This window comes from Microbacterium sp. Cr-K20 (assembly GCF_000708325.1).
GTDB lineage: Bacteria > Actinomycetota > Actinomycetes > Actinomycetales > Microbacteriaceae > Microbacterium.
This window is the reverse complement of sequence record NZ_JARE01000060.1, coordinates 1-54,800: the sequence shown is the minus strand read 5'-3', so window position 1 is coordinate 54,800 and position 54,800 is coordinate 1. Positions and strand designations below refer to the sequence as shown.

Below are 54,800 nucleotides of genomic sequence, written 5' to 3'. Positions count from 1 at the left end.
GGATTGGTGCTCGGGACCCGGTTCCCCTCGTTCCAGCAGCAGATCGACTCGCGGGGCGTCTTCCTGGCTCGAGTCCGAGCCGCCCTCCGGGACGTGACGGAGGATGTGGGGGCGACCGCGTACCTCTCCCGGTTCGCTGATGGAGAGATGCACCTGGTCGACATCGTCGACGCGGTGCGCAACCCGAGGGTGGAGCTGTGGGTCGGACTGCAGTCGAGCGCGCACGCGACGGCTTTGGGGAAGCAGATCCTGGCGGACCTGCCCGATGATGAGCGACTGGACTACCTCTCCCGACATCGCCTGGAGGAGCTCACGCCGCGCACGATCAGCGATCGCACGACACTGCTGACCCAGCTGGAGCACTCGCCCGGGTGGGCGGTGGATCATGAGGAGTATGTGATCGGCGCGACCTGTGTGGCGGTGCCGGTCATCGCCCCCGGCGTCACCGCGTCGCTCGCGATCTCGTTGCCGGCCGACCGCGCAGTGGTGGACAGCGAGCTGGTGGCGACGCTGCAGCGAACGGCCAGACGGCTCTCGCTGCAACTCGGCGCCGACAACCTCGACGCGGGTTCCGACGGCGCGGAGTTCACTATCTGAAGTCTGACCCCTGGCGCTCGGGCACACGTTTTCCTATGATCAGGTGAGTAGCGGCATGCATCAGCGCTACTGATCACCACAGGCGTCCCCAGCGCCGGTGATCAAATTGGATGAGAAGCGTCCCCAGCGCTTCACGTCCGCGGCCCCGCGAAGTCCCCACTTCTCCGGGGCCGCTATCGTTTTCACGCGCCCTCGCTGTGAATCGCCCAGGGTCGGGACGGTTAGCATGGCGGGATGACCGATCAGCGCCCGCAGTACGGCGAACTCGCCACGCCCGAGGAGCAGCGGCGAGCCGCCGGCTTGCCGCCCCTCGACGAGGTCGTCGTCGCCCCGCCGGCACCGCCGGCCGCAGGCCCGACGGTGCCCGATCCGAGCGCGAGCGCCCCGGCGGCACGTCCGCACCCGGTCGACCGCTTCGTGACCATCGCGCTGCTTGCCTACGGCCTGGTGAACATCATCATCACCGGGTTGTCGTATCTCGATCTGCCCACCGTGATGAACGAGACGATGAAGATCCTCGGCATCGAGGGGGAGTTCACGAACTTCGCCCAGGGGCGGATCTGGGGGACGATCGCGGCCATCGTGCTCGCCGTCGGATGGTCGATCACGGCGGCGCTGTCGATCCGACGTCTGCGGCGTCGACGGATCAGCTGGTGGGTGCCGATCGCGGGTGCGCTGGCGACGATGATCGTCGTGACGATCTGCATCTCGGTGCCGATGATGAACGACCCGGCGTTCGTGGCCTACCTCGCGACCGTCGGGCAGTAGCCGCGGGAGCACGTACTGTCGAAGGATGCTTCAGAACAGCTTCGGCATCCAGCTCTCCTACGCCTCCGTGGATCGTGGCGACGGCTCCGACCCTCGGCCATCGGCCCGAGACATCCTCTCCCTGTTGCGTGTTCCCGCCGGTATGCGCGATGCGACAGCCGCGTGGGATGACCGGGAGGAGGCCGTGCTCGCGATCCCGGTGACGGACGACGGCCACGTCCTGACGCTCAGCGAGGAGGACACGGTCGAGTCGACCCTGTCGACGAGCGAGCTGAAGTCAGCCTTCGAGGCGGAGGGCCTGACGCTCTGGCTGGACGTGGACGCGGACGTGGATGAGGACGAGGCGTACGGCTTCGATCCGGTGGAGGAACTGGTCGACGAGCTCATCGACGATTCGGCCGAGGTGGGCGCCGACGAGTCGGAGGATGCCTCGATCGATTCCGCACTGTTCGCGGCTTCGGCGGTGAGGGTCTCCGCGTTCTCGCACCGCGGCCCCGGCATCGCGAGGATCCTGGCGACGGCGCGCAGAATGCCCGTCGATCACCGGGAGTCCGGCGACTGGTCGCTTCAGCAGTTCGAGACCGCGGAGCCGACCGGTGATTGGTCGACCTCCAGGGCGGAGGTGCCCGTGATCGAGCTGAATCGCGCGGACGCCGACGTGTGGTTCGAGGTGACCGCGGGCAACGGCGGTCCGGTGCCGTTCTGGACGGATGCGGAACGCGACACCCTGCCCGTGCTCGACATCGACGCCATCCGTGTTCCCGAGACTGCGGAGATCTACCGTCGACTGCTCACCGAGGGTGACGGGAGCCGCGATGAGCTCCTGGAGCTGGCCGCCGCCGTCAGGCTCGATGTGGATGCCGCCCACCGCGCACTGATTCCCGAGGCATTGGGTGGTGTGATCGGTGCCGAGTCCCGCGAGCGAGCCTTCCTGGCCGCCTTCGGCGTCGCGCCGGACTTGATCGACGCCGCGTTCGGCGGGGCGACCGCACGGCCGCAACGGCGGTTCCTGCCGGTGGGGTGGTGGACCGCGGTGCGGGAGACGGCGATCGCCGGGGTCGGGGAATTCACGCCTCTCACCCGTCGGGAACGCCCGCTCGCGCGGCTCGGCGAGGCTCTCCGCCGCCGTCCCGTGGTCGGCCTCGCCCTGTCGTTCGGGGAGTTCGCCGCGGGAGCGTGGGTCACGTCTCGCGTGCGGGGAGCGGGCAGGACCCTCGGGTTGCTGCTCGTGATCGACGCGTTGATCGATGCAGCGATCTCGATCGTCCGGATCCGCCGCGGCCGAGGCTGACGGCTGTCCGGCTGGCCGACCGCGCCACGCTGCGAGAAGAGAGATGCCCCAGCCGACCGGCTGGGGCATCTCTCATCGAAGTCAGGACGGATCAGCTCTTCGACTGGCCGTACGAGCCGAGCTGACGGGTCGACTCGACCACGCGGGCGGCCATCGCCGACTCGGCGATCTTGCCCCAGGCGCGGGGGTCGTACTGCTTCTTGTTGCCGACCTCGCCGTCGACCTTCAGCACGCCGTCGTAGTTCTTGAACATGTAGTCGGCGATCGCGCGCGTGTAGGCGTACTGCGTGTCGGTGTCGATGTTCATCTTGATGACGCCGTTCGCGACCGCGAGGGCGATCTCCTCGTCGGTCGAGCCGGAGCCACCGTGGAAGACGAGATCGAGCGGCTTGGCGCCCGTGTTGTACTTCGCTGCGACCTCGGCCTGGATCTCGCCGAGGAGTTCCGGGCGCAGCTTGACGCCTCCCGGCTTGTACACGCCGTGCACGTTGCCGAACGTGAGGGCGGCGATGTAGCGGCCCTGCTCGCCGAGACCGAGGGCCTGCACGGCCTGGTCGACGTCCGCGAACGTCGTGTAGAGGGCGTCGTTCGAGCCCTCGTGCTGCACGCCGTCCTCTTCGCCGCCGACGACGCCGATCTCGACCTCGAGGATGGCGTTGATGTTCTTCATGCGGGGGAGAAGGTCCTTCGCGATCTCGATGTTCTCCGCGAGGGGAACCGCCGAGCCGTCCCACATGTGGGACTGGAAGATCGGGTTGCGGCCGGCCTTGACCTCGTCCTCGGAGGCTGCGATCAGCGGCTCGACGAAGCCGGCGAGGGCGTCCTTCGGGCAGTGGTCGGTGTGCAGCGCGACGGTGATCGGGTAGTTCTTGGCGACCTCGGTGGCGAAGCGGGCGAAGGCCAGAGCGCCGGTGGCGCGTGCCTTGACGGTGTGGCCGGCGAAGTAGTCGGCTCCGCCCGTGGTGACCTGGATGATGCCGTCGGAGCCGGCCTCGGTCAGCCCCTGGAGGACGGAGTTGATCGTCTGCGAGCTCGAGACGTTGAATGCGGGATACGCGAAGCCGCCGGCCTTCGCGCGGTCGAGCATTTCGGCGTACTGATCCGGGGTGGCGACGGGCATGAGAACTCCTGCGATAAGGGAAGCCGGGACAGGTGCCACTCTATCGGGGCCACCGGAGTCGTATCGAAGGTCGGCCGCACCGCCCGCACGGTCGCTCGTGCCCAGGCGTTAAGAATCGCGATTCCTTCGCGGGATAGAGGCGGAAAACCGGGCTGTTCGCTCGCTTCGATAGCTAGGCTGACCGCATGGTGAGTCTGACTGCGGATCTGAGCCCTCTTCGTCCCGACCGTAACCTCGCGATGGAGTTGGTGCGAGCGACGGAGGCTGCGGCCATCCGCGCGGTCCCTTTCATCGGTCGAGGCGCGAAGGAGGCCGCCGACGGGGCGGCCGTCGACGCGATGCGCGCGTTCCTGGGCACCGTCGACTTCCAAGGCCGCGTCGTGATCGGCGAGGGCGAGAAGGACAACGCACCCATGCTGTTCAACGGCGAGGTCGTCGGCACCGGGCGCGGACCGCTGTGCGACATCGCAGTCGATCCCATCGACGGAACCTCCCTCACCGCAGCGGGTCGGCAGAACGCGCTGTCCGTGATCGCGGTGTCCGACCGGGGCACGATGCTGGATGCCTCCACCGTCTTCTACATGGACAAGCTCGTCACGGGACCCGCAGGCGTCGGTGTCGTCGACATCCGGCTCCCCATCGGCGAGAACATCCGCAAGCTCGCCGGTGCGCTCGACAAGCCCGTCGACGAGATCGTCGTGTCGGTACTGAACCGTCCGCGTCATGAGCAACTCATCCAGGAGATCCGCGATGCGGGCGCCGGCACCCGACTGATGAGCGACGGTGACGTCGCGGGTGGGATCAACGCCGCCCGGCATGATGCGCGCACCGACATGTGCGTCGGCGTCGGAGGCAGCCCCGAGGGCATCGTCACGGCATGCGCCATCAAGGCGCTCGGCGGACACATCCAGGGGCGCCTGTGGCCGCGTGACGACGACGAGCGTCAGCGCGGGATCGACGCCGGGCTCGACATGGACAGGGTCTACGAGGCCGACGACCTGGTGCAGGGCAACAACACGATCTTCGTCGCGACGGGCGTGACCGACGGCCAGCTCGTTGCCGGCGTCCGCCGCGAGCGGGGCTATGTGTACACGGAGAGCGTCGTGCTCCGCGGTGCTTCCGGGACCCTCCGGCGCATCGCCTCGGAGCACCTCGTCTCGAAGTGGCTCTGATTCCCCATTCCCCGGCCCTGCTGAGGGCGTGTTCTCCCGGCGGCGACGACGGCATCGTTATCGAGCCGGTATGGGCTCGGGGCGGGGTGAGCCACGCTTTCCGGAGCGCCGTGTCACAATTGTCACTGGGTTTGTCGCCGTGGACGGAGCCGTCAGGCACCGCAGGCACAGGAGGGCGAACGGATGACAACGCAGCACACGAGTGGCTCGAAGGCCGCCGCGACGAAGATCATCACGACGAACACCGGACGGATTCTCCGAGTGAGCGCCGACGCCGAGCAGGGCGTCGCAGCCACCCCGTCCGTCACCACCCCACCGGCGGCGGTCGCCGATCCGGCTCGCCGCGCTGACGTGCTGTTCCGCGTCCGCCGCGACGAGGGCCATGAGATCAGCGCCTGGTGGATGATCGGAGCTTTCCTCGCCACCAGTGGCCTTGTGATCCTGCTGCTCAGCGGCGTACCCGGTATCGCCTGAGGCGCTGCTCGACAGTTCGTCCGCGCGCTACGCCGTAGGCCGCAGTGCAGGCGTGACGGCGGTGCACAGCGTCGGTGGGCCCTAGATCTCGTCGAGGCGAATCCGTACCTCGCCCACGTCCGCACGCACTGATGCCGCTCCGATGTGATCCGTGGCTTCTGGCATTCCGGCGACGGGTTCGTCCCCGTGCTCGTCTGCGGCGATCAGCTCGGGAGCGGTGAACCGTCGTCCCGTGCCCTCCGTCACCGCCGGAACGGATGCGAGAGCCGCGGCGTCGACGCCGGGGAACTGCCGCGCCGTCACGAGCACGCGCGTCTCGAGCGAGCCGGCGAAGCGGTTGTAGCTGTCGACCGTGCGCTCCAGGGCGCGGCGCAGATCGTCGGCATGCCCGGCGAGAGTGCCCAACCGGTCGTAGAGCTGCGTGCCGAGAGTGAGCAGCGTACGTGCCTCGGTCGACACCTCCTGCTGCGTCCATGTGAATGCCACGGTCTTCAGGACGGCCCAGAGGTTCACGGGAGACGCGAGCGCCACTCGTCGGCTGAACGCATAGTCGAGCAGTGTCGGGTCTTCGTCGATGGCCGCGGCGAGCAGCGACTCGCTCGGCAGGAAGCAGATCACGAACTCAGGACTCGCGTCGAGTCCTGCCCAGTACTCCTTCTTGGCCAGGGCATCGATGTGCGCGCGGACAGCTTTCACGTGCTTCTGCATGAGGGCGCGCCGCTGCGGCTCCTGGGCGTCACCCGCCGACAGCGCCGAAGCCTCGAGGTACGCGTCGAGCGGCACCTTGGCGTCGACCGCGATGGAGCTGCCGCCGGCGAGACGGATGACCATGTCGGGCCGACCCTGGCCCCGGTCGGAGGAGATCGTCGCCTGCAGATCGAAGTCGATGTGGCGTGTGAGGCCTGCCGCTTCCACCACGCGGCGTAGCTGCGTCTCGCCCCACACTCCGCGAGTGGCTGTCGAGCGCAGCGCTCCGGCGAGGGACTCCGTCGTCGCCCGCAGCGCCTCGTCGGACTCCTGCGCGCGTCTCAGCTGCTCCTCCAGCGTGCCGAACTGGGCGTGACGCTCGCGCTCGATCGCGGTCACTTTCGTCTGCATCTGCTGCAGGCTCTCTCGCACCGGAGCCAGCGCCGTCAGCACCGCGTTCTGCTGCTGCACGCGCTGCGCCTCGGCTCGCTGCTCGTTCCGTGAGTGCTCGACGGCATCGCGGTAGAGGTCGTACTGGCGGTCGCGGTCGTCGCGCGCGGCGGCCAGCTCGGCCTGAGCGCGCGCAAGATCAGCGGCCCCACGTCCTGCGTGCAGGAACCAGCCCACAGCGACACCCGCCGCGAGGGCGACGAGGAGGAGAACCACAGCCAGAGCATCCATGTGTTCATGATGCGGCCGGCATCGGACATTACGAGGTCGCCGCGCACGGGAGCGGGGTGTCGGCTCAGGCGACGGCGCGCTCCAGAGCAGGCGCGACGGGTGCGGTGACGCGCAGGCTCAGCGCGTCGGCGAGCGCGAACACATCGGCGGCACCCGCCCTGGCGGCCGCATCGATCACGATCTGCGCGCAGGCACGTGCATCGGCGAGAGCATCGTGGTGCGCGAACTCCTCGAATCCGGCGGCGGCTGCGGCGACGGGCAGGCGGTAGGAGTCGAGAACATACGTCTTCCGCGCGACCTGCAGGCTGCAGAGCGAGCGGTACGGCGGGCAGAGCTGCCCCGTCGCCTCCGAGGCGCGGCGCAGCACGTTGAGGTCGAAGCCGGCGTTGTGGGCGACGAGAACGTCGGCTCCCGCGAAGGCGCAGAGTCGATCGAACTGGTCGACCCACGTGGCAGCCGACAGCACATCCTCCGGTTGGATGCCATGGATCCGGACGTTCCACTCCTGGAACTCGTCGTGACCGGGCGGCGGCTGGATCAACCATCCGGTGGTGGCGACGACCTCGCCGCCGCGCACACGGACCAGTCCGACGGAACAGGCGGAGGCGGGGCTGGAGTTCGCGGTCTCGAAGTCGATCGCAGTGAAGTCCAGTGGCACGTCTCCACTCTCACCCCGACGTCGGCGACCACGCGGGAGACTCGCCGTAGGCTGGCCGCATGGCTGAGGACATGGCGACGTCGTTCGGAGCACAGGCCGCGGACTACGAGGTCGGCAGACCCGAGTATCCCTTCGAGGCTGTGGCGTGGATGCTCGAGCGGATGCCGCACGGAACCCGCCGCATCGCCGATGTCGGCGCGGGGACGGGCAAGCTCACGCGGGTCCTCGCCCAGGCTCCTGATGCCGAGGTCGTCGCGATCGATCCGGATTCCGAGATGCTCGCGACGCTGCGCGGTGCCGTGCCGGGCGTACCGACCTTCGTGGGGTCGGCAGAGCGGCTGCCCCTTCCCGATGCCAGCGTCGACGCGGTCGTCCTGGGGCAGGCCTGGCACTGGGTCGATCCCGTCGCCGGATCCGCCGAGATCGGTCGGGTCGTACGCAGCGGGGGAGTGCTCGGTCTCATCTGGAACATCCGCGACGATCGGGTCGACTGGGTGCGCCGGTTGACCGAGATCATGCACGGCAGCCACGCCGAGAACATGCTCGCCGAGGGAGATCCTGTCGTCGCTGCACCGTTCAGCTCGCTCGAACAGGAGCGCTGGGAGTGGGTCCGCCCCATCACGCGCGACCTGCTGCACCGCATGGCGGAGTCGCGCAGCTACATCATCACCGCGTCCGACGACGAGAGGGCCCGGATCCGGCGCGACCTCGACGCGCTGTTCGACGAGCTCGATCTGCACGGCGAGACCGCCATCGACCTTCCGTACGTGACACGGGCCTACCGCGCCATCCGCGACTGAGGAGCGGCCTTCCGCAGGGTGGCGGGGGTGGGGCCAGGTAGACTCGTGCCCCGTGGCTCTCACTATCGGCATCGTCGGCCTGCCCAACGTCGGCAAGTCCACCCTCTTCAACGCACTCACCAAGAACGACGTGCTCGCGGCGAACTATCCGTTCGCGACGATCGAGCCCAACGTCGGCGTGGTGAACCTGCCCGACCCGCGCCTCGACAAGCTCGCGGAGATCTTCGGCAGCGAGCGGATCCTCCCCGCAGCGGTGTCCTTCGTCGACATCGCCGGCATCGTGCGCGGTGCGAGTGAGGGTGAGGGGCTCGGCAACAAGTTCCTCGCGAACATCCGTGAGGCCGACGCCATCGCTCAGGTCGTGCGCGGCTTCTCGGACGACGACGTCGTGCACGTCGACGGCACGGTGAACCCCGCCTCCGACATGGAGACGATCAACGCCGAGCTCATGCTCGCCGACCTCGAGACCGTCGACAAGGCGATCACCCGGTACGAGAAGGAAGTCCGCGGCAAGAAGATCGAGCCCGTCGTTCTCGAGACCGCGAACGCGGCGAAGGATGCCCTGGAGCGTGGCGTGCTGCTGTCGGTCGCGGGCATCGACCTGACACCGATCCGCGAGTTGGGCCTCCTGACCGCGAAGCCTGTCATCTTCGTCTTCAACGTCGATGAGGCCGTGCTGACGAACGACGCCCGCAAGGCGGAGCTCGCCGCCCTCGTTGCGCCCGCCAAGGCCATCTTCCTCGACGCGAAGATCGAGTCCGAACTCATCGACCTCGACCCGGAGGACGCCGCCGAGCTGCTCGCGTCGACCGGCCAGGACGAGTCGGGGCTCGACCAGCTCGCCCGCATCGGCTTCGACACCCTCGGGCTGCAGACCTACCTCACGGCTGGTCCGAAGGAAGCTCGCGCGTGGACGATCCCCAAGGGGTCGAAGGCCCCGCAGGCGGCCGGTGTGATTCACACCGACTTCGAGAAGGGCTTCATCAAGGCCGAGATCGTGTCGTTCGAGGACCTGGTCGAGACGGGCTCCGTCGTCGAGGCTCGCGCCAAGGGCAAGGCTCGCCTCGAGGGCAAGGACTACGTCATGCAGGACGGCGACGTGGTGGAGTTCCGCTTTGCGCTTTAACGTCTGACTCCCCTCGGATGCGTGGCTTCCATCAGGCAGTCACGTAGGCTGATCGGTGGTGCGTGAGGGTGTTGTCCACCCATAGATCGAGTGCAACGCCCGCATAGCGGTGATCCTCTTCGGATCGGAGCGAAACCCAGAGCTGACTCAAATGCTCAAGAGGATGTCCTCAGAGGGGAGGAGCCGCGGATGGAGCGCATGTACGAGGAGCATCATCCCGACTCGTCCGTACTGGAGTGCGTGTGGCAAGCGCGGGCGACGAAGGACGAGCGCTACCTCGTCCCGGCGGTGGAGTACTGGGATTTGTGGTTCGCCCGCGGCCCGGGGGGAGAGTTGCTCGCTGGACTGTCGGGTCCGACTCTGGGTCACCGCTGGATCCGTTCGACGATCGGGGAGCACAGCTGGGGTGTTCAGCTGAAGGCTCATGTCGTCCTGCCTGGAGTGAGCAAGCACCTCCTGCTCGGCGGGGAGCAGCAGCTCGTTGTCGAAGCCGGGCACGTAACACTTGCGCAGCATGCTGTGCCGTTCCCGGAGTTCGCGGAGATCGAGGCCTTCACCGATCGTCTTCTGGAGCTCGACGTGTTGCGCTGCGACGACGATGTCCGGCGCATGCTGTCCGGCGATGACGCGGGTTACTCGGAGCGGCACCGGCAGCGCCGGGTTCGCGCCGCGACTGGGCTTACGCGCAAGCAGATCGAGCAACTGTCTCGGGCGCGTGAAGCGTTTGCTCTGCTGATGCAGGGCGTGCCGCCGATCGAGTGCGCTGCACGCTGCGGTTTCGCGGACCAGGCTCACCTGAGTCGTTCGCTGAGGGCCTTCCACGGCCAAACGCCGGCCCAGGTGCTGTCCGGCCGATGATGGCGGAAATGTTCAATACCGTGACCTTCACTCAGTGATGGACTGTGGACATCGCATCCACCACCAGTACAGGAGCAAAAGATGTCAGCACCCGCCACACCCGAGGGCTATGCCACGGTCAACCCCTTCATTATCACGAGCGACGCCGATCAGCTCGCACAATTTGTCGTCGAAGTCTTTGATGGCGAGGAACGCGCGGAGGCGCGCACCGTCGATGACGACGGCCTGCTGCTGCAGGCCGAGGTGCGCGTCGGCACGACGACCATCATGTTCGCCGAGCGCAAGCCGGACTGGCCTTTCACCCCGAGCCTTCTCCAGGTCTACGTCGATGACCTCGATGCGGTGCTCGAGCGTGCCCTCGCCCGCGACGCACGGCTCATCACGAAGCCGACTGACTTCTTCGGGACCAGCTTCGCTCGGGTCCAGGATTCGAGCGCGAACATCTGGTGGATCTGGCAGCACGGCGAGATGGTCTGGGAAGAATCGTCGGGCGAGAAGGACTGGACAGTCGAGGAGCAAGGCGGCGAATGGGGAGAGGTCTCGCCCGAGCTCGCCTACATCCACGACACGCTGCTAGAAGCAATGACCGCCTTGCGCGACCCGAAGGCCTGAGAAGCGCAACCTCGTCATCGGAGGGATCGGCCACGTTTGGGCCCTCCAAAAGTTTCCCGCGCTCGGCCGTGCTTTGCTGGTCGCGGCGGCGGATGATTGCGATGGCCGAACAGGCTGAAGGTGTGGTGGCCGGCCCGACTTGAGGCCCGCATCGGTCAAGGGTGGCCGCGTAATCCAGAGGTTGGTATCTGCGGCGACGTGGTGGAGTTCCGCTTCAACAACTGAGCGGGGATCGCAGGTCCGGGGGATCGTCTCGGACCTCGTCTATTCCGCAGAGTCGGCACCAGGCTGTCGGGCCTCGGCGTCTGTCAGACCCTTCCGATACTTCGTGGCCGCACGCCGGATCGAGGCCACCTTCGGGTTATCCGCCCGCGATGCGGGAAGACGGTCGATGATCGTCACGTCGGCTCGGGCGGCGAGCGTCAGAAGTCCCCAGATGCCGATCGAGTCGAGCTCGAAGTCGGCTTCCTCCGGGGTCGCTGCCGCGAACGCCGCATGCGCGGCAGCTTCGATCTCGGGGGCGCTCGGCCTCTTCGCCGCACCTCGCACCGCGTTCGGCTGGTTCGAGTAGTCGTCGAGCTTCGTCAGCAGTCGCTCCGCGCGCTCTGCGCCGAGTGTCGATGCGAGCTCGGCTTGGATCGGGTACGTCTCCGTCACGCTCGTCTCCAGAGTTCTGATCAAGGCAGCTGCCGTCGGAGCCGAGGAAGGGCCCCGCACGGGCAGAATACCCAGTCCGAAACACTCCGCGTGCGGCCGGGAGCTCGTCAGAACATCCCGGGAATCTGCTGGAGCAGCCAGGAGAAGCCGATCATGACCACGGTCGCGAGCGGGAGGACGAAGACGGTCACCAGGCCTGCGCTGGCGCTCTCCGGCTGCTCGCCCGGCCCGACGATGGGATCGTCCTGCACCCGACCGCCGAGGTAGGCGCGCATCTACAGGAGGAAACCGGCGGCGAGGAGGACCACGCCGATGGCCGAGGCGATCCAGACGCTCACCTCTCCGATCTGCTGAGGCAGCAGGAGAAGTGCGCCGACCATCACGATGAGCAGCGCCATCCAGCCGATCCAGCTCCGTACCGGATGCTGGGCGATCATCCGCAGAGGCGCGTGCGACGCGAAGAGGAGCAGCGCGAGCGCCCCCGAGGCGATCGCGAGCAGGACGAGGTGCCCGACGGTCACGGCAAGAGCGGATTCGCCCGCGAATGCCGCCTGCGCGCTGAAGGTGGTGAGCAGCATGCCGAAGAGGCCCAGAACGAGAGCGATGCCCCATTCGCGATCGATTCGTTGAGGTGACTGCTGAGGCTGCTCCGGGGCGTCCTCGGCGGCGTACGCACGGGGTTCGCCGAATGCGGCAAGGGCGCTCTCGCCCGACTCGGACACATGACTCTCCACGACCACGAGGGAATCCCCGATCCGCGATCCCGGAACGCCGAGGAGACGCTGCTCGAGCACGAACTGCTCGATCCAGTCCCTCTCGACACTCGGCGCCAGTCGCGTGTAGGTGTCGACGGAGCCGAAGCCCGTCCTGTCGCTCAGATTCATCGGTGCTGCCTTTCGGTTCCCGGTGGTCATGTCAGTTCTCGGCGCTTCTCGAGCGCTCCGTCGGTGAGCTCGCGGGTGGTCTTCGTGAAGTCGGCCCAGAGCTCGGCCATCAACCGGGCATGTGCGCGGCCCTGATCTGTCAGCGAGAAGTACTTCCGGCCGGGGCCGCCCTCACCCGGACGCCACTCGACCTCGACGAACCCGGACTCCTCCAGACGGCCGAGGAGGGGGTAGAGAGTGCCGCCCTTGACGGTGCCCAGTCCGGCTGCGGTCAGGTTCTGGGTGATCGCGTACCCGTAGTTCGGGCCATCGAGGAGGGTCCGCAGCACGCACACGCCCAGCACGCTTCTCATCCACTCGCTCGGCCACTCTTCCGGACTCATGACTAGAGCGTACGTCGGACTAGTCAAATCTGCAACTAGTGCCGCTTCTGATCTCACCCGCGCGGAGGAGGGCACTGATACCTCCGAGCGATGGTCGACTCATGCGGGACGCGCCAGCCTGGGGGCATGCTCTCATCGACAAGCACAAGCACAAGCACAAGCACAAGCACAAGCACAAGCAGCACCGCCGAGACCCGGGCAGTCGGGTTCCTCCGTTCCCGCCGCATATCGGGCGGTATCGGCGCTCTCGCCTTGGCCGGCCTGGGCGTGGCGCATACGGCGACCAACGCCGTCGGCTTCGCAGGGGAAACGGACGCCTCCTGGCCGATGTTCCTGATCTTCGGCGTCGGAGTCAGCCTCGTGCTGTGGGCGGTCGCGGTCATCGCCTGGCTCTTCTCGCGGCGCGGAGGCGGGCGCGTCGGGCGAGTGATCATCGCCGTGGTGGGTGCTCTCTGCTGTCTGATGGCGTTCAACGTGCTGCGCGTGCACCCCGAGATCGTCCTCTCGCCCGCCGGCCCAGGGCCGTGGACGCTCGTCGGAGGTCCGGCGCTGCTGCTCGCAGCGCTCCTGCCGTGGCGGAAGAAGGAGGCAACGGACGCAGGCTGCTTCTCCTCGACCCGGTCCGCGCACCACCCCCGCGGGTGACAGGATTGACGGATGACCGCAACACTCGTGGCCCAAGGGCTGGCCGGCGGGTACGGCCACCGCACCCTGTTCGACTCGCTCGACCTGACCGTCACGGCCGGCGACGTCGTCGGCCTCGTCGGAGCCAACGGGGCAGGAAAGTCGACCCTCCTGAAGCTGCTCGCCGGCGTCGATCAGCCGCAGGCGGGCACGATCAGGCTCGCCCCGGCGGATGCGTTCGTCGGCTGGCTTCCGCAGGAGCACGAGCGCGTCGTCGGAGAGAGCGTCGTCGATTACATCGCCCGCCGTACCGGGTGTGCTGCCGCGACCAGGGACATGGACGCCGCAGCCGCAGCCCTGGGAGACCCCTCGCTCGCGGCTCCGGGCACGGACCCCGCCGACACCTACTCCACGGCATTGGATCGGTGGCTGGCCAGCGGCGCCGCCGACCTCGACGAACGCCTCCCCGCCGTGCTCGCCGACCTCGGACTCGACCTGGGTGATGAGCCCGCCGACACCATGATGACCTCGCTGTCGGGTGGGCAGGCCGCCCGTGTCGGCCTCGCCGCGTTGCTGCTCTCTCGCTTCGACATCGCGCTGCTGGACGAGCCGACCAATGACCTCGACCTCGACGGCATCGAGCGCCTTGAGGCCTTCGTTCGCGGTCTCCGCGGCGGTGTCGTGGTGGTCAGCCACGACCGCGAGTTCCTCGCCCGCTGCGTGACCAGGGTCCTGGAGCTCGACCTCGCCCAGGGGAGCAACAGAGTGTTCGGCGGTGGCTACGACTCGTACCTCGAGGAGCGGGCCACCGTGCGTCGACACCAGCGCGAGAAGTACGACGAGTTCGCCGATAAGAAGGCCGACCTCGTGTCCCGCGCCCGCACACAGCGCGAGTGGTCGAGCCAGGGTGTGCGCAACGCGATGAAGAAAGCACCGGACAACGACAAGATCAAACGTAAGGCGTCAGCCGAGTCCAGCGAGAAGCAGGCGCAGAAGGTGCGTCAGATGGAGAGCAGGATCGCCCGGCTCGAAGAGGTCGAAGAGCCGCGCAAGGAGTGGCAGCTGGAGTTCACGATCGGCTCGGCCCCGCGTTCCAGCTCCGTCGTGTCGACCCTGAGCTCGGCGGTGTTCCGGCAGGGATCCTTCCAACTCGGACCGGTGTCGCTGCAAGTGAACGCGGGGGAGCGCATCGGCATCACCGGTCCCAACGGTGCCGGAAAGTCGACGCTGCTCCGCGGGCTGCTGGGGCGGCAGCTTCCCGATGAGGGAACGGCGAGCCTCGGCGCGAGCGTGCAGATCGGCGAGATCGACCAGGCCCGCGCGCAGCTCGTCGGAACGCAACCGCTCGCGGCCGCGTTCGAAGAGCTCGTCCCGGAGATGGCATCGGGCGAGGTGCGCACGCTCCTGGCGAAGTTCGGGCTCAAGGCCGATCACGTGACGCGCGCGGTCGATGAACTGTCGCCGGGGGAGCGCACGCGGGCAGGGCTCGCCCTGCTGCAGGCCCGCGGCATCAACCTGCTCGTGCTCGACGAGCCGACCAACCACCTCGACCTGCCCGCGATCGAGCAGCTCGAACAGGCGCTCGAGTCGTACGAGGGAACCCTGCTGCTCGTCACACACGACCGGCGGATGCTCGCCACGGTGCACACCGACCGGCACTGGCGGGTGGAGGCCGGGCAGGTCGCCGAAGCATGACGGCCCTCGTCATCGACAGCGTCCCGCACGGCCGCCTGACCGCGAATGACGTGGCGCGACTGCGAGAGTTGTTCGACGCCGAGTACTCCGCAGAGTTCGGGGCCTGGGATCCGGATCAGCCCTACGGCTACGCGCCCCATGACCATCACCTGATCGCGCGCGCTGGCGATGAGATCGTGGGTCACGTCGGTTGGGCGCGACGGACGATCGGCGTCGGCGCGGCGGAGGTCATGGTCGCGGGAGTCGGTGGGGTGCTGATCTCCCCACGCGCACGTGGGCAGCGCGTCGGTGCTCGGCTCCTGACACACGCGGCCGCGTCGATGACGGATGCCGGCGGGATCGAGTTCGGCTATCTCGGGTGCCGCGAAGAGGTCGTCTCCTTCTACGAATCGTGTGGATGGCGCCGCATCTCGGCGGTCGAGCGATCGACCGACCGCACCGGTCATCCCGCCGTACAGCCTCCGGGGCCGCCGATCCTGACCCTCGCGCTCGGCCCGAATCCGCGCACGTGGCCCGCAGGCTCGATAGCTCTTCGCGGGCGAGCATGGTAGTCGTCGGGCGAAGATGCTCCGGCAGTCCTCGTCTCGGTGGCCGCCGGGTCGGGATACGCTGGTGGACGGCGGCTCCGGTCGCGGTCCGGTCGCAGGCGTCCGCCGTGGAGGTTTCGTCTGAGTTCCTGACACCGACGGCACGAGGAGATTCACGCCGATGACCGACACCCAGATCTTCGAGCCCGACGGCCGCGCGATCCCCTTCGTCGATGAGGGCGACGGACCCGTCAAGCTCGTCCTGATCCAGGAGCGCGACCTCCCGGCCGACATCCTCGGTGTCGTCGCGCACTACCTCGCCGAAGAGGCGGGCTTCCACGTGCTGCGGATCGGTCACCGTGCCGAGGCCAAGGGCGAAGAGGTGTCGCTGGACGAGCGCGTCGAGGATGCGCTCGCCGTGATCGACCACGTCGGCCTCGGCGACACCTGGATCGGCGGACACGGATTCGGCGGCACCGTCGCACGTGCTTTCGCCGTCGCGCACGCGGACAGTGTCAACGGACTGGCGCTGCTCGGCGTCGAAGAGCTCGACATCCCCCTCGCGCCGGTGATGCCCGTTCTGATCATTCAGGGGACGAAAGACAACGTCACGCCGTTCGCCAACGGTGAGCAGCTGCAGTCGACGGCACCCGAGCGTGCGAGCGTGAAGAGCATCGACGGGGGAGACCATCACTTCCCGATGACGCACCCGATCGAGACCGCGGTCGTGATCGAGGAGTACCTCGACTGGGACTGAGCCCCTAGCGGCCCTGCCGCTTCTTGTAAGGCTTCGGCTGACCCTTCACTGCGGGCGTTCGGCCCTTGCCCTTCGAGGCCTTCGCCTTGCCGCCGGCGGGTGCGGGGGCGTTCTTCACCGGCGCGGGCGCCGCGGCGACCTCCGCTTTCGCCTCGACCAGCAGGAGCTCGCCGACGTGCGTCAATCGAGTCTGCCCCTCGCGGTGGACGATCGGATGGCCGACCTCGGCCTCGAGCTTGTCGATCGACGTGTACAGCGAGGCCAACGGGATGCCGAGCTTCTCGGCCGCCCGCGGAAAGTGGAGTTCCTCCGCGAGGACGACGAAACGGCGGAGCAGAGAGATCTTCACGGGGGCCCTTCGACTGTTCGCACGGGATTGCGAGCCACTCCAGGTTACGCGGTGGAGGCTGCCGGTCAGATGTCGCTGAAGTCGTTCGCGGGAGATTGGATCTGTGTGACCGTGTCCGTCTCCAACAGGAAGAGCACGTAGAGGATCCCGACGGATCCGGGGTGCGTCAGCGATTGCGTGTCCGGCACCTCCTGTCGGCCCAGGCCCAGTTCGGTGGCGGTCGCTGTGTCTTCTTCATCGACCAGTGCCCAGGCGCCTGCGTCGAGGAGGTCTGCTCTGCTCGACCCCACCTGGAGCCCTTCCTCCGTCATCACGGGGATCCCGTCGACCTCGGCCGCGGTGACCGCGATCGATGCAGGGCTTGCGCCGGAGGTGTCGGTGAGCACCCGCAGGCCGTCCCAGACATAGGCCTGCATCTCGACGTCGTAGCCCTCCATCCCCTCGACCGCCTCGGGCTCCGGCAGTTCACCTGTCGCATCCTCGAGCAGCGTGAGAAGCGCGTCCGGATCCGCGAATTCCGCCGTCGCGGTGCCACCCTCGTCCGTGAAGGAGACACCGTCGAGCGTGACGACGAGCTGCGGATCGACCTCGGGCTCCGCAGACGCTGATGTGGACGGCGTGGCTGCGGGTGAAGCGGACGGGGCCGCCGTCGGGGAGCTGCATCCGAGAAGCAGCAGCGCAGAGGCGGTGAGGACCAGAGCAGGCGCGAGAAGGCGTGGCATGGTTCGGAGCGTAGCGTCCAGTTGCGAACCTTTCGTGCAAGGGCGTGTCGTCGAGATGGAATCGTGAGGACGGACGGTGCCGTGACACGACGGATGCCGCGACCGAATCGGCCGCGGCATCCGGAATCCTTCGGTCAGGCGACCTGAGGGAGCACGGCGAACGACACGGAGCCCTCGTCGTCCACGCCCGCATCGAGGATCTTGTCGTCGAGCGCGGCGACGGCGGACTCATCGAGGAAGAGTCGGGTGCCGGAGACTTCGACGACCTGGTCCTGGGGCTCCGGATCTGCGGCGACGAGCACCGCGAGACGCGCGCCGCCCTCCGCGTTCTGAGGTTCGGACGAGTGGATGCGCAGTCCGGCATCCGGGGCGTCGGTCTGGCGACTGACGAGCGTCGTCACGATGGCGGAGGCGTTGTCGGTGAGGGTGAGCACGAGACTCTCCTTCCGTTCGGGGCATGTCACGGTCGCAACATGTCCGGGCTACGATGCCGAACTCGGACGATCACCTCAACCCCCTTGTGCCGATTCGGAGGAGGCTCTTATCCTCCTCGCAGGTTCTTCCGCAGGAACACCTGCTCCGTGCCGTCGCCGTCCGGCACGCGCTCGTGCTCGACGTAGCCGCACCTCTCATAGAGGCGGATGTTCGCCTCGCTCAGGCTGCCGGTGAAGAGCTCGGCGACCTGTGCGTTGGATGCGCGCTCCGCGTGATCGAGCAGCGTCCGCCCGACGCCCTCGCCCTGCATGTCGGGGGCGATCGCGATCCTCCCGATGAGGAGCATCCCGTCCTTCTCCACGAAGCGGATCGCGCCCACGAGGCGCCCGTCGATGCGGGCCGTCAAGCCGGACTCCGCGCGCAGCTCCGCCTCGAGCTCGGTGAGGGTCTGCGTCAGGGGAGGCATGTCCACGCTCCCGTAGATCGCGGCTTCCGAGACGAACGCCGCGCGCTGCACGGTGAGCACTTCACCGGCATCCGCTTCGCTGATGTGCGAGATGACGATGTTCCGGTCCTTCTCGTCGTTCTGTTCTGTCACGATGCGGGGCTTCTCCTTGTGTCTCACGTTCGGGTCTGGTCGCCACACTCGGGCTCCGGACTTCCGGTGTCAACCCCCTCGGGGCGACGTACCCGTCCCGGCTATCCTCACCGGCAGGAGGTCACAGACATGGCTGAAACGAAGACGAAGAAGAGCGGCAGCTCGACGAAGGGTGCCGTGAAGACCACGCGCCAGCAGAATGCGGAGAAGGGCTTCACTGCCTCTCCCGCGCTCGCGAGCAACCTGCAACTGGTGCTCGTGGACCTGCTCGAACTGGCGATCCAGGGCAAGCAGGCGCACTGGAACGTCGTGGGCCGCAACTTCCGAGACACCCACCGCCAGCTCGACGAGATCATCGACGATGCGCGCGCGTTCAGCGACACGATCGCCGAGCGGATGCGCGCCCTGCACGCCGTTCCCGACGGGCGCAGCGCGACCATCGCCAAGACCACGACTCTGCCCGCGTTCCCCGCGGGGGAGGTCTCGACCACCGAGACCATCGACTTGGTGACCGAGCGCCTGGAAGCGGCGGTCGGGACGATGCGCGACGTGCACGACGCCGTCGACGAGGAAGACCCGACGTCGGCGGATCTCCTGCACGCGGTCATCGAACGACTCGAGCAGTTCGCCTGGATGGTCAGCGCCGAGAACCGCAGCCCCGCCGGTCGCTGAGACCGCCCCTGCCCCTCGGATCGGGATCAGTTCGTCTCGGCTCCGGGGGCGCGGGGTCGGCCGCGCATGATTCGCGGCAACGCTGCCCACAGTGCGACGACCAGCACGAGCGCCGAGATCAACGCCACGAGCCCGGCCGTGCGGTTGACCGTGAAGTCGACGATCAGCATCGTGACCCCGATCGTCAGCGCTCCGATCACGATCAGATCGATCCTGACGATCCGGGCGGCGATCCGCACGAGCTCGGGTTTGCGGCGGTGTCCGAACAGAGCGCGGTGCATTCCCACGGGAGCCAGCGCCAGGATGGTCGCGATCGCGGCCAGGGCGACGAGGACGACGTAGAGGTCACGCTGGAATTCGTCCATCTCGGTGAACCTCGGCTGGAATGCCACGGCGAGGAGGAACCCGGTGAGGATCTGGGTCCCCGTCTGCATGACGCGGAGCTCCTGCAGGAGCTCTTCCCAGTTGCGGTCCGCGCGTTCGTTCGCAGTCTCGTCACGTCCGTCCCTGCGGTCATCGAGTTCGTGGTCGCTGCGCGGAGGATCCGATGTCATGATCACAGTGTCGTGCCGCCGCTCGCACGATGTCCAGGCTCTTGCACCGACGGATCGAAAGAAGGCATCATGACGCTCCCGCCCATCAGCGATTGGTGGTCCGAACTCTCGGAGGACGCACGCCGCTCTGTTCTCGACGGCGACTCTCCACACCTCGACGAAGACGTCCGCGAGGAGATCCGCGTCATCACCGGAGCGGTCGTGGGAATGGTGGAGGGTTTGACCGAGGAAGACCTCGACTACGCCCGCGCGCACGCCGAGGAGGAGGCGGGCTGATCCACGCGGCAGCCGCGGAGATTCACTCGCGGGCGTCGGCTCCCGGGGCGGGCTGCTCCTCGCGAAGCCGCGGCTCGGTGCGACGCTCGGGTCGGGCCCCGGCCTTGTCGGCGTAGAACGCTCGGATCCGGTCCATGTCCGCGGCGACGTCTCCGGTGAGGTCGATCGTGGGACCGAGGCCCGTGGTCATCGTCGTGCGATCGACGAAGCCGAGTGTGACCGGCATCCCCGTCTCGCGTGCGATGCGGTAGAAGCCCGACTTCCAGTACTCGTTGCCGCCACGGGTCCCGTCCGGGGTGACCACGAGCCCGAAGACCGTTCCGGCGTGCACCTGCCCGACGACATCGTTCACCACACGCGCCGGGTCCGCGCGATCCACGGGGATGCCGCCGAGACCACGCATGAGCGGACCTCGCCAGCCGCGGAAGAGGCTCTTCTTCCCGAGCCAGTGCACGTCGATGCCGAGTCGCCAGGCGATCGCGAGCATGAGGACGAAGTCCCAGTTGCTGGTATGCGGGGCGCCGACGAGCACCGTCGGGCGTGTGGGGGCTGCCTCGCTCGTGAGCGTCCATCTGCTGAACGCCCAGAACATGCGGGCGAGGAGTCGTTTGAGCATGGATCAACCGTAGGGGAGAACGGCTGTCGAGCCGCTGTCCGCACCCGGCGTGCGGCTTCGGCGCCACCGCCTCGGAGCAGGCGTACGATCGAGGGATGAAGAAGACGCCGGAGGACACCGTGCAGCAGGAAGCGCCCATCGGGCTGCAGCCGCTCCCGGGAGCCCTGGACCTGCTCGAGGGCGATGCCGCCGGCTATTGCAGCAACGGCGTCTGCCACTTCCCCGCCCCGAAGGCCGAGTAGTCGGCAGACGCCGTCGCGTGCGAGCGCTCGGGGGTCAGTGGCCGCCGTGGAAGCCCTCGCCGGCGTCGTCGGCGGGCTTGCGGACGAACGGGCTGAGCGCCACCGCGGCGAGCGAGATGATCGCGGCGATGAGGAACGCCATGCGCGCGCCCGGTGCTCCGGCCGCTGCTCGCGACAGGCCTTCGCCCTCGCCGGCGTGCAGGATCGCCGAGTAGGTGACCGTCAGCAGAGCGACACCGGCCGCGCCGCCGACCTGCTGGAGCGTGTTCAGCACAGCGGAACCGTGTGAGTACAACGACCGCTGCAGCGAACCGAGCGAGGCCGAGAACAGGGGCGTGAACGACATCGCCAGTCCGACGGACATGGCCGCCTGCACGATGATGAGCACCCACCACACGGTGTGCTCGCCGACCGTGGAGTAGAAGAACAGCGCCGCCGACACGAGGATCGTGCCCGGGATCAGCAGCGGCCGCGTGCCGCGCGCGTCGTACACGCGACCCATGACCGGACCCAGCAGACCCATCAGCACCGAGCCGGGGAGCAGGATCAGGCCGGACTCGAGGGCGTTCAGCCCCGCGACGTTCTGCAGGTACTGCGGCAGCAGGGTCAGCGTTCCGAACATCGACAGCGCCAGGATCGTCATGATGATCACCGAGAACGTGAAGTTGCTCGAGCGGAAGACGCGCAGGTCGAGCAGTGCGTCGTCGACACGCTGCAGGATGAGCTGACGCCACACGAACAGCGCCAGCGACACCGCGCCGACGACCAGAGCGATGATGCCCGTGGTCTCGCCGGATCCGCCTTCGCCGCCGAACTGGCTGAGGCCGAACACGATGCCGCCGAAGCCGAGCGCCGCGAGAGGGATCGAGAGGACGTCGAGCGGGACGACGCGGGTCTCGCCGAGGTTCGTCATCCACTTCACGCCCATGAAGAGCGCGATGAGCGCGATCGGGAGGATGATCGCGAAGAGCGCGCGCCAGTTCAGTGTCTCGAGCACGGCACCGGCGATGGTGGGTCCGATCGCCGGGGCGAGCGAGATGACCAGGCCGACGCGGCCCATCATCCGACCTCGGGACTGCGGCGGAACGACGTTCATGATCGTCGTCATCAGCAGCGGCATCATGATGCCGGTACCGGCGGCCTGGATGACGCGCCCCACGAGCAGGATCGAGAAACCGGGAGCGACCAGCGCGACGAGCGTGCCGAGCGAGAACGCGATCATCGCGGCGATGAAGACCTGCCGCGTGGTGAAGCGCTGCAGGATGAAACCGGTGGTCGGGATCACGACGGCCATCGTCAGCATGAAGGCACTGGTGAGCCACTGGCCGAGCTCGGGCGGGATGCCGAGATCGGCGTTCAGATGCGGGATCGCGATCCCCATCGTGGTCTCGTTGAGGATGGCGACGAACGCAGCGACGAGCAGCAGCCAGATCACGCGCATGTCCTTGCGCGAGATCTCACCCGCTGCCGGTGCGGGGGTCGTCGAGATGGAGCCGGTATCGACGGCAGACATGGGCGGCCTCCTGGGCGAAGAAGAAATGGAGATATCGCGAGAGTTCGCAAGAGTCCTTCAGCGTAACGGCGGGTGCGGACATTTCATTCCGAACTCACAGAAATCCGCTGTCGGCAGATCCGGGCGGCCTCGATGTCGCGGGGGCTGAGTACGCTGGCGCCATGAGCATGGGCGGTGGACGAGGTGGAGGAGCGAGCTTCCGCGGGGTCGATGAGGATACGCAGCGGAAGCTGAATGCCGAGGCGCCGCGGATCAGCGGCCTCGGTTCACGGGTCGTCTCCCTGTTCCGTGCCTACCGCGCGCGCATCTTCCTCACGGGAGTGCTCGTGGTCGTCGGCGCGGCGATCGCCGTCATCCCGCCTCTGATCGTGCAGCGCATCTTCGATGACGCGCTGTTCCCGGTCGCCGGCGGCGGGCCGCATCTCGAGCTGCTGGCCTGGCTCGTCGCCGCGATGGTCGGGCTCTTCCTGCTCTCCGCCGTCCTCGGTGTGGCGCAGACCTGGCTCACCTCCACCGTCGGCAACAGCGTCACCGGCGACCTGCGGGTGAAGCTCTTCGAGCACCTCCAGGCCATGGAGCTCGGATTCTTCACGCGGACGAAGACAGGAGTGATCCAGTCCCGGCTGCAGAACGACGTGGGCGGCGTCTCCGGCGTGCTGACCAACACCGTCACCAGCATCCTGGGCAACGTCGTGACCGTCATCGCCTCGCTCGTCGCGATGATCCTGATCGACTGGCGCCTCACCCTCATCGCCGTGATCATGATGCCGTTCCTCATCTTCGTCCAGCGCAAGGTGGGCCAGGTGCGGGCGCGGATCGCGGGAGAGACGCAGGAATCCCTGTCGGAGTTGACCTCGATCACGCAGGAGACGCTGAGCGTCTCGGGCATGCTGCTCTCGAAGTCGTTCAACCGTCAGCGCACGGAGTCGGAGCGCTATCAGGCCGAGAACCGCAACCAGGTCGTTCTTCAGGTGCGCAGGGCCATGAGTGGTCAGGGCTTCTTCGCGGTCGTGCAGGTGCTCATGGCCAGCGTGCCGGCGGTCATCTACCTCGTCTCGGGCTATCTCATCGCCGGGGGCACCGGGGCGATCACGGCGGGAACCGTCGTCGCATTCACCACGGTGCAGGCGCGGCTCCTCATGCCGCTGATGGGCCTGATGCGGGTCTCGCTCGATCTGCAGACATCTTCGGCGCTGTTCGCCCGCATCTTCGAGTACCTCGACCTGGTGCCCGAGATCCAGGACGCTCCGGATGCGATCACCGTCGACGAGGCACCGGGCCCCAAGGGGCGGCTCGAGTTCGCCGATGTGCTCTTCCGCTACCCGGACGCCTCGGCCGATGCCCGACCGACGCTGGACGGCGTCTCGTTCGTCGCCGAACCCGGGCAGCACGTGGCGTTCGTCGGCCCCTCGGGTGCGGGCAAGACGACGATCCTGTACCTCGCGCCGCGGCTGTACGAAGCCAAGGGCGGCTCGGTGCTCTTCGCGGGCGCCGATGTGCGCACGCTCACGCAGGAGTCGATCATCGACCACGTGGGCATCGTGTCGCAGGAGACCTACCTGTTCCACGCGACGATCCGCGAGAACCTCCGCTATGCCAAGCCGGATGCGACAGAGCAGGAGCTGATCGCCGCGTGCACCGCGGCCAACATCCACCACATCATCGCCGGGTTCGAACAGGGATACGACACCGTGGTCGGTGAGCGCGGGTACCGGCTCTCGGGCGGGGAGAAGCAGCGCATCGCGATCGCGCGCGTGCTGCTGAAGGATCCGCCGGTACTTCTCCTGGATGAGGCGACGTCGGCCCTCGACACCGTGTCGGAGCGCGTGGTGCAGGAGGCGCTCGACGAGGCGGCGAAGGGGCGCACGACGCTGTCCATCGCGCACCGCCTGTCCACCGTGATGGGTGCCGATGTGATCCACGTGCTCGAGGCAGGGCGCATCGTCGAGTCGGGAACCCACTCCGAGTTGCTCGCGCGGGGTGGGTTGTATGCGGAGCTCGCCGCGCAGCAGGTCGCCGCATCGCGCGTGCTCGACACCGAGGCCGCGGTCGAAGCGGCCGTCACCGGGGGAGTCGGGGCCGCGCTCACCGACCGCCGTGCAGATCGAGCACCCGCGGACTCCGCCGGTGCCGATGCCGTCGCGGCCATCACCGCGGCGGTGCCGCTGCTCGCCGAGCCCCGCCCCGACGAACGGGTTTACCCGCCCGAACCCTGAACCGCTCCGGGTGTCAGTGCACCGACAGTCCACCGTCGACGAACAGGGAGTGGCCGGTGACATAGCCCGAACCGGCTCCAGCGAGGAAGACGGCCGCGCCGGCGAAGTCACTCGGGAGCCCGTTGCGGCCGATCATCGTGCGGGCGGCCAGCTCGGCGATCTTCGCCGGGTCCTGCTGCAGACGGGCGTTCAGCGGCGTCAGGACGAACCCCGGCACCAGCGTGTTGCTGGTCACGCCGGTCCCTCCCCACGCTTCTGCCTCGGAGCGCATCAGCGACTCCACCGCACCCTTCGAGGCGCCGTAGACGCCACTGCCGACGAAGGCGCGATGGGCCTGCTGGGAGCTGATGTGGATGAGTCTGCCGTAGCCGCGCTCCGCCATGCCCTGCGCATAGCGCTGACCGAGCAGGAAGGGCGCGAGCGCGTTGACGGTCATCGTCGCGTCCCAGTCGTCTTCGGTGATCTCCACGAACGGCGGGCGGATGTTGATGCCCGCGGAGTTGACCAGGATGTCGGGCTCCCCGAACGGCTGGGCAGCGGCCTCCGCGACGGCATGGATGCCCGACCGCGTGCTGAGGTCGCCGACGACTCCGGCCGCGCGGCAGCCGTGCGCGCGGAGTCCCTCGACGGTCTCCTCGATGCGGGCCTCGCCGCGCGCGACCACGACCGTCGCGGCACCGGACCGGGCGAGTGCCGTGGCGATGCCGCGGCCGATTCCGGAGCTGCCGCCGGTGACGACCGCAGTGCGGCCCTCGAGCGAGAAGAGGGAGGCGAGGTAATCGTTCATGCGGTCATCCGTGTCGTTCGTTCAGCGGTGCGGCGTCACCACGCGAGTGCGGCGGTGATGGTGGGATCGGGGGAGGCATCGGCGAACTCGGGGAGTGCCCGCAGCTCTGCGATGAAGGTGTCGACCTCGGCGGCGTATGCCGGGTCGGGGTGGCTGTGCGCGATGTCGAGGAGGGACGGCATGTCCATGGCGAGGATCAGGTCGAGCCGGGCGACGATTGAGCGTCGGGCACCCGCCTCGTGCAGCACACGGATACCGCCACGCAACGCCGCGAGGTAGTCCCTCAGCACGGGCAGCTGTGCTTTGCCCTGCGTGATCGAGGTGCCGTCGGCCCGGAGTCGCCACTCCACGACGACGTCGGGGATCACATCGAACGCCCGCGCCCGGGTGTACATGAGCTGAGCGACCACCTGGTCCTCGTACGCGACCCCCTCGGGGAAGCGGAGATCCTGCCAGAACTCGGTGCGGCTCACCTTGGACCAGGCGACGATGTTCGACACCGCCTGCGGGTGAGTCACGAGCGTGGTGCCGAGGCGCTGCGGCGAGGTCGCCGCCGCCACCCAGGGCTGCACGCGCCCAGCAACATACGCGGCTCCCTGCGAGCGTGAGCGCACGTAGGCGCCCGCCACGAAGTCGCTCCCGGTCGCTTCGAGTGTGCCTGTCATCCGGGCGAGGGCCTGGGGACGGAGCTCGTCGTCGCCGTCGAGGAACCCCAGGTAGGGCGTGTTTACGAGGCCGAGGCCGATGTTGCGCGCGGCGCCCAGGCCGCGGGATGCGCCATGGCGAATGGTCGTGAACCGGTCGTCGGCGGCGGCCGCCGCGTCGAAGATCGCACCGGTGGCGTCGGTCGAACCGTCGTCGATGAGGATCGCGCGCCATCGAGACTCGGTCTGTGCGCGCAGCGAGTCGAGTGCGGCGGGGGCGAAGGCGGCGATGTCGCGTCCGGGGACGATCACGGTCACGATCGGGGCGGCGGCGGTCACCAGCCGAGTCTATGGCTGTGCATCAGCCTCGCGCCGCGCGCACGGACTCCGCGACGAGCGCAGACAGCCGCTCGGGTGCGTCCTCGGCCAGTTCCTCCCGACCGAAGGTGAACCGGACGGATGTCTGCGCCACCTCGGCCGGAACACCGCACGCGAGGAGCACGTGCGAAGGCTCGTCGCTGCCGGCGGCGCACGCCGAGCCGCTCGACGAGATGACCCCGCGACGCTCCAGCTCCAGCAGCACGGACTCTCCACTGGTGCCGGCGAACGTGAAGCTCGCCGTCCCGGGCAGACGGCGCACGGCGTCACCGGTGAGTGCGGCCTCCGGGACGCTGTTCAGAACGAGGAAGATGAACCGCGCGGTGGCCGAACCCACCCGCGCCGTCACGGTCGCCCGTTCGTGCTCCGCGAGCTCCAGCGCGGTCGCGAGTGCCACGGCTCCGGCGACGTTCTCGGTTCCCGAGCGTCGCCCGCGTTCCTGACCGCCGCCGTGCAGCAACGGCTCGATCGGCACACGTCCGCGCACGGCCAGTGCACCGATCCCCTTGGGGGCACCGAGCTTGTGCCCGGCGATCGACACGGCGTCCGCGCCGAGCTCGTCAAGGGGAAGCCACCCGGCCGACTGCACGGCGTCGAGGTGCAGGGGCACGCGGGCGGCGCGGGTGGCGGCCGACAGCGCCGCTGCATCCTGCACCGTGCCGATCTCGTTGTTCGCGTGTCCCACTGAGACCAGCGCGGTGTCAGGGCGGATCGCCGCGGCGACGGCATCCGCAGAGATCCGCCCGCAGGCGTCCACCGGCAGCAGGGTCACGTCGACGGAGTGGAAGCGTCTCAGGTACGCGGCCGACTCCAGGATCGATTCGTGCTCGATCGGGGAGACCACGAGGTGTCGTCGCCCTGCCTCGAGGGCCGCGAGCACGATGCCCTTGACCGCGAGATTGTTCGCCTCGGTGCCGCCTGCGGTGAACACGACGTCGCCGGCACGCATCCCCAGGACGCGTGCGACCCGGGCGCGGGCGTCGTCGAGGGCGCTCGCCGCAGCCTCTCCCGCGGTGTGGTGGCTGGACGGGTTGCCGAACACGCCCGTCAGGTACGGGCGCATCGCCTCCAGCACCTCCGGTCGCACCGGGGACGTCGCGGCATGGTCGAGGTAGAGCACGATGCTCAGTCGATCCGCAGGTCCAGGCCGAGGTCGAGAGCGCGCGCGGAGTGCGTCAGCGCCCCCACTGAGATCACGTCGACGCCGGTGCGTGCGATGTCACCGACGGTGTCGAGGTTCACCCCTCCCGAAGCTTCGACCGTGGCCCGGTCGCCGATCAGGGTGACGCCTTCGCGCAGGTCGTCGAGTGAGAAGTTGTCGAGCAGCACGGTGTGGGCGCCGCCGTCGAGGACCGCCGGGATCTGGTCGAGGCGGTCGACCTCGACCACGACGTGAGTGGTGTGCGGCAGACGGGACAGCGCCTCGCGCAGCGCCGAGGCGAGGTCGAGGCCGGATCGGGTGAGCACGGCGAGATGGTTGTCCTTGGCCATCACGGCGTCCGACAGCGAGTACCGGTGGTTGCGGCCGCCGCCGGATTCGACGGCGTGCCGCTCGAACGCACGGAGGCCCGGGGTCGTCTTGCGCGTGTCGGCGATGCGCGCGCGGGTGCCGTCGACAGCCGCGACGTATGCCGCGGTGAGAGTCGCGATGCCGCTCATCCGCTGGATGAAGTTCAAGGCGACGCGTTCCGCGGTGAGGATGCCGCGCGCCGAACCGGAGACCGAGGCGAGCACGTCACCCGCAGTGAAGTCGTCGCCGTCGCCGACGTGGAGGTCGACGGCCAGGGTGGGGTCGGTGAGGGCGAACGCGGCAGTGAAGACCTCACCGCCGCTGAACACCCCCGCCTCGCGCGCGACGAGGTCGGCGGTGGCTGTCGCCTCAGCGGGAAGCAGCGTCGTGCTGGTGAGGTCGCCCCACGGCGCGTCTTCTTCGAGGGCTGCGCCGACGACGCGGGTCAGGGTGGAGCGGGTGAGCATCAGACGGTCTCCAGGATCGATGAGCGGGTGCGGGCCGGCGCGGCGTCCGCGGAGGCTGCGGCGTCGACTCGGTGGTGGGCGCCGACCGAGACGGTGCGCTCCAGCGCGGCGGAGGCGGTGGCTTCAGCGAGGAGCAGCAGGTTCGCGTCCTCGTGCTCGACGGTCGTGGTCGGTGTTGCCAGGGTCGCGGCCCACGCGCGCACGATGGCCAGTGCATGTGCGAGGCCGTCGTGGGTGCGGAGCAGCCCGACCTCATCCCACATCAGCTGCTGCAGCGCGGCGCGGCTGAATTCCGGCGTATCCGATCCGCTGTCCTCCACCGGCGGCAGGACAGCGGCAGGGGGTGCGGGCACCGGCACGAGACGCCAGGGCATCGTCAGCGCAGCAGCGGCCCTCGCGCCGAAGACGGCCCCCTCGAGCAGGGAGTTGGACGCCAGACGGTTCGCCCCATGCACGCCGGTGCGGGCGACCTCGCCGACGGCGAAGAGTCCCGGGAGCGTCGTGCGGCCGTCGAGATCGGTGACGACACCGCCCATCAGGTAGTGCGCGGCGGGGGTCACCGGGATCGGCTCGCGCGACCAGTCGAATCCACGCTCCCTCGTCACATGATCGATGGTCGGGAAGCGCGCCGCGAGGGTCTCGGCCCCGAGAATCGTGGCGTCCAGGCGCACCGGCCGCCCCTGCGCGGACGCCTGCCGTGCGATGGCCCGGGAGACCACATCGCGAGGGGCCAGCTCGCCATCGGGGTGACTGTCGAACGTGAAGCGTCGACCGGTGTCGTCGATCAGGGTCGCACCCTCACCGCGCACGGCCTCCGAGATGAGGAAGGCCGGACCCGACGCCAGGATCGTCGGATGGAACTGCACGAACTCCAGGTCGGCGACAGCCGCTCCCGCGCGCAGGGCCACGGCGATGCCGTCGCCGGTGGCGCCGGTCGGGTTGGTCGTGTGCGCGTAGAGGCGGCCCGCGCCACCCGTCGCGAGGATCACGGCGTCGGCGCGGAACCCGGTGGCAACCCCGTCATGCAGCACGCGGATGCCACGCACGGCCCCCTCGGCGACGACCAACTCGGTGAGCAGAGCCTGCTCGACCGCGGTGATCGGTGCGCGCCGCACGGCAGCGATCAGCGCCGCGGAGATCGCCGCGCCCGTGGCATCCCCGCCGGCGTGCACGATGCGTGCATGGCGGTGGGCCGCCTCGCGTCCGAGCTGCAACGCCCCCTCGGCCGTCCGATCGAACCCGACGCCGCGGGCGATCAGCTCCGCGATCCGCTCGGCGCCCTCGGCCACCAGCACGTCGACAGCCGCGGGATCCGAGAGCCCGGCACCGGCGTCCATCGTGTCGGCGGCATGCTGCTGCGCCGAGTCGTCGGGCCCGTAGATGCCCGCGACGCCTCCCTGAGCGAGGCCGGTCGACCCGTCCCCGAGCGCTCCCTTGGTGACGAGCGTCACCGCATGTCCGGCCTCGTGCGCGTGGAGTGCCGCCGTGAGACCGGCGATGCCCGAGCCGACGACCAGGACGTTCATCGTGTGCTCGCACTCACCGGGGGCTTCGCAGCGAGCATCCGCTCCAGCGCCACTCGGGCGGGCTCGGCGACGTCGCCGGTGACCGTGATCCTGTTCGGCGTGCGACCGGCGACGAGCTCCTCCAGCACCCAGGCCAGGTAGCCGGGGTGGATGCGGTACATCGTCGAGCAGGGGCAGACGACCGGGTCCAGACAGAAGATCTCGTGCTGCGGGTACTGCGCCGCGAGCCGGCGCACGAGGTTGATCTCGGTTCCGATGGCGAACGTCGTGGGCTCGGTCGCGGAGTCGATCGCTCGGCGGATGTACTCGGTCGAGCCGGCCTCGTCCGCCGCGTCGACCACCTCCATCGGGCATTCCGGGTGCACGATCACCCGCACGCCGGGGTGGTCGGCGCGGGCCTGGGCGATCTGCCCGACGGTGAAGCGCCGGTGCACGGAGCAGAAGCCGTGCCACAGGATCACCCGGGAATCGACGAGCTCAGCGGCTGAGGAGCCGCTGAGCGCTCGCCGCGGGTTCCACATCGGCATCTGCTCGAGCGGCACGCCCATCGCCTTGGCGGTGTTACGCCCCAGGTGCTGGTCGGGGAAGAACAGCACCCGCCGGCCGCGCTCGAAGGCCCACTCGAGCACGGTCTGGGCGTTGGACGAGGTGCACACGATCCCGCCGTGCCGTCCGACGAAGCCCTTGATCGCCGCCGAGGAGTTCATGTACGTCACGGGGATCACGGGCACGCGGCCGTCCGCGTCGGGGGCGTCGAGATCGCCGAAGACGTCTGCCAGCTGCTCCCAGCACTCCTCGACCTGGTCGATGTCGGCCATGTCGGCCATCGAGCATCCGGCGGCGAGGTTCGGCAGGATCACGGCCTGCTCGGGCTGCGAGAGCAGATCCGCGGTCTCGGCCATGAAGTGCACGCCGCAGAACACGATCGCCTCGGCGTCTGCTCTGCCTTTGGCCGCCGTGGCGAGTTGGAAGGAGTCGCCGACGTAGTCCGCGTGGCGCACGACCTCTTCGCGCTGGTAGAAGTGGCCCAGGATCACGACCCGATCGCCGAGAGTGGTCTTCGCCGCGCGGATGCGTGCGTCGAGCTCGTCCTCCGACGCTTCCCGATATGCGACGGGGAGTTCGCCTTGCCGTGGGGATCCCGTGGGGATCACGTCACCCATCGAGGAGCCGGGTCCGTATCCGGGTCGGGAGTCGAAGTCCCACGGTCCCGCGGCCAGATCGGTGGCGCAGGTCGGGTCGGTGGATGTGCCGGCGACGATCGCCTGGATGGCGTGGTCCACCGAGGCGTCCAGCGACGGAACGGCGGGCGCGGGGACGAAGGTGATGCTCATCGGGTGCTCGTTTCTTCGGGACCGAGGGGGCCGCGGTCGGCCAGCTCGACATCGGTGTTGTCGCGGTACAGACGTGCAGGACGGTGGCTCCCGGTGCGGAAGCGGTCGGTGGGGAGCAGGTTGCCCGCGGATTCCACCTGACGACGGAAGTTGGCGGGATCGAGGCTCTTCCCGAGGATCGATTCGTACGCCTCGCGCAGCTCCGCCAGCGTGAACTCGGCGGGCAGGAAGCCTTGTGCGACCCGGCTGTAGCCGACCTTGTTGCGCAGGCGCCAGAGGGCGTATTCGACGATCTTGGCGTGGTCGAAGGCCAGTTGCGGCAACTGATCGATGTCGAACCACCGGACGTTCTCGGGGGCATGACCGGATGCCCGGTGGGCCGAGATCTGCGCGGTCACGTCGTCTTGACGCAGCAGCGCCCAGTACACGATCGAGACGACTCGGGTGGGGGAGCGGTCGACAGCGCCGAAGGCGTAGAGCTGCTCCAGGTAACTGGGGGCGAGACCCGTCGTCTCGGCAAGGGTGCGAGCTGCGGCGTCGACGGGCGACTCGGTCGCGGTGAGCCAGCCACCGGGAAGCGCCCACTGGTCGGCGAAGGGCTCGCGGGTGCGCAGGACGAGGGGCAGCGCGAGGACCGCGCGTCCGTCGTCGGTGCGCCGCAGCGTCAGGATGACCGTCGAGACGGCCACCCGGATGTCCCTGCTTTGAGTCATAGACACCTTAACCTCCGGATTCGATCTTAGTGTCATCGAGACCCTTAGTGCGCGCACATGACGCCTTCTCGCGTCGAGGCCGAAACGTTATCTGGCGCGTTCCAGGAGGGTTGTTCGCCGCCACAGGGTTTGTTAGGTTACTGTCCTAACAAACCCCCTCCGGGAAGAGGCCGATCGGCCACCTCCCCGGGCCCACGAACCCCACAGTCGGGGTTCCGCTCCATCCGGAGCGATCCCTCCTGCAGTGCAGCACCGAGAGGAAACAAGAGAAATGATCCGAAACGGAAAGCGCAGAATCGCGCTCACCGCGATCGCCGGAGCATCCGTCCTCGCCATGGGCCTCACCGCCTGCGGCACCGGCGGCGGCGACGACGGCAACGCCGACAGCGACCGTGCCCTTCGCGTCTGGGCCGGCAGCCAGACGCCGATCACCGCGAACTACAACCCGTTCGCGCCCACCGTGCTCCACGGCGCGCTCGGCCCCATCTACGAGCCGCTGTTCTTCTACAACAAGACCGCCGACACCGAGCCCGTCGGCCTGATCGGTGACACCTTCGAGTACAACGAGGACGGCACGGTGATCACGATCGCCATCAAGCCCGACCTCAAGTGGAGCGACGGTGAGCCTCTCACCGCGAAGGACGTCGCGTTCTCCTTCAAGTACGAGGCGAACAACCCCGAGGGCAACGGCCTGGTCTCGGCCGAGGCCACCGACGACACCACGGTCGTGCTGACCTACTCGTCGGCGCAGTACACGACCGAGTTCCAGCGTCTCGGCTCGACCTACATCCTCCCCGAGCACATCTGGGCGGATGTCACCGACTTCGCGAACTTCGCCAACGAGGAGCCCGTCGGCTCGGGCGCATACGTCGTCGAGAAGACGACCAGCGAGTCGTACACCATCGTCGCGAACGAGAACTTCCGCGACGCCGACAAGCTCGGTGTCAAGAAGGTCCAGTACATCGCTGTCGACAACAACCAGACCGCGCAGGACCTGCTCGCCGCCGGCGAGCTCGACTGGACCGGCATGTTCATCCCGAACCCGGACGATGTGACGGGCAACGGGAAGATCGACTGGATCAACACCCCGCAGGACCCCACAGTCCTGTACACCTGCTCGAACGCCGAGCTCGGCTGCACCGGTCCGCAGACCGACGTCGCCGTGCGTCAGGCACTCAACGTCGCGATCGACCGCGCCACCATCAAGGACAAGGCGTTCGTCGGGCTCACCGGTGACATCTCGCCGACGTACGCTCTGCTGCCCCGTGACGAGAAGTGGGTCGCGGACCCCGCCAACGAGGTCAGCCCGCAGGAGGCGAACATCGCCGAGGCGGACGCGATCCTCGAGGCCGCCGGTTACACGAAGGACGGCGACTTCTACGCGAAGGGCGGCGTGCCGCTCGAGCTCACCCTCACCTCGGTCGACGGCTGGACGGACTACAACGACGCCGCCAAGCTGATCGCCGAGCAGGCGGCCGCGGCCGGCATCAAGATCAACGTCTCCACCGTGCAGTGGCAGGAGTTCTCCGACTCCCGACAGGGTGGAGAGTTCCAGCTCATCGTCGGCGGCATGATCGGCACGTCGGTGGCAGACCCGTTCCAGATCTACCGTGACTGGTTCGGCGGCACCGCGGTGCAGTCGACCAGCCCGGTCGGCACCGAGGTCCCGGCGGGTCGCTGGAACTTCAGCCGGTACAACAACCCGAAGGTCGATGCTGCGGTGCAGGCCGCGATCAGCACCGATGACGAGGCCGAGAAGAAGGAGCTGTACGGCACGATCCAGACCGAGATCGTCCGCGACCTGCCCTACATCCCGCTGGTGATCAACGCGACCCAGACCTTCTACAACACGAAGGACTTCACGGGTTGGCCGACGGAGGAGGACCTCTACGCCTTCCCGCCGTCCTGGGGCGCGATCGCGGCAGGCTACGTCCTGACGCAGCTGCAGCCGGCCAAGTAATCAAGAGGAGACGGGAAGCAGGAAGTCAGGAAAGAGTGACATGAAGTTCTATGCACGAAGAATCGGGTTCTACGCGTTCACGCTGTGGGCCGCGATCTCTCTCAACTTCCTGCTTCCCCGTCTCATGCCGGGGAACCCCGCCGACATCATGATCGCCAAGATGCAGCGGGCCGGCGGCGAGATCTCGGAGACGACGATCCGCAACATCAAGCTCCTGCTCGGTGGCGACGACTCCTCGCTCTGGGACCAGTACCTCGCGTACTGGGGCCGTATGTTCCGCGGTGACCTCGGGATCTCGGTGACGAAGTATCCGACACCGGTGACCGAACTGATCGCCGGAGCGCTGCCGTGGACACTCGTCCTGGTCGGCACCGCGACCGTCATCTCGTTCGTCCTCGGTGTCGCGCTGGGTGCCTGGGCCGGATGGAAGCGGGGCACCTGGGTCGACCACGTCATCCCCGCGACCACCGTGCTGCAGTCCATCCCGTACTTCTGGCTGGCGCTGATCCTGGTGTCGGTGTTCGCGGTCGGACTCGGCTGGTTCCCGATCTTCGGGGGCTACGACGTGTTCGACTTCCCCGACGGGCCGGAGCCCACCTGGGCGTTCTTCACCGACGCGCTCGCGCATTCGCTCCTCCCGGCGATCACGATCGTGATCAGCTCCGTGGGCGGCTGGCTGTTCGGCATGCGCAACATGATGGTCGCCACCCTCGCCGAGGACTACGTCCTCACCGCCGAGGCCAAGGGCCTCCGGCACCGCCGCATCATGACGACGTACGCCGCGAGGAACGCGGCCATCCCGTCGATCGCCGGATTCTCGATCACGCTCGGCTTCGTCGTCTCCGGCTCCATCGTCATGGAGCAGGTGTTCACGTATCCGGGCATCGGCAAACTGATGTTCCAGGCCGTCACGAACAACGACTATGCACTGATGCAGGGCCTGTTCCTGGTGATCACCATCACGGTGCTCGCCGCCAACTTCTTCATGGACCTCGTCTATGGCTTCATCGACCCGAGGGCGCGCCAGAATGTCTGATCCGCAGAACACCGCCGGTCTCCTGACCGTCGAGGACGCGCCCATGACGGCGCCGGCCAGCACCGTCTCACTCGCCACTCAGAACCGAGGCCGCAAGCGGCGCATCCTGCCGAGCACATCGCCGAAGTTCATCGTCGGCTCGCTCCTCGTGCTCGCGATCGTGCTGTTCGCGATCATCGCGCCGTTCTTCACGCAGAACCCGCGCAGCACGGCGAACCCTGCACTCCAGCCGCCGTCGGCGGAGCACTGGTTGGGCACCACGAAGCTCGGCAACGACATGTTCGCCCAGCTCGCGATCGGTGCTCAGGGATCGCTCATGGTCGGGTTGATCGCGAGCGTGATCGCGATCGTGCTGTCGCTCGTCTTCGGTGTCCTCGCCGGATACCTGGGCGGCTGGCGCGAAGACGGCCTCGCCCTCATCACCAACGTGATGATCGTCATCCCCGCCCTGCCGTTGGTCATGGTGATCGCCTCCTTCGTGCCGCAGCGCACCTGGCAACTGGTCGCGATCTTCCTCGGCATCACCTCCTGGGCCGGCGCCGCCTACGTCCTGCGCCTCCAGACCCGTTCCCTCCGCACCCGCGACTACGTCTACGCCTCGAAGGTGGCAGGCGAGCGATCGCTCCGAGTGATCCTCGTCGAGATCATGCCGAACCTCCTGCCGCTGCTGACCGCGCAGTTCCTCTTCGCTCTGATCTTCGCGATCCTCGGCGAGGCCGGGCTGTCATACCTGGGGCTCGGACCGACGGACTCGATCACCTGGGGAACCATCCTCAACGACGCCCAGTCCGGTCAGGCACTCGGCCGCGGAGCGTGGTGGTGGTTCGTGCCGCCGGGCATCATGATCGCCATCCTCGGCGCCGGCCTCGCGCTGATCAACTTCGCGATCGACGAGGTTATCAACCCGAAACTGCGCAACGCGCCCGATGCCGCGCGCCGTGTGCGTAAGGCCGCGAAGACGAAGGGGGTCACCGCATGAGCGAGCCGGTGCTGACGGCGCGGAATGTGTCGATCGAGTACGAGGTCGACCCGCCGGTGAAGGCTGTGCGCGACGTGTCCCTGACACTGAACCGGGGCGAGATCCTGGGACTTGCGGGAGAGTCCGGCTGCGGCAAGACGACCCTGGCCTATGGGATGAACCGCCTCCTCAAGGCGCCTGCCCTGATGACGGCGGGGGAGATCGTCTTCCATGACCGCGACGGTCATGACATCGACATCGTGGGTCTCGACGGCGAGGGCCTCCGGGCGTTCCGGTGGGACAAGATCTCGATGGTCTTCCAGGGAGCGATGAACTCGCTCAACCCGGTGATCTCGGTCAAGGCGCAGATCTTCGACATCTTCGACACGCACCGCCCCGGTATGGGTAAGAAAGCGAAGACCGCACGGGCGGAAGAGCTGCTCACCCTGGTCGGCGTCGACCCGAATCGCCTGACGAGCTTTCCGCACGAGCTCTCGGGCGGCATGCGGCAGCGGATGATGATCGCGATGGCGCTCGCCCTCGATCCGCAGGTGATGATCATGGACGAGCCGACGACCGCGCTCGACGTGGTCGTGCAGCGCGGGATCATCCGCGAGATCATGCGGTTGCGCGAGAAGCTCGGGTTCGCGGTGATCTTCATCACCCACGACCTGCCCATGCTGATCGAGATCAGCGACCGGATCGCGATCATGCTGCAGGGACAGATCGTCGAAGAGGGCACGGCGGAGGAGATCTACCGGACCCCGCAGCACGAGTACACGAAACGGCTGCTTTCGAGCTTCCCGTCGCTCAAGGGCGAACGGGGCGACTTCGTCCGCACCGGTGTCAGCCAGGAGGGCGTCCGATGAGCGCGAACACGACCGCCGCCACCACGCCGCAGCCGGCGCGTTTGGAGGCGCGGAACCTGGTGAAGGACTTCCCCCTGCGCTCCGGTTTCAAGACGAACATCCTGCACGCGGTGAAAGACGTGTCCTTCACGATCGAGGCGGGTAAGACGGTCGCGCTGGTCGGCGAATCGGGGTCGGGGAAGTCGACGATCGCGCGGATGCTCATGAAGCTGGAGACCCCCACCAGCGGGGAGATCCTGTTGGACGGGAAACCGTCCGGAACCCGCGGCCGGGCGCTGGAACGCTACCGCGCCGATGTGCAGATGGTGTTCCAGGATCCGTTCGCTTCGCTCAACCCTTTCCACACGATCGTGCATCACCTCGAGCGCCCGATCCGCCTGCACCATCCGGAGCTTTCTCGTGGCGAGGTGCGGGAGCGGGCCGTGGAGCTGCTGGAGCGCGTCCGGCTCACGCCGGGGGAGAGCTACGCCGACCGTCGCCCGCACGAGCTCTCGGGTGGACAGCGTCAGCGCGTCGCGATCGCACGGGCGCTGGCCCCCGGGGCGCGGTTCATCGTCGCGGACGAGCCGGTGTCGATGCTGGACGTGTCGATCCGTCTCGGGGTGCTGAACCTCCTCGCGGACCTGCAGCGCGAGGAGAACCTCGGCGTCCTCTACATCACCCACGACCTGGCCACCGCCCGACACTTCTCGGACGAGATCATGGTGCTCTACAAGGGCGACGTCGTGGAACGCGGGCCTGCGGACGAGGTCATCCTCAACCCGCAGCACGAGTACACCAAGACGCTCCTGGGCGCCGCACCCGAGCCCGACAACCTCGGACGCCTCCGCGACGAGGTGCGCGCCGAGCTCGGCATCGCGCACTGACAGCCTCGCTTCGAATCGCGCGAATGGCCCTCTCGGAGCCCCGAATGGGACCATTCGCGCGATTCGAACGCGCGTCCCCGGAATCCGGCGCCAGGGACCGGACGGGCTAGACTGAACCCACAATTGAAGACAGGCCGAATGAACCACGCGGGAGAGCCCCGGCGAACGCAGCCGGGCACCGAAGGAGCAAGCCTCCCCGCCAATCTCTCAGGTACGCGTACCGCGCGGGTCCGGCCACTCTGAAAAGCGATCCCGCGAGACTGCGGATCCGCCGACGGTGAAAACCCCGCCTCCGTGCACGGGTGAAGCTCTCAGGCCTATGACAGAGGGGGAGTTCCGAGGAGCGGCGATGCCGCCGTTCCGCCCGTAACAGCCCGGGAGAACTCCATGTCCGACCCCCGCTACACCCCGCTGCGTGAACGCCATGAGGCGCTCGGCGCGTCGTTCACCGACTTCGGCGGCTGGCAGATGCCGGTGCGCTACACCTCCGACCTCGCCGAGCACCATGCCGTGCGGAACGCCGCCGGCATCTTCGACATCTCGCACATGGCGGAGTTCCTCGTCACGGGCGAGAAGGCAGCGGAGTTCCTCGATTTCGCACTCGCCGGCCGCATCTCCGCGATGCCGGTGGGCAAGGCGAAGTACTCGCTGATGCTGGCCGCGAACGGCGGCATCGTCGACGACGTGATCGCGTACCGGCTTGCCGACGATCGCTACCTCGTGATCGCGAACGCCGGCAACCGGGGCTTCGTGGACTCCGCGTTCGCGAAACGCGTCCGCGACTTCCCCTCGCTCCTCGAGCGTGAGCAGCCGCCGCTCACGCCGGGGGAGGACCGCAGCTTCGCCGGTTTCCTCGGTGACCGCGGCGTCGATGTGGAGGATGTGTCGGACTCCTACGCGCTGCTCGCGGTTCAGGGGCCTGCCGCCGAGGTGATCCTCGCTGCGACCTCCGGCATCACTGAGCTGAGCAGTCCCTGGGCCGATCAGAAGTACTACGCGTGGGCCGACGCACGTTTCCTCGGAGAGCCCCTGCTCATCGCCCGCACGGGATACACGGGCGAAGACGGCTTCGAACTGCTCGTCTCTGCTGCTGACGCGCCCGCGCTGTGGGACGCACTGGTCTCGGCAGGCGAACCGCACGGGCTCGTGCCCGCCGGTCTCGCGGCGCGCGACACCCTTCGCCTCGAGGCGGGCATGCCGTTGTACGGTCATGAGCTGACCCTCGAGACCCTGCCGTCCCAGGCCGGCCTCGGTCGCGTCGTCGTCATCGCCAAGGATGAGTTCGTCGGCAAGGAAGCGCTCGTCGCCGTCGAGCGGGCCAGCGCATCCGACGCCCCCGTGCTGGTCGGCCTCGTCGCCGAGGGCAAGCGCGCCGGCCGCGCCGGCTATGCCGTCGTCGACGGCGAAGGGGAGAAGCTCGGCGAGATCACCAGCGGAGCCCTCAGCCCTACTCTCGGCCATCCGATCGCGATGGCCTACGTGCACCCTTCTTCCGCCGAAGAGGGAACAGCAGTATTCCTTGATGTGCGGGGGACGAAGATCCCCGCGACCGTGACCGCCCTGCCTTTCTACCGGAGGACCAAATGACCGACCTCGCCGCCCTCAGCTACACCGAAGAGCACGAGTGGATCGCCGCTGACGGCGACACCGTGACCATCGGCATCACCGACTACGCCGCCGAGAAGCTGGGTGACGTCGTGTTCGTCGAACTCCCCGCCGTCGGCACCGAGGTCACCGCCGGCTCCGTCGTGGGAGAGATCGAATCCACGAAGTCGGTGGGCGAGCTCTACGCGCCGGTCACCGGCACCGTCGTCGAGATCAACGACGCAGCCGTCGATGATCCGTCGCTCGTCAACGCGGCACCGTTCGAGGGTGGCTGGCTGCTCAAGGTCACCGTCGCCGCCGGTGCGCTCGACGGTCTGCTGGACCGCGACGCCTACGTCGCGCTGACGGAGGGCTGATTCACCAGTGGTCACTTTCGCCGATCGTCACATCGGACCCACGGATGCCGCGCAGCGCACGATGCTCGCTGCCCTCGGTCTCGACACCGCCGGAGCGGACGACGCGCTGAGCCCGGTCGAGGCGCTGATGCGTCAGGCCGTGCCGGCGTCGATCTACACCGGACCGTCTCCCGAAACCGAGGGTGGGACGCCGACTCGCATCCCCGCGGCAGCGAGCGAGACCGAGGCGCTCGCAGAGCTGCGGACCCTCGCGTCCCGCAACACCGTGAACCGCCCGATGATCGGCCTCGGCTACTACGGGACCATCACGCCGCAGGTGATCCAGCGCAATGTGCTGGAGAATCCGTCCTGGTACACGGCGTACACGCCCTACCAACCGGAGATCTCGCAGGGTCGGCTCGAGGCTCTCATCAACTTCCAGACCATGGTCTCCGACCTCACCGGTCTCACCACGGCCAACGCCTCGATGCTGGACGAGTCCACGGCCGTCGTCGAGGGGATGCTGCTGGCGCGGCGCGCCTCCAAGTCGGCGTCGAACGTGTTCGCGGTCGACGCCGACGCACTGCCGCAGACCAGGGCGATGCTCGCGACCCGCGCGGAAGCCCTCGGGATCGAGATCGTGTCCGTCGACTTCGCCGCGGGGGAGGAGCTGCCCGGTGATCTCTTCGGTGTCTTCGTCCAGTACCCGGGCGCATCGGGTCGGGTCTGGGATCCGTCCGCCGTGTTCGACGCCGCGCACCTCGCCGGCGGACTCGCCGTCGCAGCGGCTGATCTGCTCGCGCTCACACTGATCGCGTCGCCCGGGTCGCTGGGCGCGGATGTGGCCGTCGGCACGACGCAGCGCTTCGGAGTGCCGATGGGCTTCGGCGGGCCGCACGCCGGCTACATGGCCGTCCGCTCCGGCCTCGAGCGACAGCTCCCTGGCCGTCTCGTCGGAGTGTCGGTGGATGCCGACGGCAAGCCCGCGTACCGTCTCTCTCTGCAGACGCGCGAGCAGCACATCCGCCGTGAGAAGGCGACGTCGAACATCTGCACCGCCCAGGTGCTGCTGGCCGTGATGGCGGCGATGTACGCGGTCTATCACGGCCCGGATGGGCTCCGTGCGATCGCGTCGGAAGCAGCCACGAAGGCGGCGCTGCTCGGTACCTGGCTCGCAGAGGCGGGCGCCGAGGTCGTGCACGACGCGTTCTTCGACACGGTCACGGTGCGGGTGCCGGGGCGTGCAGCCGAGCACGCCGCGCAGGCGCGCGACGGATACGGCATCCTGCTCCGCGTGGCCGACGCCGACACGATCGGCATCTCGGTCGATGAGACCACCACGGTGACCGAGCTGCATCAGGTCGCGATGGTCTTCGGTGGCGCGCAGGAGCGTGCGTTCGGCTTCCTGCAGCGTGGCAGCAACGCCCTGCCGTCGGACCTGGGGCGTCAGGACGAATATCTCACGCACCCGGTGTTCCACGCACACCGCAGTGAGACCGCCATGATGCGGTATCTGAAGAGCCTCGCCGACCGTGACTACGCACTCGACCGCGGCATGATCCCGCTGGGCTCCTGCACGATGAAGCTCAATGCGGCCACCGAGATGGCGGCGATCACGTGGCCCGAGTTCGCGGGCATCCACCCGTTCGCTCCGGCGGCCGATGTGCAGGGCTACCTCGAGCTCATCGATCAGCTCGAGGGTTGGCTCGCCGAGGTCACCGGGTACGACGCGGTCTCGCTGCAGCCGAACGCGGGCTCACAGGGCGAACTCGCGGGGCTGCTCGCGATCCGCGGCTACCACCACGCCAACGGCGACCAGCATCGCACGATCTGCCTGATCCCGTCTTCGGCGCACGGCACGAACGCGGCGTCGGCCGTCCTCGCAGGCATGAAGGTCGTGGTCGTCGCGACCGACGAGCTCGGCAACGTCGACCTCGACGATCTGCGCGCGAAGATCGCGCTGCACGCCGACGACCTCTCGGCCCTGATGATCACCTACCCCTCCACGCACGGCGTGTACGAGGAGCAGGTGGTCGACATCACCGCAGCCGTGCACGACGCGGGCGGGCAGGTCTACGTCGACGGCGCGAACCTCAACGCGCTGCTCGGCTACGCGCGGTTCGGCGACCTGGGGGGCGACGTCTCGCACCTCAACCTGCACAAGACGTTCGCGATCCCGCACGGCGGCGGCGGCCCCGGCATCGGTCCGGTGGCGGCGAAGGCCCACCTCGCGCCGTTCCTGCCCTCGCACCCGCTCGCCCAGAGCGCGGAGCACTTCGGCGGGTACACCTTCGACGGCGGAGTCATCTCGGCAGCGCCGTACGGCTCGGCCGGGATCCTGCCGATCTCGTGGGCGTACGTGCGGATGATGGGTGCCGACGGACTGCGTCGCGCCACCGCGGCAGCCGTGCTCTCCGCCAACTACATGGCAGAGCGGCTCGGTTCCCACTTCCCGGTGCTCTACACGGGCGAGAACGGGCGGGTGGCTCACGAGTGCATCCTCGATCTGCGTCCGCTCAAGGAGGCCACCGGCATCACGGTCGACGACGTCGCCAAGCGCCTCATCGACTACGGCTTCCACGCCCCGACCATGTCGTTCCCGGTCGCGGGCACGCTGATGGTCGAGCCGACCGAGTCGGAGGACCTCGACGAGATCGAGCGCTTCATCGAGGCCATGGTCATGATCAAGGCCGAGGCGGAGGGGGTCGCCGCCGGTCGCTGGCCGGCCGACGACAACCCGCTCGTGCACGCGCCGCACACCGCGGTCTCGCTCATCGCGGGGGAGTGGAACCACGCGTACTCGCGGGAAGAGGCGGCATACCCCGTGCGCGCCCTCGTCGCAGGCAAGTACTGGCCGCCGGTGCGCCGCATCGACCAGGCGTACGGCGACCGCAACCTCGTCTGCGCCTGCCCGCCGGTGGAGGCTTTCGCCTGAGTCGGATGCTCATGTGAGCACACGGTGCTGCACCCCTGTTGTGGGTGCGGCACCGTCGCTCTTTTCCCGGTGTTTCGGCCTTGTTACGTATGGTCACCACTCAGTAACAGTTCGTTAGCTGAGGGCGGGGGCGACGCGGGTGCGGGTTACGCTCAGGTATCCCTGCCTGCTCGATGGTGAGCGCGCAGAATCCCCGTGTCCACAGGAGGACAAAAGTGAAAAGAAACAGGACTGCCCTCGCGGGCACCGCTCTGCTGGCCGTCGGCGCGATCGCGCTCGCAGGCTGCGCATCCGGCGGCGACAACGGCAGTGGTGAAGAAGGCGGCGAAGCGTCGACCGGAATCGTCACGGTTCAGAGCAACGAGCCTCAGAACCCGCTCCTCCCCGCCGTGACCAACGAGGTCGGCGGCGGACTCGTTCTGCAGAACATCTTCGCCGGTCTCGTCTACTACGAAGCCGACGGCGCCCTCGCCAACGACCTCGCCGAGTCGATCGAGTCGGAAGACAACCAGACCTGGACCATCAAGATCAAGGAGGGTGAGAAGTTCAGCGACGACACCCCCGTGACCGCGGAGTCCTTCGTCGAGGCATGGCAGTATGCCGCCTCCGACCCCGCCTTCGAGAACCAGTGGTGGTTCGCCAACTTCTCCGGCTACAGCGCCGACGCCGTGAAGGAAGACTCCCTCGCTCTCGAGGTCGTCGACGACACGACGTTCACGGTCGAGCTCGCCGCTCCGCAGTCGGACTTCCCGACCACTCTGGGCTACCAGGTGTTCGCGCCGCTCCCCGAGTCGTTCTTCGATGACCCTGAGGCGTTCGGCCAGGCTCCCGTCGGCAACGGCCCGTACGTGCTCGACAAGTGGGAGCACGACTCCGTGATCTCGCTGCTCCCGAACGAGAGCTACGACGGTCCCCGCAAGCCGCAGAACGGTGGAGTCGACTTCGTCAGCTACGCGACCGCCGAGGCTGCGTACACCGACCTGCTCTCGGACAACCTCGACGTGATCAACCCCGGCGTGCCGCCGACGGCTCTGGCCACCTACAAGGACGACCTGGGCGACCGCGCCGTCGACCAGCCGGCCGCGATCTGGGAAGGCCTGACCATCCCGGCACGCCTCGCTCACTTCGGCAACGACGAAGAGGGCAACCTGCGTCGTCAGGCCATCTCCTACGCGATCGACCGCGAACAGGTCACCGACGTGATCTTCGAGGGCACCCGCACGCCGGCCGTCGACTTCACCTCCCCGGTGATCGCGGGCTGGAACGACGAGATCGCCGGTTCCGAGGTCACGCACGCCGACGCCGACAAGGCGAAGGACCTGTGGGCTCAGGCCGACGCCATCGCCCCGTGGAGCGGCACGTTCACCATCGCGTACAACGCCGACGGTGGACACCAGCCCTGGGTCGACGCGGTCACCAACCAGCTCAAGAACACGCTGGGCATCGACGCCGCCGGTCAGTCCTTCCCCGACCTGGCGACGCTCCGCGAGGAGATCAAGAACCGTTCGCTGAACGCGGCGACGCGTTCGGGATGGCAGTTCGACTACCCGGGTGCGTACAACATCCTGGGCGCGCTGTTCATCACGGGTGCCGGTTCCAACGACGGCGACTACTCGAACCCCGAGTACGACGAGCTCGTGCAGAAGGGCTCCACGGCGCCGTCGGTCGAAGAGGGCAACAAGCTCTTCGAGCAGGCGCAGGAGGTCCTGTTCACGGACCTTCCCGTCCTGCCGCTCTGGTACCGCTCGACCAACGCCGGTTTCTCCACGCTCGTCGACAACGTCGAGTACGGCTGGGACAGCTGGCCGATCGTGTACGAGATCACCAAGGCCGGCGAGTAACACTCCCGCTCTGATCTGAACCCGCCGTGCGGGGCGATGCGCAAGCGTCGCCCCGCACGGCGCGGTTGAGTTCACGCCTATGACTGCCTACATCATTCGTCGCCTTCTTCAGGCGATACCCGTCTTCCTCGGGGCGACCTTCCTGATCTTCTCGATGGTCTTCCTGCTACCGGGTGACCCGATTCTCGCTCTGTTCGGTGACAAGACACCGACCGATGCGCAGTACGCCGCCTTGCAGGCGCAGTACCACCTGGACCAGCCGTTCTTCACGCGCTACCTGATCTACCTCGGCGACCTGTTCCAGGGCGACCTGGGAACGACTTTCCGCGGCCAGAGCGTCAATGAGATCCTCGCCGCGAAGTTCCCGGTGACGCTGCGCCTCGCGCTGCTGGCGATCGTCATCCAGCTGCTCTTCGGCGTCGTCGTCGGTCTCATCTCCGGCCTGCGCAAGAACAGCCTTTTCGACCACGCCTCGATGCTGGTGAGCCTTCTGCTCATCTCGATCCCGGTGTTCGTGCTGGCCTTCATCGCGCAGTACTTCCTCGCCATCGAGTTGCATCTGTTCCGACCGACGGTCGGACGAGGTGCGCCCTGGTCGGACCTGATACTCCCGGCGATCGTGCTCGCCGCACTGAACTTCGCCTACGTGGTGCGGCTCACGCGCAACTCGGTCATCGAGACGCGTCAGCAGGACTTCGTGCGGATGGCGTTCGGCAAGGGCCTCCCCACGCGGCGCGTCATCCCGGTGCACGTGCTGCGCAACTCGCTCATTCCCGTGACGACGAACCTCGCTGCCGACTTCGGCATCCTGATCGTCGGCGCCACCGTCACCGAGGGCGTGTTCAACGTGCCCGGTATCGGAAACGAGCTCTTCAAGGCCATCAACCAGCACGATGGGCCGGAGATCGTCTCGATCGTGACCGTGCTCGTCGTGATCTACGTCCTGGTCAACCTGTTCATCGATCTGCTCTACGGTGTGCTCGACCCGAGGATCCGCTATGTCCGATAACACTCCCACCCGCCGCATGGCGCACTATGTGGCCGAGGCAGACGAGGGCGGCCTCGGGGCCGTCGATGCCGTCCGTGTCAGCGAGCGCAAGAGCAACCTGTGGCTCGATGCGTGGCGCGACCTCCGTGGTCGCTGGATGTTCTGGACCGCCGGCGTCTTCGTCGTGCTGCTGGTCATCATCGCGTCGTTCCCCGACCTGTTCGCTCCGGTCGACCCCTTCCAGTGCGACCTGAAGTTCTCGAACGACGGCCCTTCCGCAGGGCACCCGCTCGGGTACACCTTCCAGGGCTGTGACGTGTACTCCCGTGTCGTGCACGGCGCAGGGACCTCGCTGTCGGTCGGCATCCTGGTGACGATCATCATCGCTGCCATGGGCATCGTGATCGGTGCGTTCGCCGGTTTCTTCGGCGGCTGGATCGATTCGCTCCTCATGCGCATCGGCGACATGTTCTTCGCGATCCCCTACGTGCTGGCCGCAGTGGTCATCATGTCGATGTTCCTCGACAACCGGAACATCCTCGTGGTCTCCCTCGCGATCGGCTTCTTCGGATGGCCCTCGGTGGCGCGCATCCTGCGCGCCGAGATCCTGCGCGTGCGTTCGGCCGACTTCGTGATGGCGTCCGAAGCGCTCGGGGTATCCCGGGTGCGGACGATGTTCTCACACGTCATGCCGAACTCGATCGCCCCGGTGATCGTGCTCAGCACGGTCGGTCTGGCCGCGGCCATCACGGCCGAGGCCACGCTGTCCTTCCTGGGCGTCGGTCTGCCGCCGGAGTTCATCTCCTGGGGTAACGACATCGCGGCCGCGCAGACGCGTCTGCGCACCGACCCCATGCCGCTGATCTATCCGTCGATCGCTCTCTCCCTCACCGTGCTGTCGTTCATCATGCTCGGCGAGACGGTGCGAGACGCGCTCGACCCGAAGGCGAGGGCACTGCGATGACCGCCGAATACAACCCCGATGTCCCGCTCCTGTCGATCGAGAACCTGGAGGTCGCGTTCAAGACGCAGGACGGTTTCGTCCCTGCGGTGCGTGGCGTCAGCTTCGACATCTACCCGGGCGAGACCATGGCGATCGTCGGTGAGTCCGGCTCGGGCAAGTCGACGACCGCGCACGCGATCATCAACCTGCTGCCCGGCAGCGGGAAGGTCACCGGTGGCGCCGTCAAATTCGAGGGTCGCGACCTGACGAAGCTCGGGCGCTCCGAGATCGAGCATGTGCGCGGCAACCTCATCGGCCTGGTTCCCCAGGACCCGATGAACAGCCTCAACCCGGTGCACCGCATCGGTTTCCAGGTGGAGGAGACCATCCTCGCCAACGGGCAGGCCGACGGCCGCAAGGCTGCACGCAAGCAGGCCATCCAGGTGCTGAAGGAGGCAGGACTGGCGGATGCCGATCGGCGTCTGCGGCAGTTCCCGCACGAGTTCTCCGGCGGCATGCGCCAGCGGGTGCTCATCGGCATCGGGCTGTCGTCCGATCCGAAACTGCTCATCGCCGACGAGCCCACCAGCGCGCTCGACGTCACGGTGCAGAAGCGGATCCTCGATCACCTCGACACCCTCACGAAGGAGCGCAACACCGCGGTCCTGTTCATCACCCACGACCTCGGCCTCGCCGCGGAGCGGGCGGAGAACCTCGTCGTGATGCATCGCGGTCGCATCGTGGAATCGGGTCCCGCGCTCGAGATCCTGCAGAACCCGCAGCACCCGTACACCCAGCGGCTGGTCGCCGCGGCGCCGAGCCTGGCGTCGAAGCGCATCCAGACGGCGGTCACGGGTCACGTCGACCCTCTCGCCGAGGTGCTCACGGAGTCCACGGGCACGGTCGATCTCGCATCGATCGCCCACACCGAGGCGGTTCCTGCCGAGCCGGTGATCGAGTTCCGAGATGTGACGAAGGTCTACAAGATCCGGGGGAGCGGCTTCCGTTCCACCGATTTCACGGCCGTCGACAAGATGTCCTTCCAGGTGCCCAAGGGCTCCACGATGGCCATCGTCGGCGAATCCGGTTCCGGCAAGTCGACCGCCGCCAAGATGCTGCTGCGTCTGGAGACGAAGACGTCGGGCTCGATCCTCGTGAACGGTCGGGACACCGACACGCTCTCACGGCCCGAGCTGCAGGCACTGCGTCGCGAGATGCAGCCGGTCTTCCAGGACCCGTACGGTTCGCTGGATCCGCTGCACAACATCGGCAACACGGTGGCGGAGCCGCTGCGCGTGCACGGGGTCGGCGACTCCGCCTCGCGCCGCAAGCGCGTTCTCGAGGTGCTGGACCAGGTCGCGCTTCCGTCGAGTGTGGCCGACCGGTATCCGAACGAGCTCTCGGGCGGTCAACGCCAGCGCGTCGCCATCGCCAGAGCCCTCGCGCTCAAGCCGGAGATCGTCGTCCTCGACGAGGCCGTGTCGGCGCTGGACGTGCTGGTGCAGGCGCAGGTGCTGAACCTGCTCGCCGAACTCCAGTCCGAGCTCGACCTGACGTATCTGTTCATCACCCACGACCTCGCGGTCGTCCGGGTGATCGCGGATCGCGTCTGTGTGATGGAGCAGGGGCGCGTCGTCGAGCACGGCACGGTCGACGACATCTTCGCGAACCCGCAGCAGGAGTACACGGAGCGTCTGCTCCAGGCGATTCCCGGCGCGTCGATCACCCTCGGGAGCCACTGACGGTGACGACGGACGACAGGTCGGAGGGCGTACGGACATTCCGTGCGCCCTCCGGTCCCGCCGCGCTCGTGATCGGCTCGCTTCTGGCCCTGTTCCTGTTGGGCGATGCTGTCCTGCGGGCCGGGTGGGGGCCGATGCTGCTGCTCGCCCCGTGGGTGCTGCTGGTGCTCTGGCTCGTGTATGTGAGCTCCTTCGCCTCGGCCGTGCGCATCGACGACGACGGTGTGGTGGTGCAGAACCTGCTCCGCCGCATCACATTCGGCTGGCAGCGCGTGCGCGCCGTCGACCTGCGGTGGCAGCTGATCTTCTCGCTCGACGACGGGAAGGATCTCGCCTGCTACGGGGGACCGGCCAAGGCCGGCCCGATCCGCATGCCCGCTCGCGGGGGCGACGGCGAGGAGAAGATGCCCGCAGGCATCCGCGCGCTCACCGAGATCGAGGAGCGCTGGGAAGCCGCCCCCGCCACCGCGGACGCCCCGATCCGACGCAGCTGGGATCGTCCGGCCACGATCGCGCTGGTCGTGATCGTCGTCTGGGCCGTGCTGGCCGTCCTCGTGGCGAACGCGGGTTGACCGCGACTCTTCGGCTCAGCCGGGGAGTCCGAACAGGTCGGGCCACAGCGCTGCCGCCCACGGGTACCCGACGAACGCGGCCGCATCGATAAGGAAGTGCGCGACCAGGAACGGCATCAGGCGCCCTGAGCGCTGATACAGCCAGCCGAACAGCAGACCCATCGCGAGGTTCCCGAAGAACGCGGGATAGCCCTGATACAGGTGGTAGCTGGCCCGCAGCACCGATGTGCCGATGATGATCGACCACGGCCCCCAGCCGAGCTGCTTCAGCCGCGTGAAGAGATATCCGAGCAGAACGAACTCCTCCTGCAGCGAGGCCCGTGCGGCAGCGAGCAGAAGGACGGGCACCGTCCACCAGTAGGCGTCGATGCCGGCGGGGTCGATCGCCACGGTCATCCCGAGCGCGCGACCGGCGAGGTAGAGGCCGATGCCGGGCACGCCGATGGCCAGGACCAGCAGGACGCCGCGACCGATGTCGCGCCCCGCCCTGGTGCCGTCCAGCCCCAGCTGCCCCAGGTGCGGTCGGCGCGACTGCCAGAGCAGGAAGCACACCAGCAGCACGGGGACGAGCGAGAAACCGATCGCGAGCACCTGGTAGATGAGGTCGAAGATCTCCCGGTCGCTGCGTGAGGGATTCAGCTTCGCGACCTGATCGGCGATCGGGATCTCATCGGTGAGGCGGTAGGCGAGCTGCACGATCGCGTACACGGCGGACTGCCCGAGCCCGAGCGCCAGGACGATCGCGATCTCCCACCACAGCCGTGCGCGAGAGGGGGCGGGGGAGAGCTCGGGAAGGTCTCCGGAGGCCTGCGGTCGGGTCACGATCTCGATGCTACGACCTGTTTTCAGGAACACGCCCTGAGCTTGCGTTATCCTGGAACGTCGGCTTCCCGGCAAAATCCCACACTCTTTAGGACACCTGCATGGCGCACGCCCTCCGCTCTGACCTCCGCAACGTCGCAATCGTCGCCCACGTCGACCACGGCAAGACGACTCTCGTCGACGCCATGCTGCGTCAGACGGGCTCCTTCGGCGAACACGCCCACGTCGATGAGCGCGCGATGGACTCCAACGACCTGGAGCGTGAGAAGGGCATCACGATCCTCGCCAAGAACACGGCGATCACGTACAAGGGCAAGCACGCCGGCGGCAAGGAGATCACGATCAACGTGATCGACACCCCCGGTCACGCCGACTTCGGTGGCGAGGTCGAGCGCGGCCTGTCCATGGTCGACGGTGTCGTGCTGCTGGTCGACGCCAGTGAGGGCCCGCTGCCCCAGACCCGCTTCGTGCTGCGCAAGGCGCTCGAGTCGAAGCTGCCGGTCATCCTGCTCGTCAACAAGACCGACCGTCCCGACGCGCGCATCGCCGAGGTCGAAGAAGAGGCGCACGACCTGCTGCTGGGCCTCGCTTCCGACCTGGTCGACGACGTGCCCGACCTCGACGTCGACGCGCTGCTCGACGTGCCGGTCGTCTACGCCTCCGGTCGTGCCGGCGCCGCGTCGCAGAACCGTCCCGCCGACGGCTCGCTGCCCGACAACGACGACCTCGAGCCGCTGTTCGAGGCGATCCTCGAGCACGTGCCCGCGCCGTCCTACGACGACGAGCACCCGCTGCAGGCCTGGGTCACGAACCTCGACTCCAGCCCGTTCCTCGGCCGTCTCGCGCTGCTGCGCGTCTTCAACGGCACGCTCAAGAAGGGCCAGACCGTGGCCTGGGTCCGTGCCGACGGCACGCACCAGAACGCGCGCATCACCGAGCTCCTGAAGACCCGTGCGCTCGAGCGCTACCCGGCCGATTCCGCAGGCCCCGGCGACATCGTCGCCATCGCCGGTTTCGAGAACATCACCATCGGCGAGACCATCGCCGACCCCGAGGACGTGCGTCCGCTGCCGGCCATCACGGTCGACGACCCCGCCATCTCGATGACGATCGGCACCAACACCTCCCCGCTCATGGGCAAGGTCAAGGGCCACAAGCTCACCGCTCGCATGGTCAAGGACCGTCTCGACAAGGAGCTCATCGGCAACGTCTCGCTCAAGGTCGTCGACATCGGACGTCCGGATGCGTGGGAGGTGCAGGGCCGCGGAGAGCTCGCCCTCGCCATCCTCGTCGAGAACATGCGCCGCGAGGGCTTCGAGCTCACCGTCGGCAAGCCGCAGGTGGTCACGAAGAAGATCGACGGCAAGACCTACGAGCCGTTCGAGCACCTCACGATCGACACGCCGGAGGAGCACCTCGGCGCGATCACCCAGCTGCTGGCGGGCCGCAAGGGTCGCATGGAGAACATGACGAACCACGGCACCGGCTGGGTGCGCATGGAGTTCGTCGTCCCGTCGCGCGGCCTGATCGGCTTCCGCAGCGAGTTCCTCACCACCACGCGCGGCACCGGCATCGCGAACGCGATCTCGCACGGCTACGAGCCGTGGGCCGGCTCCATCACGACGCGTCAGAACGGCTCGATCGTCGCCGACCGCCAGGGTGTCGTCACCCCGTTCGCGATGATCGCCCTGCAGGAGCGCATGTCGTTCTTCGTGCAGCCCACGCAGGAGGTCTACGAGGGAATGGTCATCGGCGAGAACTCCCGCGCGGACGACATGGACGTGAACATCACGAAGGAGAAGAAGCTCACCAACATGCGTGCGGCGAGCTCCGACACCTTCGAGTCGATGACGCCTCCGCGCCAGCTGACGCTCGAGGAGAGCCTCGAGTTCGCACGTGACGACGAATGCGTCGAGGTCACGCCCGAGGTCGTCCGCATCCGCAAGGTGAACCTCGATGCGAACACCCGTGCTCGCGAGACCGCGCGTCTGAAGCGCCAGGACGCCAGCGCCTGAGTCTGCTCCGAGAAGAGGGCCTCGTGCCGCCGAAAGGCGTGCGCGAGGCCCTCTTCTCATGTAAATCCCAGGTCAGGGATGGTTTTCACTCAGGTTGATGGTGCAGACTCGTTGGCTTGCGCCCGGGACGAGCTCCCGATGAGTCTCCTGCGAGGGCGTACGACAACCCGAAAGTCGAACCCGATGCTTCAGAAAACCCGTGCGCTTCGGCGTGCCTCGGACGCGGCGTCCGCCCGCGCCGCCGTCACCGCCCGCCGCCCGATGGCCATCCTCGGAGTGACCGCCGCCACCCTGGTCGGAATCACGCTCAGCGTGGGCCTGGCCTCCACCTCTGCCGCGGCCGCCATGAGCCCGGCCATCGCCGTCGCCGCGCCCGCACTGTCCGGTGCCGAGCCGCTGGCGCAGATCACCGCAGACGCTTCGTCTACGCGCGTGGAGGCCCGGAGTGCTGTCGCGGCCGCCGCGGCGGTGAGCGCCGACGTCGCAGCATCCGGCCTCGACGTGGGTGTCTCGACATCGGTCGACACGACCGAGCTCGAGAGCGGCATCGACAAGCTCTCCGACAGTGAGGTGACCCCGTTGCTCCTCGTGGGCATCGTCACCGACGACGTGGAGTCGGAGCTCGCGAAGGTCGTCTCGGACACGGAGGATCTGCGTGCCGCGCTCACCGCGGCACAGGAGAAGCGGGCTGCGGAGGAAGCCGCTGCAGCCGCGGCCAAGGCGGCGGCAGAGCATGCAGCTGCCGAGCGGGCGGCCGCCGCGGCGCTCGCGTCCGCCAACACCGTCGAGGGTGCGAAGGCCTCCGCGCAGCAGCAGATGTCGAGCCGGTACGGCTGGGGCGGGGATCAGTTCTCGTGCCTGGACTCCCTGTGGACCAAGGAGTCGGGCTGGAACTACCAGGCATACAACGCCGACGGCGGGGCTACCGGCATTCCGCAGGCGCTGCCCGGCAGCAAGATGGCATCGGCGGGAGCCGACTGGCAGACCAGCGCCGCCACGCAGATCGCCTGGGGCCTCGAGTACATCTCGGCGGCCTACGGAACCCCGTGCAGCGCCTGGTCGCACTCGCAGGCGATGAACTGGTACTGAGACCGTGAGATCCCAACCCGTCGCCTGTCGTCGGCGGGGAGTGAGGCTCAGCGGAGTTCGGAGATGAGCACGGCGCTCGTGGCCGCTGTCGTCGCCTCGAAGATGTGCGGGGCGTCGCCGGCATACGTCAGATAGTCGCCGGGCTCGAGCAGCACCGGCTCATCCGCCGGTCCGATCAGGGCCTGCCCGGAGATCAGGATGACGTGCTCGATGGTGCCCGGGTGGTGCGGGTCGGAGCGGCGAGCATCGCCCGGTTCGGCCTGGATCAGGTAGATGTCGCGGCGCGCGCCGGGAGGGCTGGCCGACAGCAGCGTCGCGCTGTAGGCGGCCGCGGAGGAGGGGACGCCGGCGAGGTCGTCGGCGCGGATCAGGGTGGGCGCGTTGCTGTGCTGGTCGACGAGGACGGCGAACGGCACTCCGAGGGCCACTCCGAGGGCCCACAGTGTTTCGACGCTGGGATTGCCCGCTCCGCTCTCGAGCTGCGACACGGTCGCTTTGGACACACCCGCGCGGCGCGCGAGTTCCGAGACCGACAGGCCGACGGCCTCTCGTTCTCGGCGCAGAGTGCGGGCGATGCGCGTGCGAAGGTCTTCCATGCGTTCATCATGTCAAACGTTCGTTCGCTTGACTATCCATTCGCGACTGTTCAGAATTATGGTCATGTGTTCAGCGAAGCGAACAAGGATCCGCAGGGCGTGCGATGACCGCCGAGCGTGAGGTCTGGCGTGAGGCGCTCGGCGTCGTGCTCGCGACCAGCGCCTACGGCGTCTCCTTCGGAGCGTTGGCTGTCGCGTCCGGACTCGACGTCTGGCAGACGTGCGTCCTCAGCCTGCTGATGTTCACCGGAGGATCGCAGTTCGCGTTCATCGGCGTCTTCACCGCCGGAGGCCTCGCTGCTCTGCCCTCCGCGGTCGCGTCCGCCGCCCTCCTCGGCGTGCGCAACGTGGCGTACGGAATGCGCATGTCGCCGATCGTCGGCGGAGGGCCGGTGCGCAAGGCTACCGCCGCGCACTTCACGATCGATGAGTCGACGGCCGTGGCGATCTCACAGGGCGACCCGCGGCTGCGTCAGGTGGGCTTCTGGGTGACCGGCATCGGCATCTTCGTGGGCTGGAACATCACGACTCTCGTCGGTGCGCTCGTCGGTGACGTGCTCGGCGACCCCCGGACCTGGGGTCTCGACGCCGCTGCCGCTGCCGCATTCCTCGCGCTGCTCTGGCCGCGGCTCCGGCAGCGGCAGGCCATCGTGGTGGGTGTGGCGGCTGCGGTGGTCGCTGCGGCGTTCACCCCCTTCCTCATGCCGGGTCTCCCGGTGCTCGTCGCGGCGGTCGTCGCGATCGCCGTCGGCTGGTTCAACTGGCTGGGCCGCCGCGAGACGCCGCCGGAGGATCACGCCCGCGTCGGAACGGAGGAGGCGCCATGAGCCTGTGGAGTGCGATCCTCCTCGCCGCGCTCATCTGTGTCGCGCTCAAAGCCGCCGGATACCTGGTGCCGCCCAAGGTCCTCGAAGCGCCTCGCACTGCTCGCATCTCCGACCTGCTGACCGTGGCGCTCCTGGCCGCACTCGTCGCGGTGCAGACCCTCGGCGACGGTCAGGCCATCACGGTGGACGCGCGCGTGCCCGCCCTGCTGGTCGCGGGAGGGCTCCTGTGGCTTCGGCAGTCGTTCCTCGTCGTCGTGGCAGCGGCCGCGCTCGTCGCGGCGCTCCTGCGGCTCTTCGGTCTCGCCTCCTGAGCGACTGCTCGGCCACAGGCGGCGCCGGTAAGATCGACGGGTGCGCGTGAGCTGGGTGTCGAGAGTGTTGTCGTGGGTCGCTGCGGCCCTGGTGGGCGGCGTCTACGGCATCGCCGGCACGATCGCGCACAGCGTGATGTGGGGGCCGATCCCGGTGGGGCTCATCGTGGCCGCCATCGCCTGCGCGGCGATCCTCGTCGCCGTACGAGCGCTCACACACGACAGGGGAGCGGCGGTGGCAGCCGGACTCGGCATGATCGGCATGCTGGTGCTGATCTCCGGCGTGGGGCCCGGCGGATCCGTCGTCGTCCCGGACTCGCTCAGTGGGCAGATCTGGACCTACCTGGTCGCGGGAATCGTGCTGCTCGTGATCGCCTGGCCCTCCTTCTCACGGGTTCCCGTCCGCACGGTCGCACCTGCCGCGCAGGAACCCGAGCGCCACGAGTCGTAGACTGAAGGGGTGACGTATGTGATCGCCCTCCCGTGCGTCGATGTCAAGGATCGCGCCTGCATCGACGAGTGCCCCGTTGACTGCATCTACGAGGGGGAACGGTCGTTGTACATCCA

Annotated in this window: 58 protein-coding genes, 1 pseudogene and 2 riboswitches (1 of these 61 running past the window's edge); of the genes and pseudogenes, 36 read left to right on the top strand and 23 right to left on the bottom strand. The window is 68.1% G+C overall.

Annotated elements, in window-relative coordinates; all coding sequences use genetic code 11:
• The 3 genes from GZ67_RS0114875 to GZ67_RS0114865 all read left to right on the top strand — a co-directional run.
• A protein-coding gene (locus GZ67_RS0114875; RefSeq protein WP_029262957.1) for an IclR family transcriptional regulator crosses the window boundary here: on the top strand, positions 1-597 show its 3' portion. It extends 195 nt beyond the left edge of the window; the window shows 597 of its 792 coding nt (coding positions 196-792); its start codon lies beyond the left edge, outside the window; its stop codon occupies positions 595-597.
• A gap of 234 nt (positions 598-831) precedes the next feature.
• Positions 832-1,365: a DUF6264 family protein gene (locus GZ67_RS0114870; RefSeq protein ID WP_029262956.1), complete on the top strand. Its 534-nt coding sequence runs from the start codon at positions 832-834 to the stop codon at positions 1,363-1,365.
• A gap of 25 nt (positions 1,366-1,390) precedes the next feature.
• Positions 1,391-2,656 carry a hypothetical protein gene (locus GZ67_RS0114865; protein ID WP_029262955.1) on the top strand — a complete coding sequence of 422 codons (1,266 nt, stop codon included), beginning with the start codon at positions 1,391-1,393 and terminating at the stop codon, positions 2,654-2,656.
• Positions 2,657-2,747: 91 nt separating this feature from the next.
• On the opposite strand, the gene fbaA is transcribed toward GZ67_RS0114865, so the two are convergent.
• Complete coding sequence (fbaA, locus tag GZ67_RS0114860) at positions 2,748-3,776, bottom strand: class II fructose-bisphosphate aldolase (RefSeq protein ID WP_029262954.1); 1,029 nt, start codon at positions 3,774-3,776, stop codon at positions 2,748-2,750.
• Between the two features lie 185 nt (positions 3,777-3,961).
• On the opposite strand from fbaA, the gene glpX reads away from it, so the two are divergent.
• Together glpX and GZ67_RS0114850 are read left to right on the top strand one after the other, a co-directional pair.
• Positions 3,962-4,948 (top strand): class II fructose-bisphosphatase, encoded by a 987-nt coding sequence (glpX, locus tag GZ67_RS0114855; RefSeq protein ID WP_029262953.1) that lies wholly within the window; start codon positions 3,962-3,964, stop codon positions 4,946-4,948.
• A 183-nt stretch (positions 4,949-5,131) separates the two neighbouring features.
• Positions 5,132-5,422 (top strand): hypothetical protein, encoded by a 291-nt coding sequence (locus tag GZ67_RS0114850; RefSeq protein ID WP_029262952.1) that lies wholly within the window; start codon positions 5,132-5,134, stop codon positions 5,420-5,422.
• Positions 5,423-5,503: 81 nt separating this feature from the next.
• On the opposite strand, the gene GZ67_RS0114845 is transcribed toward GZ67_RS0114850, so the two are convergent.
• Together GZ67_RS0114845 and GZ67_RS0114840 are read right to left on the bottom strand one after the other, a co-directional pair.
• Positions 5,504-6,790, bottom strand: a complete 1,287-nt coding sequence (locus GZ67_RS0114845) for a DNA recombination protein RmuC (protein ID WP_029262951.1) — start codon at positions 6,788-6,790, stop codon at positions 5,504-5,506.
• Between the two features lie 64 nt (positions 6,791-6,854).
• A complete protein-coding gene (locus tag GZ67_RS0114840; protein ID WP_029262950.1) occupies positions 6,855-7,448 on the bottom strand; it encodes an exonuclease domain-containing protein in 594 nt (197 codons plus the stop codon).
• Between the two features lie 59 nt (positions 7,449-7,507).
• Here GZ67_RS0114840 and GZ67_RS0114835 point away from each other — a divergent pair, with 59 nt between their 5' ends.
• The 4 genes from GZ67_RS0114835 to GZ67_RS0114820 all read left to right on the top strand — a co-directional run bounded on the left by GZ67_RS0114835 (position 7,508) and on the right by GZ67_RS0114820 (position 10,844).
• Positions 7,508-8,248 (top strand): class I SAM-dependent methyltransferase, encoded by a 741-nt coding sequence (locus GZ67_RS0114835; protein ID WP_029262949.1) that lies wholly within the window; start codon positions 7,508-7,510, stop codon positions 8,246-8,248.
• 52 nt (positions 8,249-8,300) lie between these two features.
• On the top strand, positions 8,301-9,374 hold the full coding sequence (gene ychF / locus GZ67_RS0114830; protein ID WP_029262948.1) for a redox-regulated ATPase YchF: 1,074 nt from the start codon (positions 8,301-8,303) through the stop codon (positions 9,372-9,374).
• 189 nt (positions 9,375-9,563) lie between these two features.
• Complete coding sequence (locus tag GZ67_RS0114825) at positions 9,564-10,232, top strand: AraC family transcriptional regulator (RefSeq protein WP_231481820.1); 669 nt, start codon at positions 9,564-9,566, stop codon at positions 10,230-10,232.
• A gap of 81 nt (positions 10,233-10,313) precedes the next feature.
• Positions 10,314-10,844: a VOC family protein gene (locus tag GZ67_RS0114820; RefSeq protein WP_029262946.1), complete on the top strand. Its 531-nt coding sequence runs from the start codon at positions 10,314-10,316 to the stop codon at positions 10,842-10,844.
• Between the two features lie 264 nt (positions 10,845-11,108).
• Here the strand turns inward: GZ67_RS0114820 and GZ67_RS0114815 are convergent, their stop codons facing one another.
• The 4 genes from GZ67_RS0114815 to GZ67_RS0114800 all read right to left on the bottom strand — a co-directional run bounded on the left by GZ67_RS0114815 (position 11,109) and on the right by GZ67_RS0114800 (position 12,768).
• Positions 11,109-11,501 carry a hypothetical protein gene (locus GZ67_RS0114815; RefSeq protein WP_029262945.1) on the bottom strand — a complete coding sequence of 131 codons (393 nt, stop codon included), beginning with the start codon at positions 11,499-11,501 and terminating at the stop codon, positions 11,109-11,111.
• A 107-nt stretch (positions 11,502-11,608) separates the two neighbouring features.
• Positions 11,609-11,776 carry a hypothetical protein gene (locus GZ67_RS20600; RefSeq protein WP_156027143.1) on the bottom strand — a complete coding sequence of 56 codons (168 nt, stop codon included), beginning with the start codon at positions 11,774-11,776 and terminating at the stop codon, positions 11,609-11,611.
• The gene (locus tag GZ67_RS0114805; RefSeq protein WP_136025746.1) at positions 11,777-12,385 is read right to left on the bottom strand and encodes a hypothetical protein; all 609 of its coding nucleotides are present in this window, start codon (positions 12,383-12,385) and stop codon (positions 11,777-11,779) included.
• Positions 12,386-12,411: 26 nt separating this feature from the next.
• Positions 12,412-12,768: a PadR family transcriptional regulator gene (locus GZ67_RS0114800; RefSeq protein ID WP_036303806.1), complete on the bottom strand. Its 357-nt coding sequence runs from the start codon at positions 12,766-12,768 to the stop codon at positions 12,412-12,414.
• Positions 12,769-13,020: 252 nt separating this feature from the next.
• Here GZ67_RS0114800 and GZ67_RS0114795 point away from each other — a divergent pair, with 252 nt between their 5' ends.
• The 4 genes from GZ67_RS0114795 (at position 13,021) to GZ67_RS0114780 (ending at position 16,371) form a co-directional block, all read left to right on the top strand.
• The gene (locus tag GZ67_RS0114795) at positions 13,021-13,413 is read left to right on the top strand and encodes a hypothetical protein (RefSeq protein ID WP_156027141.1); all 393 of its coding nucleotides are present in this window, start codon (positions 13,021-13,023) and stop codon (positions 13,411-13,413) included.
• A 12-nt stretch (positions 13,414-13,425) separates the two neighbouring features.
• The gene (locus GZ67_RS0114790) at positions 13,426-15,087 is read left to right on the top strand and encodes an ABC-F family ATP-binding cassette domain-containing protein (RefSeq protein ID WP_029262941.1); all 1,662 of its coding nucleotides are present in this window, start codon (positions 13,426-13,428) and stop codon (positions 15,085-15,087) included.
• A complete protein-coding gene (locus tag GZ67_RS0114785; protein ID WP_029262940.1) occupies positions 15,084-15,638 on the top strand; it encodes a GNAT family N-acetyltransferase in 555 nt (184 codons plus the stop codon). Before GZ67_RS0114790 ends, GZ67_RS0114785 begins: the two co-directional genes overlap by 4 nt.
• Before the next feature lie 157 nt (positions 15,639-15,795).
• Positions 15,796-16,371, top strand: a complete 576-nt coding sequence (locus GZ67_RS0114780; RefSeq protein WP_029262939.1) for an alpha/beta fold hydrolase — start codon at positions 15,796-15,798, stop codon at positions 16,369-16,371.
• Between the two features lie 4 nt (positions 16,372-16,375).
• On the opposite strand, the gene GZ67_RS0114775 is transcribed toward GZ67_RS0114780, so the two are convergent.
• The 4 genes from GZ67_RS0114775 to GZ67_RS0114760 all read right to left on the bottom strand — a co-directional run bounded on the left by GZ67_RS0114775 (position 16,376) and on the right by GZ67_RS0114760 (position 18,475).
• On the bottom strand, positions 16,376-16,720 hold the full coding sequence (locus GZ67_RS0114775) for a LysR family transcriptional regulator (RefSeq protein ID WP_029262938.1): 345 nt from the start codon (positions 16,718-16,720) through the stop codon (positions 16,376-16,378).
• Between the two features lie 65 nt (positions 16,721-16,785).
• Entirely contained in the window at positions 16,786-17,442 is a 657-nt protein-coding gene (locus tag GZ67_RS0114770; RefSeq protein ID WP_029262937.1) for a hypothetical protein, read from the bottom strand.
• A gap of 134 nt (positions 17,443-17,576) precedes the next feature.
• Positions 17,577-17,876: a Fe-S cluster assembly protein HesB gene (locus GZ67_RS0114765; protein ID WP_029262936.1), complete on the bottom strand. Its 300-nt coding sequence runs from the start codon at positions 17,874-17,876 to the stop codon at positions 17,577-17,579.
• A gap of 107 nt (positions 17,877-17,983) precedes the next feature.
• Complete coding sequence (locus GZ67_RS0114760; protein WP_231481819.1) at positions 17,984-18,475, bottom strand: GNAT family N-acetyltransferase; 492 nt, start codon at positions 18,473-18,475, stop codon at positions 17,984-17,986.
• A gap of 129 nt (positions 18,476-18,604) precedes the next feature.
• Between GZ67_RS0114760 and GZ67_RS0114755 the strand changes: the two genes are divergently transcribed.
• Positions 18,605-19,147 carry a Dps family protein gene (locus GZ67_RS0114755; RefSeq protein WP_029262934.1) on the top strand — a complete coding sequence of 181 codons (543 nt, stop codon included), beginning with the start codon at positions 18,605-18,607 and terminating at the stop codon, positions 19,145-19,147.
• Between the two features lie 26 nt (positions 19,148-19,173).
• Here the strand turns inward: GZ67_RS0114755 and GZ67_RS0114750 are convergent, their stop codons facing one another.
• Positions 19,174-19,701, bottom strand: coding sequence for a DUF6328 family protein (locus GZ67_RS0114750; protein WP_029262933.1), 528 nt, complete (start codon positions 19,699-19,701; stop codon positions 19,174-19,176).
• A gap of 69 nt (positions 19,702-19,770) precedes the next feature.
• Between GZ67_RS0114750 and GZ67_RS0114745 the strand changes: the two genes are divergently transcribed.
• Positions 19,771-19,977: a hypothetical protein gene (locus GZ67_RS0114745; protein WP_029262932.1), complete on the top strand. Its 207-nt coding sequence runs from the start codon at positions 19,771-19,773 to the stop codon at positions 19,975-19,977.
• Between the two features lie 22 nt (positions 19,978-19,999).
• Here the strand turns inward: GZ67_RS0114745 and GZ67_RS0114740 are convergent, their stop codons facing one another.
• Positions 20,000-20,593 carry a 1-acyl-sn-glycerol-3-phosphate acyltransferase gene (locus GZ67_RS0114740; protein WP_029262931.1) on the bottom strand — a complete coding sequence of 198 codons (594 nt, stop codon included), beginning with the start codon at positions 20,591-20,593 and terminating at the stop codon, positions 20,000-20,002.
• Between the two features lie 95 nt (positions 20,594-20,688).
• Here GZ67_RS0114740 and GZ67_RS20850 point away from each other — a divergent pair, with 95 nt between their 5' ends.
• Positions 20,689-20,835 (top strand): hypothetical protein, encoded by a 147-nt coding sequence (locus tag GZ67_RS20850; RefSeq protein ID WP_167381615.1) that lies wholly within the window; start codon positions 20,689-20,691, stop codon positions 20,833-20,835.
• 34 nt (positions 20,836-20,869) lie between these two features.
• Here GZ67_RS20850 and GZ67_RS0114730 read toward each other — a convergent pair whose 3' ends face one another.
• Complete coding sequence (locus tag GZ67_RS0114730; protein ID WP_029262930.1) at positions 20,870-22,348, bottom strand: MDR family MFS transporter; 1,479 nt, start codon at positions 22,346-22,348, stop codon at positions 20,870-20,872.
• 167 nt (positions 22,349-22,515) lie between these two features.
• Here GZ67_RS0114730 and GZ67_RS0114725 point away from each other — a divergent pair, with 167 nt between their 5' ends.
• A complete protein-coding gene (locus tag GZ67_RS0114725) occupies positions 22,516-24,564 on the top strand; it encodes an ABC transporter ATP-binding protein (protein WP_029262929.1) in 2,049 nt (682 codons plus the stop codon).
• A 13-nt stretch (positions 24,565-24,577) separates the two neighbouring features.
• On the opposite strand, the gene GZ67_RS0114720 is transcribed toward GZ67_RS0114725, so the two are convergent.
• From GZ67_RS0114720 to GZ67_RS0114690, 7 genes are read right to left on the bottom strand one after another with little or no spacing between them, the layout of a single operon-like run.
• Complete coding sequence (locus tag GZ67_RS0114720; protein WP_029262928.1) at positions 24,578-25,351, bottom strand: SDR family NAD(P)-dependent oxidoreductase; 774 nt, start codon at positions 25,349-25,351, stop codon at positions 24,578-24,580.
• 35 nt (positions 25,352-25,386) lie between these two features.
• A complete protein-coding gene (locus GZ67_RS0114715) occupies positions 25,387-26,334 on the bottom strand; it encodes a glycosyltransferase family 2 protein (RefSeq protein WP_029262927.1) in 948 nt (315 codons plus the stop codon).
• Positions 26,335-26,356: 22 nt separating this feature from the next.
• Positions 26,357-27,493: a cysteine desulfurase family protein gene (locus GZ67_RS0114710; protein ID WP_029262926.1), complete on the bottom strand. Its 1,137-nt coding sequence runs from the start codon at positions 27,491-27,493 to the stop codon at positions 26,357-26,359.
• Positions 27,494-27,498: 5 nt separating this feature from the next.
• Positions 27,499-28,350: a carboxylating nicotinate-nucleotide diphosphorylase gene (nadC, locus tag GZ67_RS0114705; RefSeq protein WP_029262925.1), complete on the bottom strand. Its 852-nt coding sequence runs from the start codon at positions 28,348-28,350 to the stop codon at positions 27,499-27,501.
• Complete coding sequence (gene nadB, locus GZ67_RS0114700) at positions 28,350-29,876, bottom strand: L-aspartate oxidase (protein WP_029262924.1); 1,527 nt, start codon at positions 29,874-29,876, stop codon at positions 28,350-28,352. Before nadB ends, nadC begins: the two co-directional genes overlap by 1 nt.
• Positions 29,873-31,210, bottom strand: a complete 1,338-nt coding sequence (gene nadA / locus GZ67_RS0114695; protein ID WP_029262923.1) for a quinolinate synthase NadA — start codon at positions 31,208-31,210, stop codon at positions 29,873-29,875. The genes nadB and nadA overlap by 4 nt, the downstream gene beginning before the upstream one ends.
• The gene (locus GZ67_RS0114690) at positions 31,207-31,923 is read right to left on the bottom strand and encodes an NUDIX hydrolase (RefSeq protein WP_029262922.1); all 717 of its coding nucleotides are present in this window, start codon (positions 31,921-31,923) and stop codon (positions 31,207-31,209) included. Before GZ67_RS0114690 ends, nadA begins: the two co-directional genes overlap by 4 nt.
• A gap of 271 nt (positions 31,924-32,194) precedes the next feature.
• Here GZ67_RS0114690 and GZ67_RS0114685 point away from each other — a divergent pair, with 271 nt between their 5' ends.
• From GZ67_RS0114685 to GZ67_RS0114625, 13 genes are all read left to right on the top strand, one after another.
• The gene (locus GZ67_RS0114685) at positions 32,195-33,883 is read left to right on the top strand and encodes an ABC transporter substrate-binding protein (RefSeq protein WP_029262921.1); all 1,689 of its coding nucleotides are present in this window, start codon (positions 32,195-32,197) and stop codon (positions 33,881-33,883) included.
• 40 nt (positions 33,884-33,923) lie between these two features.
• Positions 33,924-34,919 (top strand): ABC transporter permease, encoded by a 996-nt coding sequence (locus GZ67_RS0114680; protein ID WP_029262920.1) that lies wholly within the window; start codon positions 33,924-33,926, stop codon positions 34,917-34,919.
• Complete coding sequence (locus tag GZ67_RS0114675; RefSeq protein ID WP_029262919.1) at positions 34,912-35,898, top strand: ABC transporter permease; 987 nt, start codon at positions 34,912-34,914, stop codon at positions 35,896-35,898. Before GZ67_RS0114680 ends, GZ67_RS0114675 begins: the two co-directional genes overlap by 8 nt.
• The gene (locus tag GZ67_RS0114670; RefSeq protein WP_029262918.1) at positions 35,895-36,746 is read left to right on the top strand and encodes an ABC transporter ATP-binding protein; all 852 of its coding nucleotides are present in this window, start codon (positions 35,895-35,897) and stop codon (positions 36,744-36,746) included. Before GZ67_RS0114675 ends, GZ67_RS0114670 begins: the two co-directional genes overlap by 4 nt.
• Complete coding sequence (locus GZ67_RS0114665) at positions 36,743-37,612, top strand: ABC transporter ATP-binding protein (RefSeq protein WP_051662557.1); 870 nt, start codon at positions 36,743-36,745, stop codon at positions 37,610-37,612. The genes GZ67_RS0114670 and GZ67_RS0114665 overlap by 4 nt, the downstream gene beginning before the upstream one ends.
• Positions 37,613-37,750: 138 nt before the next feature.
• A riboswitch (glycine riboswitch) is annotated at positions 37,751-37,845 on the top strand.
• 1 nt (position 37,846) lies between these two features.
• A riboswitch (glycine riboswitch) is annotated at positions 37,847-37,945 on the top strand.
• A gap of 54 nt (positions 37,946-37,999) precedes the next feature.
• Positions 38,000-39,199, top strand: a complete 1,200-nt coding sequence (locus GZ67_RS0114660; RefSeq protein ID WP_029262916.1) for a glycine cleavage system aminomethyltransferase GcvT — start codon at positions 38,000-38,002, stop codon at positions 39,197-39,199.
• The gene (gene gcvH / locus GZ67_RS0114655) at positions 39,196-39,573 is read left to right on the top strand and encodes a glycine cleavage system protein GcvH (RefSeq protein ID WP_029262915.1); all 378 of its coding nucleotides are present in this window, start codon (positions 39,196-39,198) and stop codon (positions 39,571-39,573) included. The genes GZ67_RS0114660 and gcvH overlap by 4 nt, the downstream gene beginning before the upstream one ends.
• Positions 39,574-39,634: 61 nt before the next feature.
• Entirely contained in the window at positions 39,635-42,487 is a 2,853-nt protein-coding gene (gene gcvP, locus GZ67_RS0114650; RefSeq protein ID WP_051662559.1) for an aminomethyl-transferring glycine dehydrogenase, read from the top strand.
• A gap of 215 nt (positions 42,488-42,702) precedes the next feature.
• Positions 42,703-44,328 carry a peptide ABC transporter substrate-binding protein gene (locus GZ67_RS0114645; protein ID WP_029262913.1) on the top strand — a complete coding sequence of 542 codons (1,626 nt, stop codon included), beginning with the start codon at positions 42,703-42,705 and terminating at the stop codon, positions 44,326-44,328.
• Between the two features lie 79 nt (positions 44,329-44,407).
• Positions 44,408-45,337: an ABC transporter permease gene (locus GZ67_RS0114640; RefSeq protein ID WP_029262912.1), complete on the top strand. Its 930-nt coding sequence runs from the start codon at positions 44,408-44,410 to the stop codon at positions 45,335-45,337.
• Entirely contained in the window at positions 45,327-46,280 is a 954-nt protein-coding gene (locus tag GZ67_RS0114635) for an ABC transporter permease (RefSeq protein WP_029262911.1), read from the top strand. Before GZ67_RS0114640 ends, GZ67_RS0114635 begins: the two co-directional genes overlap by 11 nt.
• Entirely contained in the window at positions 46,277-48,001 is a 1,725-nt protein-coding gene (locus tag GZ67_RS0114630) for an ABC transporter ATP-binding protein (RefSeq protein ID WP_029262910.1), read from the top strand. The genes GZ67_RS0114635 and GZ67_RS0114630 overlap by 4 nt, the downstream gene beginning before the upstream one ends.
• Before the next feature lie 2 nt (positions 48,002-48,003).
• On the top strand, positions 48,004-48,573 hold the full coding sequence (locus GZ67_RS0114625; RefSeq protein ID WP_029262909.1) for a PH domain-containing protein: 570 nt from the start codon (positions 48,004-48,006) through the stop codon (positions 48,571-48,573).
• Positions 48,574-48,588: 15 nt separating this feature from the next.
• Here GZ67_RS0114625 and GZ67_RS0114620 read toward each other — a convergent pair whose 3' ends face one another.
• Positions 48,589-49,395, bottom strand: coding sequence for a CPBP family intramembrane glutamic endopeptidase (locus GZ67_RS0114620; protein WP_029262908.1), 807 nt, complete (start codon positions 49,393-49,395; stop codon positions 48,589-48,591).
• A 101-nt stretch (positions 49,396-49,496) separates the two neighbouring features.
• Between GZ67_RS0114620 and typA the strand changes: the two genes are divergently transcribed.
• Entirely contained in the window at positions 49,497-51,410 is a 1,914-nt protein-coding gene (gene typA, locus GZ67_RS0114615) for a translational GTPase TypA (protein ID WP_029262907.1), read from the top strand.
• A 183-nt stretch (positions 51,411-51,593) separates the two neighbouring features.
• The gene (locus GZ67_RS0114610; RefSeq protein ID WP_029262906.1) at positions 51,594-52,499 is read left to right on the top strand and encodes a hypothetical protein; all 906 of its coding nucleotides are present in this window, start codon (positions 51,594-51,596) and stop codon (positions 52,497-52,499) included.
• Positions 52,500-52,546: 47 nt separating this feature from the next.
• On the opposite strand, the gene GZ67_RS0114605 is transcribed toward GZ67_RS0114610, so the two are convergent.
• On the bottom strand, positions 52,547-53,095 hold the full coding sequence (locus GZ67_RS0114605) for a helix-turn-helix domain-containing protein (RefSeq protein ID WP_029262905.1): 549 nt from the start codon (positions 53,093-53,095) through the stop codon (positions 52,547-52,549).
• Positions 53,096-53,199: 104 nt separating this feature from the next.
• On the opposite strand from GZ67_RS0114605, the gene GZ67_RS0114600 reads away from it, so the two are divergent.
• The 4 genes and pseudogenes from GZ67_RS0114600 to GZ67_RS21050 form a co-directional block, all read left to right on the top strand.
• Positions 53,200-53,922 carry an AzlC family ABC transporter permease gene (locus GZ67_RS0114600; RefSeq protein WP_029262904.1) on the top strand — a complete coding sequence of 241 codons (723 nt, stop codon included), beginning with the start codon at positions 53,200-53,202 and terminating at the stop codon, positions 53,920-53,922.
• Positions 53,919-54,233: an AzlD domain-containing protein gene (locus GZ67_RS0114595; protein ID WP_029262903.1), complete on the top strand. Its 315-nt coding sequence runs from the start codon at positions 53,919-53,921 to the stop codon at positions 54,231-54,233. The genes GZ67_RS0114600 and GZ67_RS0114595 overlap by 4 nt, the downstream gene beginning before the upstream one ends.
• A 40-nt stretch (positions 54,234-54,273) precedes the next feature.
• Positions 54,274-54,684: a hypothetical protein gene (locus GZ67_RS0114590; RefSeq protein WP_029262902.1), complete on the top strand. Its 411-nt coding sequence runs from the start codon at positions 54,274-54,276 to the stop codon at positions 54,682-54,684.
• A gap of 9 nt (positions 54,685-54,693) precedes the next feature.
• Positions 54,694-54,800, top strand: a pseudogene (locus tag GZ67_RS21050) (ferredoxin); the annotation flags it as partial.

Excerpts from the sequence above, each read along its gene's own strand:
- GZ67_RS0114870 (WP_029262956.1), top strand. The coding sequence starts at position 832 with ATGACCGATCAGCGCCCGCAGTACGGCGAACTCGCCACGCCCGAGGAG.
- GZ67_RS0114865 (WP_029262955.1), top strand. The coding sequence starts at position 1,391 with ATGCTTCAGAACAGCTTCGGCATCCAGCTCTCCTACGCCTCCGTGGAT.
- fbaA (WP_029262954.1), bottom strand. The coding sequence starts at position 3,776 with ATGCCCGTCGCCACCCCGGATCAGTACGCCGAAATGCTCGACCGCGCG.
- glpX (WP_029262953.1), top strand. The coding sequence starts at position 3,962 with ATGGTGAGTCTGACTGCGGATCTGAGCCCTCTTCGTCCCGACCGTAAC.
- GZ67_RS0114850 (WP_029262952.1), top strand. The coding sequence starts at position 5,132 with ATGACAACGCAGCACACGAGTGGCTCGAAGGCCGCCGCGACGAAGATC.
- GZ67_RS0114845 (WP_029262951.1), bottom strand. The coding sequence starts at position 6,790 with ATGGATGCTCTGGCTGTGGTTCTCCTCCTCGTCGCCCTCGCGGCGGGT.
- GZ67_RS0114835 (WP_029262949.1), top strand. The coding sequence starts at position 7,508 with ATGGCTGAGGACATGGCGACGTCGTTCGGAGCACAGGCCGCGGACTAC.
- GZ67_RS0114825 (WP_231481820.1), top strand. The coding sequence starts at position 9,564 with ATGGAGCGCATGTACGAGGAGCATCATCCCGACTCGTCCGTACTGGAG.
- GZ67_RS0114820 (WP_029262946.1), top strand. The coding sequence starts at position 10,314 with ATGTCAGCACCCGCCACACCCGAGGGCTATGCCACGGTCAACCCCTTC.
- GZ67_RS20600 (WP_156027143.1), bottom strand. The coding sequence starts at position 11,776 with ATGCGCGCCTACCTCGGCGGTCGGGTGCAGGACGATCCCATCGTCGGG.
- GZ67_RS0114805 (WP_136025746.1), bottom strand. The coding sequence starts at position 12,385 with ATGAATCTGAGCGACAGGACGGGCTTCGGCTCCGTCGACACCTACACG.
- GZ67_RS0114800 (WP_036303806.1), bottom strand. The coding sequence starts at position 12,768 with ATGAGTCCGGAAGAGTGGCCGAGCGAGTGGATGAGAAGCGTGCTGGGC.
- GZ67_RS0114790 (WP_029262941.1), top strand. The coding sequence starts at position 13,426 with ATGACCGCAACACTCGTGGCCCAAGGGCTGGCCGGCGGGTACGGCCAC.
- GZ67_RS0114785 (WP_029262940.1), top strand. The coding sequence starts at position 15,084 with ATGACGGCCCTCGTCATCGACAGCGTCCCGCACGGCCGCCTGACCGCG.
- GZ67_RS0114780 (WP_029262939.1), top strand. The coding sequence starts at position 15,796 with ATGACCGACACCCAGATCTTCGAGCCCGACGGCCGCGCGATCCCCTTC.
- GZ67_RS0114770 (WP_029262937.1), bottom strand. The coding sequence starts at position 17,442 with ATGCCACGCCTTCTCGCGCCTGCTCTGGTCCTCACCGCCTCTGCGCTG.
- GZ67_RS0114755 (WP_029262934.1), top strand. The coding sequence starts at position 18,605 with ATGGCTGAAACGAAGACGAAGAAGAGCGGCAGCTCGACGAAGGGTGCC.
- GZ67_RS0114750 (WP_029262933.1), bottom strand. The coding sequence starts at position 19,701 with ATGACATCGGATCCTCCGCGCAGCGACCACGAACTCGATGACCGCAGG.
- GZ67_RS0114745 (WP_029262932.1), top strand. The coding sequence starts at position 19,771 with ATGACGCTCCCGCCCATCAGCGATTGGTGGTCCGAACTCTCGGAGGAC.
- GZ67_RS0114740 (WP_029262931.1), bottom strand. The coding sequence starts at position 20,593 with ATGCTCAAACGACTCCTCGCCCGCATGTTCTGGGCGTTCAGCAGATGG.
- GZ67_RS20850 (WP_167381615.1), top strand. The coding sequence starts at position 20,689 with ATGAAGAAGACGCCGGAGGACACCGTGCAGCAGGAAGCGCCCATCGGG.
- GZ67_RS0114730 (WP_029262930.1), bottom strand. The coding sequence starts at position 22,348 with ATGTCTGCCGTCGATACCGGCTCCATCTCGACGACCCCCGCACCGGCA.
- GZ67_RS0114725 (WP_029262929.1), top strand. The coding sequence starts at position 22,516 with ATGGGCGGTGGACGAGGTGGAGGAGCGAGCTTCCGCGGGGTCGATGAG.
- GZ67_RS0114720 (WP_029262928.1), bottom strand. The coding sequence starts at position 25,351 with ATGAACGATTACCTCGCCTCCCTCTTCTCGCTCGAGGGCCGCACTGCG.
- nadC (WP_029262925.1), bottom strand. The coding sequence starts at position 28,350 with ATGCTCACCCGCTCCACCCTGACCCGCGTCGTCGGCGCAGCCCTCGAA.
- nadB (WP_029262924.1), bottom strand. The coding sequence starts at position 29,876 with ATGAACGTCCTGGTCGTCGGCTCGGGCATCGCCGGTCTCACGGCGGCA.
- nadA (WP_029262923.1), bottom strand. The coding sequence starts at position 31,210 with ATGAGCATCACCTTCGTCCCCGCGCCCGCCGTTCCGTCGCTGGACGCC.
- GZ67_RS0114690 (WP_029262922.1), bottom strand. The coding sequence starts at position 31,923 with ATGACTCAAAGCAGGGACATCCGGGTGGCCGTCTCGACGGTCATCCTG.
- GZ67_RS0114685 (WP_029262921.1), top strand. The coding sequence starts at position 32,195 with ATGATCCGAAACGGAAAGCGCAGAATCGCGCTCACCGCGATCGCCGGA.
- GZ67_RS0114680 (WP_029262920.1), top strand. The coding sequence starts at position 33,924 with ATGAAGTTCTATGCACGAAGAATCGGGTTCTACGCGTTCACGCTGTGG.
- GZ67_RS0114675 (WP_029262919.1), top strand. The coding sequence starts at position 34,912 with ATGTCTGATCCGCAGAACACCGCCGGTCTCCTGACCGTCGAGGACGCG.
- GZ67_RS0114670 (WP_029262918.1), top strand. The coding sequence starts at position 35,895 with ATGAGCGAGCCGGTGCTGACGGCGCGGAATGTGTCGATCGAGTACGAG.
- GZ67_RS0114665 (WP_051662557.1), top strand. The coding sequence starts at position 36,743 with ATGAGCGCGAACACGACCGCCGCCACCACGCCGCAGCCGGCGCGTTTG.
- GZ67_RS0114660 (WP_029262916.1), top strand. The coding sequence starts at position 38,000 with ATGTCCGACCCCCGCTACACCCCGCTGCGTGAACGCCATGAGGCGCTC.
- gcvH (WP_029262915.1), top strand. The coding sequence starts at position 39,196 with ATGACCGACCTCGCCGCCCTCAGCTACACCGAAGAGCACGAGTGGATC.
- gcvP (WP_051662559.1), top strand. The coding sequence starts at position 39,635 with ATGCTCGCTGCCCTCGGTCTCGACACCGCCGGAGCGGACGACGCGCTG.
- GZ67_RS0114640 (WP_029262912.1), top strand. The coding sequence starts at position 44,408 with ATGACTGCCTACATCATTCGTCGCCTTCTTCAGGCGATACCCGTCTTC.
- GZ67_RS0114635 (WP_029262911.1), top strand. The coding sequence starts at position 45,327 with ATGTCCGATAACACTCCCACCCGCCGCATGGCGCACTATGTGGCCGAG.
- GZ67_RS0114630 (WP_029262910.1), top strand. The coding sequence starts at position 46,277 with ATGACCGCCGAATACAACCCCGATGTCCCGCTCCTGTCGATCGAGAAC.
- typA (WP_029262907.1), top strand. The coding sequence starts at position 49,497 with ATGGCGCACGCCCTCCGCTCTGACCTCCGCAACGTCGCAATCGTCGCC.
- GZ67_RS0114610 (WP_029262906.1), top strand. The coding sequence starts at position 51,594 with ATGCTTCAGAAAACCCGTGCGCTTCGGCGTGCCTCGGACGCGGCGTCC.
- GZ67_RS0114605 (WP_029262905.1), bottom strand. The coding sequence starts at position 53,095 with ATGGAAGACCTTCGCACGCGCATCGCCCGCACTCTGCGCCGAGAACGA.
- GZ67_RS0114600 (WP_029262904.1), top strand. The coding sequence starts at position 53,200 with ATGACCGCCGAGCGTGAGGTCTGGCGTGAGGCGCTCGGCGTCGTGCTC.
- GZ67_RS0114595 (WP_029262903.1), top strand. The coding sequence starts at position 53,919 with ATGAGCCTGTGGAGTGCGATCCTCCTCGCCGCGCTCATCTGTGTCGCG.